General features: G+C 51.8%; 50 protein-coding genes (1 of these 50 running past the window's edge). 31 read left to right on the forward strand and 19 right to left on the reverse strand.

Going from position 1 to position 57,671, the window contains the following annotated elements; translation table 11 throughout:
- The first annotated feature begins 315 nt into the window (after nucleotides 1-315).
- Nucleotides 316-648, forward strand: coding sequence for an SMR family transporter (locus BGK46_RS02835; RefSeq protein WP_069586952.1), 333 nt, complete (start codon nucleotides 316-318; stop codon nucleotides 646-648).
- A gap of 78 nt (nucleotides 649-726) precedes the next feature.
- Here the strand turns inward: BGK46_RS02835 and groL are convergent, their stop codons facing one another.
- On the reverse strand, nucleotides 727-2,373 hold the full coding sequence (gene groL, locus BGK46_RS02840) for a chaperonin GroEL (protein WP_069586953.1): 1,647 nt from the start codon (nucleotides 2,371-2,373) through the stop codon (nucleotides 727-729).
- 43 nt (nucleotides 2,374-2,416) lie between these two features.
- Entirely contained in the window at nucleotides 2,417-2,707 is a 291-nt protein-coding gene (locus tag BGK46_RS02845) for a co-chaperone GroES (protein WP_069586954.1), read from the reverse strand.
- 219 nt (nucleotides 2,708-2,926) lie between these two features.
- Between BGK46_RS02845 and BGK46_RS02850 the strand changes: the two genes are divergently transcribed.
- Complete coding sequence (locus BGK46_RS02850) at nucleotides 2,927-4,276, forward strand: MATE family efflux transporter (RefSeq protein ID WP_069586955.1); 1,350 nt, start codon at nucleotides 2,927-2,929, stop codon at nucleotides 4,274-4,276.
- Here BGK46_RS02850 and BGK46_RS02855 read toward each other — a convergent pair.
- On the reverse strand, nucleotides 4,246-4,734 hold the full coding sequence (locus BGK46_RS02855) for a MarR family transcriptional regulator (protein WP_338013069.1): 489 nt from the start codon (nucleotides 4,732-4,734) through the stop codon (nucleotides 4,246-4,248). The two genes, BGK46_RS02850 and BGK46_RS02855, sit on opposite strands and share 31 nt — an antisense overlap.
- 232 nt (nucleotides 4,735-4,966) lie before the next feature.
- Here BGK46_RS02855 and BGK46_RS02860 point away from each other — a divergent pair, with 232 nt between their 5' ends.
- The 4 genes from BGK46_RS02860 to BGK46_RS02875 are packed head-to-tail and all read left to right on the forward strand — an operon-like array spanning nucleotide 4,967 to nucleotide 9,756.
- Nucleotides 4,967-6,106 (forward strand): homogentisate 1,2-dioxygenase, encoded by a 1,140-nt coding sequence (locus BGK46_RS02860; RefSeq protein WP_069586957.1) that lies wholly within the window; start codon nucleotides 4,967-4,969, stop codon nucleotides 6,104-6,106.
- Nucleotides 6,107-6,120: 14 nt separating this feature from the next.
- Nucleotides 6,121-7,107 (forward strand): fumarylacetoacetate hydrolase family protein, encoded by a 987-nt coding sequence (locus tag BGK46_RS02865; RefSeq protein ID WP_069586958.1) that lies wholly within the window; start codon nucleotides 6,121-6,123, stop codon nucleotides 7,105-7,107.
- A gap of 60 nt (nucleotides 7,108-7,167) precedes the next feature.
- The gene (gene maiA / locus BGK46_RS02870; protein ID WP_069586959.1) at nucleotides 7,168-7,788 is read left to right on the forward strand and encodes a maleylacetoacetate isomerase; all 621 of its coding nucleotides are present in this window, start codon (nucleotides 7,168-7,170) and stop codon (nucleotides 7,786-7,788) included.
- 9 nt (nucleotides 7,789-7,797) lie between these two features.
- Complete coding sequence (locus BGK46_RS02875) at nucleotides 7,798-9,756, forward strand: acetoacetate--CoA ligase (RefSeq protein ID WP_069586960.1); 1,959 nt, start codon at nucleotides 7,798-7,800, stop codon at nucleotides 9,754-9,756.
- A 69-nt stretch (nucleotides 9,757-9,825) separates the two neighbouring features.
- On the opposite strand, the gene BGK46_RS02880 is transcribed toward BGK46_RS02875, so the two are convergent.
- Nucleotides 9,826-10,341 (reverse strand): FxsA family protein, encoded by a 516-nt coding sequence (locus BGK46_RS02880; protein ID WP_069586961.1) that lies wholly within the window; start codon nucleotides 10,339-10,341, stop codon nucleotides 9,826-9,828.
- A gap of 306 nt (nucleotides 10,342-10,647) precedes the next feature.
- Here BGK46_RS02880 and aspA point away from each other — a divergent pair, with 306 nt between their 5' ends.
- Nucleotides 10,648-12,099, forward strand: coding sequence for an aspartate ammonia-lyase (gene aspA, locus BGK46_RS02885; RefSeq protein ID WP_371440448.1), 1,452 nt, complete (start codon nucleotides 10,648-10,650; stop codon nucleotides 12,097-12,099).
- A gap of 70 nt (nucleotides 12,100-12,169) precedes the next feature.
- On the opposite strand, the gene BGK46_RS02890 is transcribed toward aspA, so the two are convergent.
- Nucleotides 12,170-13,480, reverse strand: coding sequence for an anaerobic C4-dicarboxylate transporter family protein (locus BGK46_RS02890; RefSeq protein WP_069586963.1), 1,311 nt, complete (start codon nucleotides 13,478-13,480; stop codon nucleotides 12,170-12,172).
- Nucleotides 13,481-13,893: 413 nt separating this feature from the next.
- On the opposite strand from BGK46_RS02890, the gene BGK46_RS02895 reads away from it, so the two are divergent.
- Both BGK46_RS02895 and ykgO read left to right on the forward strand, forming a co-directional pair.
- Nucleotides 13,894-14,163, forward strand: a complete 270-nt coding sequence (locus tag BGK46_RS02895; protein ID WP_069586964.1) for a type B 50S ribosomal protein L31 — start codon at nucleotides 13,894-13,896, stop codon at nucleotides 14,161-14,163.
- Nucleotides 14,160-14,303 (forward strand): type B 50S ribosomal protein L36, encoded by a 144-nt coding sequence (gene ykgO / locus BGK46_RS02900; RefSeq protein ID WP_046074543.1) that lies wholly within the window; start codon nucleotides 14,160-14,162, stop codon nucleotides 14,301-14,303. Before BGK46_RS02895 ends, ykgO begins: the two co-directional genes overlap by 4 nt.
- On the opposite strand, the gene BGK46_RS02905 is transcribed toward ykgO, so the two are convergent.
- Nucleotides 14,300-14,593, reverse strand: coding sequence for a DUF2218 domain-containing protein (locus tag BGK46_RS02905; protein WP_069586965.1), 294 nt, complete (start codon nucleotides 14,591-14,593; stop codon nucleotides 14,300-14,302). The genes ykgO and BGK46_RS02905 overlap by 4 nt on opposite strands.
- Nucleotides 14,594-14,636: 43 nt before the next feature.
- Nucleotides 14,637-16,649 (reverse strand): TonB-dependent receptor domain-containing protein, encoded by a 2,013-nt coding sequence (locus BGK46_RS02910; protein ID WP_069586966.1) that lies wholly within the window; start codon nucleotides 16,647-16,649, stop codon nucleotides 14,637-14,639.
- A gap of 169 nt (nucleotides 16,650-16,818) precedes the next feature.
- On the opposite strand from BGK46_RS02910, the gene BGK46_RS02915 reads away from it, so the two are divergent.
- The 7 genes from BGK46_RS02915 to BGK46_RS02945 all read left to right on the forward strand — a co-directional run bounded on the left by BGK46_RS02915 (nucleotide 16,819) and on the right by BGK46_RS02945 (nucleotide 22,526).
- Nucleotides 16,819-17,793 (forward strand): helix-turn-helix domain-containing protein, encoded by a 975-nt coding sequence (locus tag BGK46_RS02915; RefSeq protein WP_175418632.1) that lies wholly within the window; start codon nucleotides 16,819-16,821, stop codon nucleotides 17,791-17,793.
- Between the two features lie 48 nt (nucleotides 17,794-17,841).
- On the forward strand, nucleotides 17,842-18,357 hold the full coding sequence (locus BGK46_RS02920) for a thioredoxin fold domain-containing protein (protein WP_069586968.1): 516 nt from the start codon (nucleotides 17,842-17,844) through the stop codon (nucleotides 18,355-18,357).
- A gap of 87 nt (nucleotides 18,358-18,444) precedes the next feature.
- Nucleotides 18,445-19,077, forward strand: coding sequence for a response regulator (locus tag BGK46_RS02925; RefSeq protein WP_069586969.1), 633 nt, complete (start codon nucleotides 18,445-18,447; stop codon nucleotides 19,075-19,077).
- A gap of 35 nt (nucleotides 19,078-19,112) precedes the next feature.
- A complete protein-coding gene (locus tag BGK46_RS02930) occupies nucleotides 19,113-19,745 on the forward strand; it encodes a MarC family protein (RefSeq protein ID WP_069586970.1) in 633 nt (210 codons plus the stop codon).
- A gap of 180 nt (nucleotides 19,746-19,925) precedes the next feature.
- On the forward strand, nucleotides 19,926-20,192 hold the full coding sequence (locus BGK46_RS02935; protein ID WP_069586971.1) for a DUF4212 domain-containing protein: 267 nt from the start codon (nucleotides 19,926-19,928) through the stop codon (nucleotides 20,190-20,192).
- Between the two features lie 12 nt (nucleotides 20,193-20,204).
- On the forward strand, nucleotides 20,205-21,932 hold the full coding sequence (locus tag BGK46_RS02940) for a sodium:solute symporter family protein (protein ID WP_069586972.1): 1,728 nt from the start codon (nucleotides 20,205-20,207) through the stop codon (nucleotides 21,930-21,932).
- Nucleotides 21,933-22,004: 72 nt separating this feature from the next.
- On the forward strand, nucleotides 22,005-22,526 hold the full coding sequence (locus tag BGK46_RS02945; RefSeq protein WP_069586973.1) for a hypothetical protein: 522 nt from the start codon (nucleotides 22,005-22,007) through the stop codon (nucleotides 22,524-22,526).
- 6 nt (nucleotides 22,527-22,532) lie between these two features.
- Here the strand turns inward: BGK46_RS02945 and BGK46_RS02950 are convergent, their stop codons facing one another.
- The 3 genes from BGK46_RS02950 to BGK46_RS02960 all read right to left on the reverse strand — a co-directional run bounded on the left by BGK46_RS02950 (nucleotide 22,533) and on the right by BGK46_RS02960 (nucleotide 27,488).
- Nucleotides 22,533-22,757, reverse strand: coding sequence for a hypothetical protein (locus tag BGK46_RS02950; RefSeq protein ID WP_069586974.1), 225 nt, complete (start codon nucleotides 22,755-22,757; stop codon nucleotides 22,533-22,535).
- On the reverse strand, nucleotides 22,757-26,203 hold the full coding sequence (locus tag BGK46_RS02955; RefSeq protein ID WP_069586975.1) for a hybrid sensor histidine kinase/response regulator: 3,447 nt from the start codon (nucleotides 26,201-26,203) through the stop codon (nucleotides 22,757-22,759). Before BGK46_RS02955 ends, BGK46_RS02950 begins: the two co-directional genes overlap by 1 nt.
- A gap of 103 nt (nucleotides 26,204-26,306) precedes the next feature.
- Complete coding sequence (locus BGK46_RS02960) at nucleotides 26,307-27,488, reverse strand: 3-phenylpropionate MFS transporter (protein ID WP_069586976.1); 1,182 nt, start codon at nucleotides 27,486-27,488, stop codon at nucleotides 26,307-26,309.
- A 197-nt stretch (nucleotides 27,489-27,685) separates the two neighbouring features.
- Between BGK46_RS02960 and BGK46_RS02965 the strand changes: the two genes are divergently transcribed.
- From BGK46_RS02965 to accC, 6 genes are all read left to right on the forward strand, one after another.
- Complete coding sequence (locus BGK46_RS02965) at nucleotides 27,686-29,482, forward strand: DUF294 nucleotidyltransferase-like domain-containing protein (RefSeq protein ID WP_069586977.1); 1,797 nt, start codon at nucleotides 27,686-27,688, stop codon at nucleotides 29,480-29,482.
- 1 nt (nucleotide 29,483) lies between these two features.
- Entirely contained in the window at nucleotides 29,484-30,107 is a 624-nt protein-coding gene (locus BGK46_RS02970) for a 3'-5' exonuclease (RefSeq protein WP_069586978.1), read from the forward strand.
- Nucleotides 30,108-30,351: 244 nt separating this feature from the next.
- Nucleotides 30,352-32,301 (forward strand): acetate--CoA ligase, encoded by a 1,950-nt coding sequence (acs, locus tag BGK46_RS02975; RefSeq protein WP_069586979.1) that lies wholly within the window; start codon nucleotides 30,352-30,354, stop codon nucleotides 32,299-32,301.
- A 347-nt stretch (nucleotides 32,302-32,648) separates the two neighbouring features.
- A complete protein-coding gene (aroQ, locus tag BGK46_RS02980) occupies nucleotides 32,649-33,104 on the forward strand; it encodes a type II 3-dehydroquinate dehydratase (protein WP_069586980.1) in 456 nt (151 codons plus the stop codon).
- A 25-nt stretch (nucleotides 33,105-33,129) separates the two neighbouring features.
- Entirely contained in the window at nucleotides 33,130-33,558 is a 429-nt protein-coding gene (gene accB, locus BGK46_RS02985; protein ID WP_069586981.1) for an acetyl-CoA carboxylase biotin carboxyl carrier protein, read from the forward strand.
- A gap of 11 nt (nucleotides 33,559-33,569) precedes the next feature.
- Entirely contained in the window at nucleotides 33,570-34,913 is a 1,344-nt protein-coding gene (gene accC / locus BGK46_RS02990) for an acetyl-CoA carboxylase biotin carboxylase subunit (protein ID WP_069586982.1), read from the forward strand.
- 72 nt (nucleotides 34,914-34,985) lie between these two features.
- On the opposite strand, the gene BGK46_RS02995 is transcribed toward accC, so the two are convergent.
- Complete coding sequence (locus BGK46_RS02995) at nucleotides 34,986-36,950, reverse strand: methyl-accepting chemotaxis protein (RefSeq protein ID WP_069586983.1); 1,965 nt, start codon at nucleotides 36,948-36,950, stop codon at nucleotides 34,986-34,988.
- A gap of 251 nt (nucleotides 36,951-37,201) precedes the next feature.
- Here BGK46_RS02995 and prmA point away from each other — a divergent pair, with 251 nt between their 5' ends.
- The 3 genes from prmA to fis all read left to right on the forward strand — a co-directional run bounded on the left by prmA (nucleotide 37,202) and on the right by fis (nucleotide 39,603).
- Nucleotides 37,202-38,089: a 50S ribosomal protein L11 methyltransferase gene (gene prmA / locus BGK46_RS03000; RefSeq protein WP_069586984.1), complete on the forward strand. Its 888-nt coding sequence runs from the start codon at nucleotides 37,202-37,204 to the stop codon at nucleotides 38,087-38,089.
- A 229-nt stretch (nucleotides 38,090-38,318) separates the two neighbouring features.
- Complete coding sequence (dusB, locus tag BGK46_RS03005; RefSeq protein ID WP_069587013.1) at nucleotides 38,319-39,284, forward strand: tRNA dihydrouridine synthase DusB; 966 nt, start codon at nucleotides 38,319-38,321, stop codon at nucleotides 39,282-39,284.
- Between the two features lie 22 nt (nucleotides 39,285-39,306).
- A complete protein-coding gene (fis, locus tag BGK46_RS03010; RefSeq protein WP_002542007.1) occupies nucleotides 39,307-39,603 on the forward strand; it encodes a DNA-binding transcriptional regulator Fis in 297 nt (98 codons plus the stop codon).
- 89 nt (nucleotides 39,604-39,692) lie between these two features.
- Here fis and zntR read toward each other — a convergent pair whose 3' ends face one another.
- Nucleotides 39,693-40,127 (reverse strand): Zn(2+)-responsive transcriptional regulator, encoded by a 435-nt coding sequence (gene zntR, locus BGK46_RS03015; RefSeq protein WP_069586985.1) that lies wholly within the window; start codon nucleotides 40,125-40,127, stop codon nucleotides 39,693-39,695.
- Nucleotides 40,128-40,388: 261 nt separating this feature from the next.
- On the opposite strand from zntR, the gene purH reads away from it, so the two are divergent.
- Together purH and purD are read left to right on the forward strand one after the other, a co-directional pair.
- Complete coding sequence (gene purH, locus BGK46_RS03020; protein WP_069586986.1) at nucleotides 40,389-41,978, forward strand: bifunctional phosphoribosylaminoimidazolecarboxamide formyltransferase/IMP cyclohydrolase; 1,590 nt, start codon at nucleotides 40,389-40,391, stop codon at nucleotides 41,976-41,978.
- Between the two features lie 21 nt (nucleotides 41,979-41,999).
- Nucleotides 42,000-43,289 carry a phosphoribosylamine--glycine ligase gene (purD, locus tag BGK46_RS03025; protein WP_069586987.1) on the forward strand — a complete coding sequence of 430 codons (1,290 nt, stop codon included), beginning with the start codon at nucleotides 42,000-42,002 and terminating at the stop codon, nucleotides 43,287-43,289.
- Between the two features lie 50 nt (nucleotides 43,290-43,339).
- Here purD and BGK46_RS03030 read toward each other — a convergent pair whose 3' ends face one another.
- Nucleotides 43,340-44,011 carry a DUF1481 domain-containing protein gene (locus BGK46_RS03030; protein ID WP_069586988.1) on the reverse strand — a complete coding sequence of 224 codons (672 nt, stop codon included), beginning with the start codon at nucleotides 44,009-44,011 and terminating at the stop codon, nucleotides 43,340-43,342.
- A 62-nt stretch (nucleotides 44,012-44,073) separates the two neighbouring features.
- Entirely contained in the window at nucleotides 44,074-44,346 is a 273-nt protein-coding gene (gene hupA / locus BGK46_RS03035; protein WP_069586989.1) for a nucleoid-associated protein HU-alpha, read from the reverse strand.
- Nucleotides 44,347-44,570: 224 nt separating this feature from the next.
- Here hupA and BGK46_RS03040 point away from each other — a divergent pair, with 224 nt between their 5' ends.
- On the forward strand, nucleotides 44,571-45,665 hold the full coding sequence (locus BGK46_RS03040) for a CNNM domain-containing protein (protein ID WP_069586990.1): 1,095 nt from the start codon (nucleotides 44,571-44,573) through the stop codon (nucleotides 45,663-45,665).
- A 52-nt stretch (nucleotides 45,666-45,717) separates the two neighbouring features.
- On the opposite strand, the gene BGK46_RS03045 is transcribed toward BGK46_RS03040, so the two are convergent.
- Complete coding sequence (locus BGK46_RS03045; protein WP_069586991.1) at nucleotides 45,718-46,305, reverse strand: YjaG family protein; 588 nt, start codon at nucleotides 46,303-46,305, stop codon at nucleotides 45,718-45,720.
- A 92-nt stretch (nucleotides 46,306-46,397) separates the two neighbouring features.
- On the opposite strand from BGK46_RS03045, the gene BGK46_RS03050 reads away from it, so the two are divergent.
- Together BGK46_RS03050 and BGK46_RS03055 are read left to right on the forward strand one after the other, a co-directional pair.
- Entirely contained in the window at nucleotides 46,398-47,303 is a 906-nt protein-coding gene (locus BGK46_RS03050) for a D-2-hydroxyacid dehydrogenase (RefSeq protein ID WP_069586992.1), read from the forward strand.
- A complete protein-coding gene (locus BGK46_RS03055) occupies nucleotides 47,304-47,900 on the forward strand; it encodes a uracil-DNA glycosylase family protein (RefSeq protein ID WP_069586993.1) in 597 nt (198 codons plus the stop codon).
- 31 nt (nucleotides 47,901-47,931) lie between these two features.
- Here the strand turns inward: BGK46_RS03055 and hemE are convergent, their stop codons facing one another.
- Together hemE and nudC are read right to left on the reverse strand one after the other, a co-directional pair.
- The gene (gene hemE, locus BGK46_RS03060) at nucleotides 47,932-48,996 is read right to left on the reverse strand and encodes a uroporphyrinogen decarboxylase (protein WP_069586994.1); all 1,065 of its coding nucleotides are present in this window, start codon (nucleotides 48,994-48,996) and stop codon (nucleotides 47,932-47,934) included.
- A 219-nt stretch (nucleotides 48,997-49,215) separates the two neighbouring features.
- Nucleotides 49,216-49,986, reverse strand: coding sequence for an NAD(+) diphosphatase (gene nudC / locus BGK46_RS03065; protein WP_069586995.1), 771 nt, complete (start codon nucleotides 49,984-49,986; stop codon nucleotides 49,216-49,218).
- Nucleotides 49,987-50,130: 144 nt separating this feature from the next.
- On the opposite strand from nudC, the gene BGK46_RS03070 reads away from it, so the two are divergent.
- Nucleotides 50,131-50,616, forward strand: a complete 486-nt coding sequence (locus BGK46_RS03070) for an Rsd/AlgQ family anti-sigma factor (RefSeq protein WP_069586996.1) — start codon at nucleotides 50,131-50,133, stop codon at nucleotides 50,614-50,616.
- 109 nt (nucleotides 50,617-50,725) lie between these two features.
- On the opposite strand, the gene rpoC is transcribed toward BGK46_RS03070, so the two are convergent.
- Both rpoC and rpoB read right to left on the reverse strand, forming a co-directional pair.
- Nucleotides 50,726-54,940, reverse strand: coding sequence for a DNA-directed RNA polymerase subunit beta' (rpoC, locus tag BGK46_RS03075; RefSeq protein ID WP_069586997.1), 4,215 nt, complete (start codon nucleotides 54,938-54,940; stop codon nucleotides 50,726-50,728).
- A gap of 84 nt (nucleotides 54,941-55,024) precedes the next feature.
- Nucleotides 55,025-57,671: the 3' portion of a DNA-directed RNA polymerase subunit beta gene (gene rpoB / locus BGK46_RS03080; RefSeq protein WP_069586998.1), read on the reverse strand. Its footprint extends 1,379 nt past the window's final position; the window shows 2,647 of its 4,026 coding nt (coding positions 1,380-4,026); its start codon lies beyond the right edge, outside the window; the stop codon is at nucleotides 55,025-55,027.

Below are 57,671 nucleotides of genomic sequence, written 5' to 3' on the forward strand. Positions count from 1 at the left end.
GTCAAATTGTTAAAGAGCGTGTCGATTTAGTGGTCGGCATTTCGTGACTTGCGTCTCATTGCCCCGTCGACAGGAAGCGCAGTATAGAGATTTCAGTTTTTCCCGCAACCCCTTTTTGCAAAAAACTTTTCGTTAGCGCAAAAAGTGAACAGAAACGGTCGTTTTGTTTAATAAACCAGCAAAAACCGTCCCACTTTCGCTTACCAAGCTTCCTATTATAGTACCCACCCTCTGCTCTTTCCATAAAATGTGGCATACATCATACATTCGGGCTGGTAGCATAGTCGCTCTGTTTCTCACTAGGGAGTCATCGATATGAAGCATTGGCTTTTTCTGGGGTTTGCCATCGTGGCAGAGGTGATTGCAACCGCATCACTCAAAAACAGTGACGGCTTTTCTAAGCTCGTCCCTTCCGTATTAGTGGTGGTGGGATACAGTTTTTCCTTCTATTTGCTTGCGCTAACACTCCGAGCGATCCCTGTGGGCATTGCTTATGCCATCTGGGCTGGCGCCGGTGTGACTTTGATAGCGCTCATTGGTTGGTTGGTCTTCGGTCAGAAGCTTGATACGCCTGCGGTGATTGGAATGGCACTGATTGTTGCCGGTGTGGCCGTGATGAATTTATTTTCATCTGCATCTCCGCACTAGTTATCACGCCCACTGACGGTCGAGCTAAAACAAAAAACCCAGCCGAAGCTGGGTTTTTCTTTTTCAGGGGAAGGGCAATTACATCATACCGCCCATACCGCCCATGCCACCCATACCAGCAGCGCCCATATCAGCACCGCCATCTTTTTGTGGCAAGTCAGTAACCATTGCTTCGGTGGTGATCATTAGACCAGCAACAGAGGCAGCAAATTGCAGTGCACTACGGGTCACTTTGGTTGGGTCAAGAATACCCATTTCGATCATGTCACCGTATTCACCGGTTGCGGCGTTGTAACCATAGTTACCGTCACCTGCTTTCACATTGTTCGCAACCACTGAATCTTCATCACCCGCGTTAGTCGCGATTTGACGAATAGGTGCTTCCATGGCACGCAGTGCCACACGGATACCGACGTTTTGCTCTTCGTTATCGCCTTTCAGCTCGCCAACTTTGCTAGCAGCACGGATAAGCGCAACGCCACCACCGGCAACCACGCCTTCTTCCACTGCCGCACGAGTCGCGTGCAGAGCATCTTCAACGCGGTCTTTCTTCTCTTTCATCTCAACTTCAGTCGCCGCACCGACTTTGATTACTGCAACACCGCCAGCCAGTTTGGCGACGCGCTCTTGCAGTTTTTCTTTGTCGTAGTCTGAGCTCGCTTCTTCGATTTGTTGACGAATTTGAGCAACACGCGATTCGATAGAGGCTTCTTCACCAACACCATCGATAATAGTGGTGTTGTCTTTAGTGACAGTGACACGCTTAGCTTGGCCTAGATCTTCCAGCGTCACTTTCTCCAGTTCCATGCCAATCTCTTCTGAGATCACGGTACCAGCAGTCAGTGTCGCGATGTCTTGTAGCATCGCTTTACGACGATCACCAAAGCCAGGCGCTTTCACCGCAGCAACTTTTACGATGCCGCGCATGTTGTTGACAACCAAGGTCGCCAGCGCTTCACCTTCAACATCTTCTGCGATGATTAACAGTGGACGAGAGGCTTTAGAAACCGCTTCTAGCGTTGGTAGCAGCTCACGGATGTTAGACACTTTTTTGTCGATCAGCAGGATAAATGGGTTATCCAGCTCAACGTTGCCAGCTTCTTGGTTGTTGATGAAGTAAGGAGACAGGTAACCACGATCAAACTGCATGCCTTCAACAACGCTCAGCTCGTCTTGCAGAGATTGGCCTTCTTCAACAGTGATAACACCGTCGCGACCCACTTTATCCATGGCTTCAGCAATGATCTTACCCACAGTCTCATCTGAGTTGGCAGAGATAGTACCCACCTGAGCGATCGCGTTGCTGGTTGAGCAAGGTGAAGACAGTTTTTTCAGCTCTTCAACCGCAGCAACCACCGCTTTGTCGATACCACGCTTCAGATCCATTGGGTTCATGCCCGCTGCAACCGCTTTCAAGCCTTCATTGACGATAGATTGCGCCAATACAGTTGCAGTGGTCGTACCGTCACCTGCCGCATCATTTGCTTGTGAAGCGACTTCTTTTACCATTTGTGCGCCCATGTTCTGGAACTTGTCTTCCAGCTCGATTTCACGGGCAACAGACACGCCGTCTTTGGTGATAGTTGGCGCACCGAATGATTTGTCTAGAACAACGTTACGACCTTTAGGGCCTAGTGTGACTTTCACGGCATCCGCCAGAACATTCACACCTTCGAGCATTTTCGCGCGCGCGTCGTCACTAAATTTAACGTCTTTAGCAGCCATGATTCTATTCCTTTCTTACGTTCTTGATTGGAGGTGAAATGAATTACTCAACGATTGCCATAATGTCGCTTTCTGACAGGATCAGGACTTCTTTACCGTCGATTTTTTCACTCTTAGTACCGAAGCCTTCAGAGAAGATAACAGTGTCACCCACTTTAACGTCCAATGGCTGCACGTTGCCGTTTTCAAGAATACGGCCATTGCCTACCGCCAGTACTTTACCGCGAGTAGACTTTTCTGCAGCAGAACCAGTTAACACGATGCCGCCTGCTGATTTAGACTCAGCTTCTTGGCGCTCAACGATAACGCGATCATGTAGTGGACGAATGTTCATCGGTCGTCTCCTGAATTAGTAATGATGTTCCGTTTGATGAAGTAAGTATGCACACAGGCCGTTCATGCGTCCGGTTCCTGATGTAACTCCCTATGTGGGGACGCCCTTTTTCTTTCCCAAGGGTTTTACAGCAATTTTTTTGATTTTTTTTACCCGGCAGCTTCCTCACCTAGGTGCGATCCGCTAGGGTAAGCCGTCCCAACCCAGTGATCAGAGATTATGAACGACAAACACGGGCTGCTGTCCGCCCCGATCAACCTCACATTGCGTAAGATGACCGTGCCCATGGTATTTGGGCTATTTGCGATCATCATGTTCAATGTGGTGGATACCTTCTTTATTTCACTGCTTGGCACGGAAGCATTAGCCGCGGTGAGCTTCACCTTTCCCATCACCTTTGCGGTTAACTCCATCACGCTCGGATTAGGGGTCGGCATTGCCGCCTTGGTCGCGCGATTACTCGGCCAAGGCGATCATCAAGATGCCGCGCGGGTCTCGAGTCATGGTTTGATCTTGGCGGTATTCATGGTGATGGCCGTCGGTTGGTTAGGGGCCGCCACCATTAATCCAGTGTTCTCCGCGTTGGGGGCAAGCGACAACTTATTACCGTTAATCCACGATTATATGCAGGTGTGGTACCTCACCATTCCATTACTCGTCGTGCCGATGGCAGGAAACGCGGCTATCCGTGCCACAGGCGACACGAAAACGCCGGCGAAAATCATGATGATCTCTGGTGTCATTAATGGCGTGCTCGACCCCTTACTGATTTTTGGCTTGGGCCCATTTCCCGAACTGGGAGTGCAAGGGGCGGCCATCGCCAGTGCCGTCAGCTGGGCCGGCGCATTAATAGCCGCACTGAGTATACTAATTCGCCGTGAGCGACTGTTGATGGCGCCGCAATGGACCAAGCTAGCGACTGACGTGCGTCAGATCCTCAAAATTGGCATGCCGGCTGGAATGACCAATGCCTTAAACCCAGCCGCAGGCGCCATTTTAATGATGATGCTCGCCTCACAGGGAACAGAAAGCGTTGCCGCCTATGGCGCCGCTCAGCGTATTGAAGCCATTTTATTAATTGTGATGATGGCAATGACGTCATCGCTCACGCCCTTAATGTCGCAAAACTTTGGTGCGCAATACCATCAACGGGCCTTTCAGGCACTGTTTAGCGCGATGCGCTTTGCCATCTTGTTCCAGTTTGCCTTGTACTTGTCGCTGTGGCCTTTTATCGATCTGATTGCGGATGTATTCAGTGACGATGTGCGGGTTCAACAAGAAATTGCCCACTATTTAATGGTGGTCCCGGCCAGTTACGGCTTACAAGGCACCTTGATGTTATTGGTCGGTGGCCTGAATGCCATGAAGCGTTCGCTGCATTCGTTCGCCTGCAACCTAGTGCGTTTGTTTGTCTTCTTAGTGCCCTGTGCATGGCTGGGCGGCATGGTCAACGGCACCCATGGCCTGTTTGCGGGAATCGCCATTGCTAATCTACTGGCCGGTATTATGGCGTACCTGTATGCCGTGGTGCTGCGCCGTCAGACACTCGCGGCGTCACTGTCCGTCTGAGCCAGCTCATGAACGCGGTGCTGCAACGCATCTAACGCCTGATAAAGCGCTTGATACTGCGCCGCACTGAGTCCCTCGAGCATGGCTTTTTCCCACTCCAGCACCTTGGGAACAATGGTCTGATAATGGGTGCGGCCTTTGTCGGTCAAATGGACTAACGCGGCGCGCTGATCACCTTGGCACGCGCGTCGCTCTACCAACTGATGCCGCTCTAAACGAGTAAGCAAGCGCGACACTTTTACTTTATCCAACCGCGTTTCTGCGGCTAAATCTTTCGCCATCACGCCATCACGTGCGCCCAAAGAGGCCAGCACGCGCCATTCTGGACGCGACAATCCAAACTCTGCTTCATAACGTGCCGCAAGACTGTCGGCAACTAACTCCGCCGTGTGGACCAACTTATAAGGCAAAAAGCTATCGAGTGCTAAATGAGGAAGGGTCATATCAGTTAGTTTCAAATGAAATCATATAACCTACTTTACGAGAGGCTTCGATAAGATGCAAAGGTAGTGCTTTGTTTACACTTATGATTTTTAGGCGGCAAAAATACTGAACACATGAAGTAAAATATTTGTTAACATTACGTTGCTTTTTCTCGTCTCTGATCGCTAGTATAAACGGATAGATTGTTTCTTTTGAAACTATTTGGCCGTCCTGGTGAGCACGGCCGCCCAGCACAAGGAGCGAGTTATGCGAAAGTGGTTTTCATTCCCCATTCGTGAAGGGGATGCCTCACGTCAAGCCCACTGCGACTTTCCCGAGGGAACCTACGAGCGCGAGTGTGGCAAGGAAGGCTTTTTTGGCCCGGCCAGTCATATGTATCACCGCCATCCCCCGACGGGCTGGAGCGAGTGGGAAGGCCCATTGCGACCGCATGCTTTTGACACCAACCGAGTTGAAACTCAAGGCACGTCGCCAATGGATGCGCCTGTGCTGTTATCCAATGCCAACGTTCAGGTTCGCTTATGGCGCACCGATACCGCCATGTCTTATCTAGTGCGCAACAGCGATGGCGACGATTGCTTATTTGTCCACCAAGGCGAAGGCTCGCTGTATTGCGATTATGGCCACTTGCGCTACACCAAAGGCGATTATTTGATCATCCCTCGCGCCACCAGCTGGCGACTGGTGCCGGATGAGGCCACCACCTTGTTGATGATTGAAGCGACACATGGCTCCTACATGAGCGCCGAACGAGGCATCGTCGGCGAACATGCGGTGTTTGACCCTGCGGTGTTAGAACATGCGCGCATTGACGATAGCTTTAAAGCCCAGCAATCCGATAACGAAAGCTGGCAGGTGATGATCAAATCGCGCCAACAGCTTAACCGTGTCACCTATCCTTATAACCCACTCGATGCGGTAGGCTGGAAAGGCAACCTCACTGTATTCCGACTCAACTGGCGAGATATCCGCCCGTTGATGAGCCATCGTTATCACTTACCGCCATCCGCACACACCACCTTTGTCGCGCAAGGTTTTGTGATTTGCACCTTTGTCCCCCGCCCGATCGAGTCGGATCCTGGCGCACTGAAGGTGCCTTTCTACCACAATAACGATGACTATGATGAGGTACTTTTCTATCACCAAGGTGACTTTTTCAGCCGCGATAACATTGATGCCGGCATGGTGACATTACACCCTTGTGGCTTCCCGCATGGCCCTCACCCAAAAGCGTTCGCCGCGGGCAAAAAGCATCAGAAAAAAGAGACCGATGAAGTGGCGGTGATGATCGATACCCGCATGCCTCTTGATATGGGCGACGCGGCGAAAGCCACCGAACTGACCGATTATGTTTACTCTTGGCGCACGCCAAGTGACGCAGAATAGCGAAGGAGAAAGCAATGAAACTGGCTTCACTCAAACACGGACGTGATGGCAAATTGATTTTGGTCTCTCGTGACCTTACTCGCGCCGTCCACGCCGACGATATTGCACCCACACTACAAGCGGCACTCGATAATTGGGCGACACTGGCGCCCAAACTGACTCAGCGCTACGACGCGCTCAATGACAACCAAGTCAGTGAGTCCTTTGCCTTTGACCCCAGTGTCTGCGACTCACCACTGCCCCGCGCCTATCAGTGGGCAGATGGTAGCGCCTACGTTAACCACGTTGAACTGGTGCGCAAAGCGCGCGGCGCACAAATGCCTGAGAGTTTTTGGACTGATCCATTGATGTACCAAGGCATGTCTGATGGCTTTCTCGGTCCACGTGACGAGATTGAATTGGTGGATGATGCGTGGGGCTGTGACTTTGAAGCCGAGCTTGCTGTCGTCACCGATGATGTGCCCATGCACCTTAGTGCTGATAAAGCGGGCCAACACATTAAACTGCTGATGCTGGTCAACGACGTTTCCCTGCGCAACCTGATCCCCGGCGAGCTTGCCAAAGGGTTCGGCTTTTTCCAATCTAAGCCCGCCTCTGCATTTTCACCGGTGGCGGTTACCCCAGATGAGCTGGGCGATCACTGGCGCGACCATAAAGTCCACTTACCGATGCATGTCACCCTCAACGGCGAATGGTTCGGGTCACCCGACGCGGGTGTCGATATGACCTTTGATTTTGCCCAGTTGGTCGCGCATGTGGCGAAAAGCCGCCATGTCAGCGCTGGGACCATTATTGGCTCCGGCACCGTCTCCAATACCGATCGCAGTAAAGGCTCTTGCTGCTTAGCCGAAAAGCGTATGCTGGAAATTATCGACCAAGGCGAGGCAAAAACCCCGTTTATGACCTTTGGCGATAGCGTCACCATCGATATGCGCGACAGCCAAGATGCGTCTATTTTCGGCGCCATTGAGCAAACCGTGACCCGTTACATCACAGAATAACCTTGATGCGCGCCTAGTACCTCTAGGCGCGCGTGACGTTGATGCCGTCTAGGAGCTTGTATGCTGCTTTATGATTACAGTAAGTCGACCGCGGCCTACCGCGTCCGCATCGCCCTTGGCCTTAAAGGCCTCTCCTACCAACGAGAAACCGTGTCTTTGCTGGATAAACACCAGCACAGCGACGCCTATCGCTCGCTCAATCCCGCCGGTTTAGTGCCTACCTTGGTCGATGGCGATGTCACCTTGAGCCAATCACTGGCCATTATTGAATACCTCGATGAGCGCTATCCGCAGGTAAAACTGCTCCCCAGTGATCCAGTGCAAAAAGCCCAGTGCCGATCTCTGGCGCTCGATATTGCCTGTGATGTGCATCCACTCAATAACTTACGGGTTCTGCAATACTTAACCGGCCCCTTTGGCCACAGTGATGATGACAAAATTACTTGGTATCACCATTGGCTAAAACAAGGGTTCGATGGCTTGGAAGCCAAACTACAGAAATTAGACAGCCCCTTTATCGGCGGAGAAGCGCCCAATTTGGCCGATATTTGTTTGGTACCGCAGCTTTTTAATGCACGCCGATTTGCGTTTGATTTAACGGCCTACCCAACTTTGACGCGCATTGAGGCACAGTGCCAAACGCTGGATGCATTTATACAGGCACACCCTGATAAGAGCTAAGGAGAGAACATGAAAGACGGATTGTTGTGGGCGCCGGATAAGGAACGTCAAACCCACACGTTACTCGCCGCGTTTATCCGTGCCGTGAATCAGACTCACGATACCCAGCTGAGTGGTTATGACGATCTCTATGCATGGTCAGTACGTCAAAGCGGCGATTTTTGGCAACAGTTATGGCAATTTGCTGGCGTGATCGGCGATCCGGGCGAGAGTGTGTGCAATATCGACCCCGAGCACCCCAATCGAGATAGCCACTGGTTTCCCACCGCACGTCTGAACTATGCCGAAAACCTGCTCAAGCACGCAGGGCAATATGCCGACCAACCAGCGATGATTTTTAGCGGTGAGCATGAGGTAGCACGAACTCTCACTTGGCGTGAGCTCGTCGATCAGGTCGCGGCCATCCGTCACTACCTAGATATGCAAGGTGTTCAGCCGGGCGATGTGGTTGCTGGCTATTTACCTAATCTGCCTGAAACCGTGATTGCAATGCTTGCCACCGCAGCTCTGGGCGCGATTTGGACCTCAACCTCACCGGACTTTGGCGTCGACAGTGTGTTGGACCGTTTTGGCCAAACCGAGCCCAAAGTGCTGTTTACCACCGATCATTACCACTACAACGGCAAAACCTATGACTGCCTGAATAAAGCACAGCAGGTGGTGGATAACGTACCGGCCATTGAGCGCCTAGTGGTGATCCCTTTTGATGGTGATCGACCTTCTTTACCTGCTGGCGTGGATAACTGGCAAGACTTATTAGCCAAGGACGCGCCGCCGCTTCGCTTTACCCGCGTGGCGTTCAATGCCCCACTCTTTGTGCTGTACTCTTCCGGCACCACGGGTAAGCCCAAGTGCATTATTCATTCGGTGGGGGGAATATTGCTCAATCATTTGAAAGAGCATCAGCTCCATTCGGATGTGCGCCCCGGCGATCGCTTTTTCTACTTCACCACCTGCGGCTGGATGATGTGGAATTGGCAGGTCAGTGCCTTGGCAAGCGGCGCGACCTTGGTGCTTTATGATGGCTCACCGTTTTATCCCGATGCGGGCGTACTATGGCGACTGGCCGAGCAGCAACAGCTCACCCTTTTTGGTACGGCGGCGAAATACTTAGAAGCATTGGAAAAACAAGGGGTGGCACCGAAAGATGATTACTCGCTGGCGTCGCTACGCGTCCTGTGTTCGACCGGCTCGGTACTTGCGCCCGAGCAGTTTGATTATGTCTATCAAAAGATAAAGTCTGACCTGCAGTTAAGCTCGATTGCGGGTGGCACCGACATTTGTGGCTGCTTTGTTCTTGGCAGCCCGCTGTCACCGGTTTATCGCGGCGAAAGCCAAAAGCGCGGCTTGGCGCTCGATGTACAAGTGTTTAACGCCCAAGGCCAAGCGGTCGAGGAGCAGAAAGGGGAGCTGGTGTGCTGTAATAGCTTCCCCAACCAGCCGGTTGGCTTTTGGCACGATACCGATGGCAGTCGCTATCACAATGCCTATTGGAACAAGATTGATGATATCTGGTTTCATGGTGACTATGTGCGCCTGACCGCACAAGGTGGCATGGTGTTTTATGGTCGGTCTGATGCGGTATTGAACCCAGGCGGAGTACGAATTGGCACGGCAGAAATCTATCGCCATGTGAATCAGCTTAGCGAAATCATGGATTCAGTGGTCATTGGCCAGCAATGGCAAAATGATGTCCGCGTGGTGCTATTCGTCAAACTCGCCGCCGGCGTGACACTGGATGAGCCACTCAAGCAAGCCATCAAAAAAACCATCCGTACCCAGTGCACACCGCGTCACGTTCCCGCCGTGATTGCCGAGGTGAGCGATATTCCACGCACCAAGTCAGGGAAACTGGCCGAGCTGGCGGTGCGCGATGTGGTCCATGGCCAAGACGTAGCACAGTTAAGCGCGTTGGATAACCCAGCATCACTCGACCAATACCGTCAGCGTCCTGAGCTCACCGAGTAAGCTGACGCCATGATCGAAAAAGGCCGCATCTTCATGCGGCCTTTTGGCTGGGCTTAATCCCGAAACGGCTTAGCGCAGGCGATGGTCATCATCGTCATCTTTACGCTCATATTCACCCTCAAAGGTATTGCCATCCTCACCACGGCCTCCGCGACGGAACGGGTCCTCCCCAAAAGGACCTTGCGCATTGTCCCCTTGATGGAAACCACCTTGGCTAAAACCCGCTTGAGACACAGTGACGCGCTTCATCACTTGTTTGGCAAGCGCGGCTCGCGGCCCAGGCAAAAGCACCAACATGCCCATCGCATCGGTCATAAAACCTGGCGTTAACAGCAGCACGCCAGCGACGGCCAGCATCACGCCTTCAAGGATTTGCTGAGCGGGTAATTCTCCTCGGTTGAGCCTGTCTTGCACCGAAGCCAAGGTCATAATGCCTTGGCTTCGCACCAAAGACGCACCGACAAACGCGGTAATCAAAACCAGTGCCAGTGTGGGCCACAGCCCCAGCCAGCCACCAACCTGAATAAACAGGCCAATTTCGATCACTGGCACCAAAATAAATAGCAGTAATAAAACTGGAAACACGGTTCACCTCGCACTGGAAATTGACTTTTCATCCTAACATCAAAATCACGCAAAAGCCGAATCGGGAAAGTGGATTTACTGCTTGAATCTCGCGGCAAGAAAGCGCATTTTGTTATCGCCTCCTCTTAGTGCTGTGACCGGTGTCAGCCCTTTTCACCACATCATATGCTCTAATAGCGGCGAAAGGATGTAAGAGACGATACATCCAGCCAAAATCTCTGAGGAATGGATTCTACAGCAAAATTTGTGGCGACGTTTTAATCATTATAATAACTTTGATGTTAAGGCCAACACATGTCTCAGACGATTATTACACCCAATGATACCCCTACGCTGACTACTGCAACCCGCCTTGAAGAAGACTTACTCGGTCAACGCGCTGTTCCAGCCGATGCGTATTACGGTATTCACACCTTGCGCGCCATTGAGAACTTTACTATCTCAAGTACCCGTATTTCAGACATTCCCGATTTCGTTCGCGGCATGGTTTACACCAAAAAAGCTGCCGCGATGGCAAACCAAGAACTCGGCGTGATCCCCTCTGATGTCGGTGACTACATTATCAAAGCCTGTGACCAGATTTTGGAAACGGGTAAATGCATGGATCAGTTCCCTTCGGATGTCTTCCAAGGCGGCGCAGGCACCTCAGTGAACATGAATGCTAACGAGGTGATTGCCAACCTTGCGCTTGAACTGATGGGGCATGAGAAAGGTGACTATGATGTGATTAACCCCAACGATCACGTCAATAAGAGCCAATCGACCAACTGTGCGTACCCCACCGGTTTCCGAATTGCGGTCTACAACAGCATTCTCAAATTAATGGATGCGATTGATTATCTGCAAAACGAATTCAACAAAAAAGCGGAGACTTACTCTCACGTACTGAAAATTGGCCGCACCCAGCTGCAAGACGCAGTACCGATGACGGTCGGACAAGAGTTCAAAGCCTTTTCGGTACTACTGCGTGAAGAGATTAAGAACATTAAATATACCGCCGCACTGCTGCTCGAAGTCAACCTCGGCGCGACCGCGATTGGCACCAAGTTGAATGCCGCAGAAGGCTATCAGCAACTGGCGGTAAAACATCTGGCTGAAATCACAGGTCTGCCATGTATCCCGGCCGAAGATTTGATTGAAGCCACGTCAGACTGTGGCGCGTATGTCATGGTCCACGGCGCGCTGAAACGCTTGGCGGTGAAACTATCGAAGATCTGTAACGACTTGCGTCTACTCTCCTCGGGCCCACGAGCGGGACTCAATGAGCTTAACCTACCCGAAATGCAGGCAGGTTCATCCATTATGCCCGCCAAGGTTAACCCAGTGATCCCCGAGGTAGTCAACCAAGTGTGCTTTAAGGTGATGGGCAACGATACCACCATTACGTTTGCCGCCGAAGCCGGCCAACTTCAGCTTAACGTGATGGAGCCCGTGATTGGACAGGCACTGTTTGAGTCTATTTCCATTCTGGCGAATGGCTGCCGGAACTTGGGTGAGAAGTGTGTAAGCGGGATTACCGTCAACCAAGAGGTGTGCGAGCACTATGTGCACAACTCGATTGGGATTATCACTTATCTCAACCCCTTTATCGGCCACCACGAGGGCGATATTGTCGGCAAGATTTGTGCTGAGACTGGAAAGAGCGTGAAAGAAGTGGTGCTAGAACGCGGGTTAATGACCGAAGAAGAACTTGAAGACATCTTCTCCGTCGACAACCTGATGCATCCCAAGTATCGCGGTAAACGCTTTAACGCCTAAGTGAATAACGGTTAGCTAATCAAAAAGGGCGCTCAATGCGCCCTTTTTATTCGCCTGTCTTTCTATTGGCTTACAGCACCTGAGTGAGTAACAAACCGCAGGCAATGCTGAAGACCATACTGAGCAACCCCGGCACCATAAAGCTGTGGTTAAACACATATTTGCCAATCTGAGTCGTCCCTGTTCGGTCAAAATCAATAGAGGCAATGATAGGGCCATAATTGGGGATGAAGAAGTAACCATTTACCGCCACAAAGGTCGCGATGATAATTGAGGGTGGCAGACCCAGTGTAATCGCTACTGGCACCAGCACAGCCGTTGTTGCCCCTTGGCTATTCACCATGACCGATAGCGCAAACAAGGCAAAGGCGAACGTCCAAGGCGCCACCTCAACCAAGCCAGACACGGCTTCTTTTACCATATCCGCATGCCCACCAATCAAGGTATCACCCAGCCACGCAATACCAAAGATAGCGACAATGGCACGCATACCCGCATGAAACACCGAACCTTGGCTAATTGCATTGCCATCCGGTTTACAGGTCAAGATGATCAGTGCACCGACTGACAGCATCACAATTTCAATGGTATGCGCCATGCCAAGAGGCTCACCGTCAAACGCTGGGCGCAACGAAGGAAACGCCCCCATCAGCACCACAGTAATGGCCCCGAGTAAAAATAAGGTCACCGATTTTTTCGCTTCCGGCGTCACCTCGACCTCTTCCACGGTCGATGACGTTTCCATTTCTGCGCGAAATACGGGGTCTTGGAGGCGGCGTTGGTATTCAGGATCGTCTTTAAGCTCTTTACCAAGCTTATTGACGATCACACACGCAAGCGCAAGACCGATAAAGGTACTGGGAATGGTCACTGACAGCACATCGGTGAGCGTAATTCCTTGTGGCTCTAAAAAGGCCACGCAGGCCACTACAGCGGCAGCGATGGGGCTGGCCACAATCGCAAATTGCGAGGCGATAACCGCCATACTTAATGGCCGTGCTGGGCGAATGCCACTGCGGCGACTCACTTCCGCAATCACAGGCAACACGGAATAAGCAACGTGTCCTGTCCCCGCCATCATGGTAAAGACATAGGTCACTAAGGGGGCAATAAAGGTAATGTGACGCGGGTTTTTACGCAAAATGCCCGTGGCAATTTTAATAAGAAAATCAAGACCACCGGCTGCCTGCATACTGGCCGCAGCGGCAACGACTGCCATGATCATCAGCATGACATCAATCGGTGGGTGCGTGGGTTGCATACCAAACCCAAAACTTAATATCGCGAGGCCAACCCCGCCCATCACACCTAAACCAATGCCGCCAATTCGGGCACCAATCAAGATGCAGCTGAGTACCACTAATAACTCAACCAAAAACATAACGCTCTCCTACTCTGGATAGTTGGGCCCAATATCCTTACTAGCCAACGCCATGATCGTCTGTCATTTCGCCCTAGTATCGCCAACGTTAACCAGTGTTATTGGGATATGAGTGTCGAGACGGTTCCTTGTCTGAGCATCATCATGATGTTTGCCTTCCATGGAGGGGATGTGTGCAAGCACGTGCAGCACCACGGAGACAGGCTACCCGTGTGCAGTAACACGCTTGTTGATATAAGTAATAAAAACTAACACTTTTGCGCCCTTCATAACAAAAAGTTCGTAAAATGAGATCTTTAACGCAGATTGTTTCATCAATGCCTGTTGGGTTATTGATCAATTCACCGCTTCCTCACACTTAATTGTTATGATATAACATAACAATTAAGTACAACGACAAGAGGCGCTTCACGGTGAAAAAAGATATCCACCCTCCGTATCAACAAGTCGTGTTCCATGACACCAGTGTCGATACCTATTTTATGGTTGGTTCAACGTTACAAACGTCACGCACCATTGAGTGGCACGACGGTAAAACCTATCCCTATTTTCCACTCGACGTCTCGAGTGCATCGCATCCGGTGTACACGGGTAAACAGCGGGTCACAAATAAAGAAGGACGCGCGGCACACTTCGCCCGCAAGTTTGGCCAAGTGGGTCGCAGTCACAAGGAGTCGTCATGAAGGTCGTGAACTCACTGAAAAGCGCCCGCCAGCGTCACCCTGATTGTCAGGTTGTCCGTCGTCGCGGGCGCATGTTTGTTATTTGCAAAACCAATCCACGTTTTAAAGCCGTGCAAGGGCGCGCAAAAAAACGCAGCTAAGCGTCGGCGACGCACTGCCACTGATGGGGCAGTGCTTCTCGGCGGGCAAACATCTTGATGTGGCTGCTTACCGTTTCAGTCACTAAGGTCAAGTTCGCCTCATCGTCGGCATGGCATGTCACACGCAACTGGGTCCCTTGCACCTGCATATCACACACACCCGCAGGGAAATGCACGCGTCCTGTTTGCTCATCCCAGCTCGCCTCGACTTTGCGACCAAAGTGACGACACAAGGTCTGCAAGTAACGTGGGGCATGCTCGGACTCAATCATCGTTGTCATACTCGGCATAAGTGCTCCTTAGTAGGCTGGCATGGATGCCAGCCTCATCGCGTTAAAATTGATAGGACGCCGTCAATTTAATGTTGCGGCCAGGCTCGTAATCGAGGATTTCTGCGCCTCGTTCACCTGACGTTGACGCATGCGAGCGATAGCGACTGTCAAACAAGTTGTCGATCCCTGCCGTCAAAGTGAACCCGTCTACCGTCATTGGTTGCCACTGAGCGAACACGTTGTGTACTGTGTAGCCCGGTTTGGTCAAGTTGCTATCAGGAACCGTGGTCGAGCGCTGAATTTGGGTGTTCCACCCCAGCAGCACATCCCAGCGGTTCAACGCGTAATCCGCATTCAAGGCAACGGTATCGCCGAGGTGGCGAGCGCGACCAAAAATTTGATCCAGTTGATACGCCTCTGAATAACTCACATCCGTGCGACTGTAACTGGCTGACGCCGTCCACTGCTGCCATGCCCAATAGGTACTGGCTTCAAAGCCACGATAGGTGGCATCGCCACGGTTGGTGGTTTCATAAGCCCAGTTACCACTGCCATCTTTGTAACTACGCACCACAATTTCATCATCGAGCTCAGTGCGAAACACCGTCAGATTGGCGGTTAACAAGTAGTCTTCTTGCGCCGCGGCATTCGAGAGGCGCACACCAATTTCATCGGTCCGGCCATGCTCGGCTCTCAAGTCTTTATCCGCGCTTTCACTCAGTGCTGTGGTGGTAAATGATTCATTCAATGGCGGCGCTTTGTGCAGCTCTCGACTGTTGGCAAACACGGTGAGATAGTCGGTAGCGACAAACTCTGCACCCAAGGCCAACGACACATCATCATAACGCTGACTCGAGCTGGTCGCTCGGCGATCGAAGCTGTCATAACGCACCGCTGGGGTCACCGAAAAGCGTGAGGTCAGCGCTATCTTGTCTTCTACATACAGCGCAATCTTGTCGGCCGATTCCAAAATCTGTACACCCGGTTTGGCAAATTGGGTGTCGTTGTCTTGGTTTTCATAGTGCGCACCGTACGCGAGCTGATGATCGCCAATACGCTGCGATACACTGAGTTTTACCCCAATATTGGTGTCTTCTGCCACGTTGACGCCTTTGCGGTCAGCCAGAAATGGGTGGGTAGCAAATTCGGTTTCATCACGGGTGAGTGACAGCTGGTTATAATAGGCCAACGCTTTCACTTCGATGGCTTGTGACGGCGTGTATTCGTAGTTGATCGTCGCGGTATCACGATCGTAGGTCACTGGCAGTGTCATTTCGCCCGTACGATTGCAGTTGAAGCTCACACCCATATCAGGACGCGGCAGGTAATCGCCCTTATCGCGATACTTGTCATAACTGAGTTCAAAGCGATGCCCACTCGCAGGCTCCCAACCTAGTTTCACTAAGCCATTAGTGACCTCACCTTCACCGCCGAAGGTTCGATGCCCATTACCGTCTTTAAAGTCGTCGCGATCAAAACGGCTGATATATGCCATCGCATCCCATTCATCACTCAACAATCCATAAACGGTCAACGAGCCTTGCTGGTAATCGTTACTGCCCCAGCCCGCACTCAGGCGTGCCCCAAATGTCTCATTAGCACGCAAGAGATCGTACGGATCTTTGGTTTCAAACGCGACTGCGCCCCCCAGCTCGCTGGTGAGAATCGACGATGCGCCCACCGCGACATCAACACGCTGCAAAATGTCAGGATTTAAAGTGAGGTTGCTGATGTGGTGGAACATTTTACCGCCTTGTGAGGCGCCATCGACGGTGATATCCAAATCCTGTTCGGTAAAGCCACGGATATTAATACGCTGGGTAAGCGAGTGCGTGCCGCCCACATCCACACCGGGAATATCACGTAATAAGTCAGAAAGGTGATCGGGCTGCTTCACGGTAAGATCAGCTTCCCCCAGATAACGGGAGGAGCTAGACACTTTTGTGCCCCACACGGACACCGTTTCTATGCGTTCACCTTCGGGGCTATCAGCCATCGCAGAGGGACACAAAGCACTGGCAATGCTCAGCGCAAGCAAAGCCGGACGCGCCTTGGCGGGAAGTAACAACGTCATAATTCATTTCCTTCTTGGGTAACCCAAACAACTAAATGATACTAATTCGCATTTATGTTACTGTTTAAGTGGTTTTCAGGAAGAAAAAAGAGTTATGCGCGTGCATCAAGCTTTTATGCGCAGAGCTTTTATGCATAGCGCGTTGATGCAGCAGTTAAGAGGGAACACTATGGCAGCACCCGTGTCTGTTGTTTGCACACAACGAGAATCCAGCGCAGAGGGTCATGCCGAGATCATGGCTAACCACTCGCAACGGACGCAATCTCTGGTGCGAGGGCAGTTCTCGCATACCTTATGCCCGGGAGGGTTGCAGATCGATGGCGGGATTACCGATGAGTTATGTGATGCCAATGTGCTCCACCGTGCCCATCTGGGGGTCACGCTAGTGATAGTCCTCGAGGGCGTGCTAGAGTTTGCCTACGATGGTTACACCTATCGGTGTGATGCACGCCACCAGCCCCAAGCGCTTGCCGTCTCCGTGGGTCGTGATAGCACCTTTCGCCGTCGCCTAATTGAAGGTAACCACCTTAGAAAAGTGAACATATTGCTACCTCCCGATTGGCTTAATGGCTATGCAGACGAGCAAGCCTTGCCACTGCTTAGTGGCTTGCATCGCCATCATTTAGGCTGTGTACGCTGGCAACCGAGTCCCTCCATACTTGACTCCATTCGCGCCTTATTACCCAGTATTAATAGGCAACATGAGGCTGATCCCCTGACCCAGCATCTACATGCACTCACCATCATCAAGCACCTGTGTGACCAAGCCGCTCATCTGATCATTGAGCCTGTTGTCGAACACATCCCTACAACCCATGAACCACAAGTCGCAAAAGCCGTCGCGTATATAGAGACCAAACTGCATACCGCATTGACCTTATCGACCATCGCTCAGGCGTGCGGCCTGAGTCGCAGCACACTGCAGCGTCATTTTCGTACCCATCTGGGCGTGCCCGTGTCTGATTACATTCGGCGCCGCCGGCTCGCGGTGGTCAAAGAAAAGTTACTGCATGAGGCAATGTCAATTGGCGAAGCGGCTTACTGGGCGGGCTACCATCATCCCTCTAATTTCGTCACCGCATTTAAGCGTCAGTTTGGTATGACGCCCGGTCAGTTGATCCAGTCGCACACCCATGCGGTGTGATCATGGTATTTGTGTATACTCATCCTATTAGCATGAAAAGGAAAAAGTATGGGACAGGGTCGCCGCTTCGCACTGACGGCTGGGGCGTTGATTGCCGCATTAGGCGCCAGTGCGCTTTATATTGTTCACTCGCAACAAGCCACCGTGCCTGCAAACGCATCGCATACGGTCGCGGCGCCAACGTTTGTGACCGTCAACAGCCAAACAGCGCTTGATGCAGAGCTCGCCAACGCAGCCGCGAGTCAGAAAATCGCCTTTGTCGATTACTACGCCGATTGGTGCATTCCGTGTAAGCAGTTCGCCACACAAACCTTTACCGATCCCGACGTGGCCCAGCAACTTAATCGCATGCACCGGATTAAAGTGAACCTTAGCCATAATCGTCCTGAAGATTTTGCCCTTATGCGTCACCAAAATGTGGCGGGCTTGCCCACCCTCGACTTTTGGTTACCCAGTGGTGAACGGGATGAAACCGCACGCGTTACCGGCTTTTTACCTCCCGAGACATTTCTTTCCCATCTTTCTGAACACGGACTCATGGTTCGGGATAAAAGCGAGGAATGATCAATCTCTTAGTTCCTTTGTTACAAAATTGATAAACCGCACACCCAGTGGTAGCGTTGAAAGAAACACGGGAGCGGCATAAACACCATGGAAGCGCAACATACCATTATGATCGCTGACGACCATCCGCTGTTTCGAAATGCCTTATTTCAATCAGTGCATATGGCGGTCAGCGGCGCGAATCTACTCGAAGCAGATAGTCTGGATAGTTTGAACGATCTATTAGCACGCGATGCCGAGGTCGATTTAGTGCTACTGGATCTAAAAATGCCGGGCGCCAATGGCATGTCGGGGCTGATTGCCCTGCGTCACCAATACCCGACGCTGCCGATTGTGGTGGTCTCCGCCAGTGAAGAGCCCAGCGTGATCCGCCAAGTCCGTTCCCATGGCGCGTTTGGTTTTATCCCAAAATCCAGCGATATGCGTACGCTGGTGCAATCGTTGACCCAAGTCCTCGAGGGCACTCCCTGCTTTCCTGATGACTTAGGTGACGATGACGACAGTGAATGCTTGTCGAGCAAATTAGCCGCCTTAACGCCGCAACAATACAAAGTATTACGTATGCTTTGCGATGGCTTGCTGAATAAGCAGATCGCTTACGACTTAGCAGTCTCCGAGGCCACCATCAAAGCACACATGACGGCGATTTTTCGCAAGCTCGGGGTAAAAAATCGCACTCAAGCGGTAATTTTATTGCAGCAATCAAATATCGAACTTTGATACGCTAGCGCTCACACACCGACGTTGGAGCGCCTATGTTAAGTATTCTTGCTACGCAATTCGTGATTTTATGGGCCGTGATCGATCCTATCGGTAGCGTGCCCATCTATCTGTCGCAAACCAGCCACATGACCCCCAAACAAAAGCGCCGCGTGGCAGTGAAAGCGGTAGCGATCGCTTTCGCGATTTTATTGTTCTTCTTAATTGTCGGCCAGATTTTACTCGAAGCCATGCAAATCCCTTTGCCCGCCTTTCAAGCGGCAGGCGGGCTGGTATTGCTGTTATTTTCTTTAACCATGATTTTCGGCGAAGGCAAGCCTAGTCAAGAAGCCAAAATGCTCAGCGAAAACGTGGATAAGGCCGAGATAGCAGCAACCGCGGTATATCCCTTGGCGGTGCCGTCTATCGCCTCACCCGGCGCGATGATGGCCATTGTCATGCTCACGGATAACAATCGCTATGCCATTGCTGAGCAAGCCATTACAGCCGGAGTGATGTTCTTAGTCTTAGTCGCGACCTTGGTCTTACTCCTCGGGGCCAATGTAATACACAAAGTGATCGGTAATGTCGGCGCCTCGATTGTCAGTCGTGTCATGGGGCTAATCCTCGCCTCCGTCGCCGTTGCTAATTTGCTCGAAGGGATCCAAAAGTTTTATCACCTGACTTAGACCTTTGGCGCAAGTCGTGGCTAGCTCAACCCGAGCTAGCCCAACCTAGCTCACAAAAATCCTGTCTTTTCGCCATATTGGCGCGCTTGTGGCTCGACTAAAGTTGCAATGTCGCTTTGCCCATCCACTGCTATCGTCTTCATGTAACATTCCATTAACGTGTTAAACAAGGAGATGGCGATGGCGTTTCAAAGCAAGGAACACGCGAAAGCCTACTGGGAGAGAAACGTAAAACTGATGATCAGCTTGCTGATTGTCTGGTTTGTTGTCTCATTCGGTTTTGGGATCTTATTCGTGGATGCCCTCAACACGATTCAAATCGCAGGCTATAAGTTGGGATTTTGGTTCGCTCAACAAGGGTCAATTTATACCTTCCTTGGCATCATTTTTGTGTATGCCAAACAGATGCGCAAACTCGATCGCGAGTTCGGTGTAGACGACGAGTAAGAGGACACACGCATGGATTTAAGAACCATTACTTACATTGTTGTCGGGTTCACGTTCGCCCTCTATATCGGGATTGCGATCTGGGCTCGAGCAGGGTCAACCAAAGAGTTTTATGTGGCTGGCGGTGGGGTTAACCCCGTTGCAAACGGGATGGCAACCGCTGCCGACTGGATGTCTGCGGCCTCCTTCATCTCCATGGCCGGTTTGATTGCCTTTATGGGGTATGGCGGCTCGGTCTTTTTGATGGGCTGGACCGGTGGCTTTGTGCTGCTCGCCCTACTCCTCGCACCTTACCTGCGTAAATTTGGCAAGTTTACCGTCCCCGAGTTTGTCGGTGAGCGCTTTTATTCGAAAACCGCGCGTATTGTGGCGGTGGTTTGCTTGATTATCGCTTCGGTCACTTATGTTATCGGTCAGATGAAAGGGGTTGGGGTCGCATTTGGACGCTTCTTGGAAGTCGATTACTCCACCGGGCTGTTAATCGGTATGGTGATTGTCTTTATGTATTCCGTGATGGGCGGGATGAAAGGCATTACTTATACCCAAATTGCTCAGTATTGCGTGCTTATTTTGGCGTATACGATCCCTGCTATTTTTATCTCGCTGAAACTCACCGGCAACCCGTTCTCGCAGTTAGGTCTGGGTAGCACCATGGCAGGTACGGATCAGTATTTGCTCGACCGGCTCGACCAAGTGGTCACTGAGCTCGGTTTTGTCGAATACACTACCGCGGTGCGTGGCAGTACGCTCAATATGTTTGCCTACACCATGTCACTGATGATCGGTACCGCAGGTCTACCTCACGTGATTATTCGCTTTTTCACCGTCCCTAAGGTGCGCGATGCGCGAACCTCTGCTGGCTGGGCACTCTTTTTTATCGCGATTTTGTATACCTCAGCACCTGCCGTCGCTGCGATGGCTCGCTTAAACTTGATGGATACCGTCAATCTACCTAATGGTGATAATTTGCTGTACGACGAGCGTCCGGACTGGTTTAAAAACTGGGAAACCACTGGCCTGCTCGGTTTTGAAGACAAAAACGGTGACCAGAAAATTCAGTACACCTCTGACCCAGAGACCAATGAGCTGCGTGTTGACCGCGATATCATGGTGCTCGCCAACCCCGAAATTGCCAAGCTGCCTAACTGGGTCATTGCACTAGTGGCTGCCGGTGGTCTTGCTGCGGCACTGTCGACTGCTGCGGGATTGTTGCTTGCGATATCGTCAGCAATATCCCACGACTTAATCAAAGGGGTCGTTAACCCGAATATCAGTGAAAAAGGCGAACTCATGGCGAGCCGGATATCCATGGCATTAGCCATCGCCGGTGCTGGCTATTTGGGACTGAATCCACCTGGCTTCGCCGCTGGGACAGTGGCACTGGCCTTCGGTCTCGCCGCCTCATCAATCTTCCCAGTCCTGATGATGGGGATCTTTACCAAGACCATCAACAAGGAAGGCGCGATCGCCGGGATGGTTGCGGGGATCAGTGTCACCCTATTCTATGTATTCCAACACAAAGGGATCCTATTTATCCCTGAATGGACATACCTAGAAGGCCTTGGCAGCAACTGGATCTTGGGGATTGAACCCAATGCCTTTGGTGCCGTCGGTGCAATCTGTAACTTTGTGGTAGCCATCCTCGTTTCTCGCGTGACCAAAGAAACCCCACAAGAGGTACAAGATTTGGTCGAACACGTTCGCATGCCATCGGGCGCAGGCGATGCGCAATCACACTAATACGGTATTAACCTATCAAGCCCCTACGGGGGCTTTTATACTGTTGGTTACTTCCAGCCAAGGAGAGGCCTGATGTCAACAGTCACACGATTATTAACGAACAAGCATGTCGTCATTGCGATGCTGGTTGCACCAGTTTTAGCCATCATCGCCTATTTTGCGGTCGATGCCAGTGTGTCTGAGCCCCCTCAGGCGGCCCAGTCAGGACAAAGTTACCCGCTTGCGGTGCGCTCAAATTGTCGCTACACCAGTGGCTTTTGTCAGCTTGAAAATGGCGATATAAAGCTAAAATTAGAGTCTGACGGCGTGCAGAATGATAGGCTAACACTGCGTTTAGCAAGCGCGTTACCCCTCGAAGGCGCGAGGATCAGCATGGCGCATACAGGCACTGAGCCTCAGCCACAGTCAATGCAAGCGACAGATGAAACCGGCACAGCCTGGCAGGTGTCGCTTCCCGCTCCCACCGATGCGCAAGCGCAAATTCGTCTCGCGGTGAGTGTGGATGGCAGCTACTACTTTGCTGAGGCACCAACCACTTTTATTGAGCATAAAACATTCTACAGCGAGCATCAGAAAGCACAGGACGCGTCCTAGCCTTTGCTACGCATCGCTTCCGATTAAGTAGCCACGAATGGCGTGCAAGATCGTGGCGACTTTATGCTCATAAGCCTGCTCTGTCAGCCAATGGTTCACGTCCGTCCAACCATGACTGTCCAAATGGGCAAGATCGTCGATGTCGATATGTCCATCCACGGGGTTAAACCGACCTTCCACTCGGACCGTACCAATGTCTGTGTCGAGACGAGAAATACTAAATGGATCCATTACTGTCCTCGTTGTTGTAATAAGGCGCGAAGTTTGAGTGGCTTGACTGGCTTGGAAATGTACGCAAACCCCAGTCCAGTGACCGACTGTTGAATGTCAGCACTGCGATCTGCGCTGATAATCGCGCCTCGGAAACAGCGCCCTAAACGCAACTGACATTGTTGTAAGACCTGCAATCCCGTTTGTTGATTAGCTAAATGGTAGTCACTAAGCACAAACTCTGGGTGCCAATCATCATCAATTTGTTGCATCGCACCACTGACATCAGGCGCACAACGCACATCACACCCCCAGCGTGATAACAACTGTGCCATACCGGTTAGAATATCGGTTTCATTATCCACACACAGCACGCGGCATCCTTTTAGCGCTCTCGCCGAAACAGCACTGGGTGAACGCGGCTCGGCAGACACCACGGCCTCGGGCGTGCCTTGATCTACCGAGATAGAAAAAACCGTGCCTTTGCCGGGCCAAGAGCGCAACCCAAGCGGCTGCTGCAAGATCTGGCTGATCCCCCTCGCTATCGCAAGTCCAAGCCCTAATCCTTGCTCTGCACCTTGACGGTCAAGGCGAGTAAATTCTTGGAAAATATCTTGCTGACGATCATACGGGATCCCGTCACCATCATCCCACACTTCGATACGGTATCGGTTTTCTTCGCGACGTACTCCCAATAACACCCGTCCTCTCGGGTTATAGCGAAAGGCATTGGTCAAAAAGTTTTGCAGTACGCGACGGAGCAGTTTTTTATCTGAACATACCCAGCCTTGACAGTGTTGAACATCAAAGCGCATGCCTTGTTGGTTGGCCAATACGCCAAACTCTGCTTCTAATGCCGTGAGTACATCATTCAATGCAAAGTGTTCAATCCGCGCTTTCATCTTGCCCGACTCTAGTCGCGAGATATCCAGCAAGTCACCAATCAAATCCTCCGCCCCTTCCAGTGCGCTTTCGATGTGGCCAGCAACCCGTTGCGTGTCGGCATTATGGGCAATCTCCGATAGCGAGGAGGCAAATAAGCGTGCCGCATTCAAAGGCTGCATCAAGTCGTGACTGACTGCCGCGAGAAAACGGCTTTTCGACTGTGAGGCGGATTCAGCCTTGCGTGTGGCATCAATCAGCCGGCTATTGAGGGATTCAAGCTCACGGGTGCGCTCCGTCACTCGTGCTTCCAAGGTTTCATTGGATTGCTTAAGCGCCACCTCCGCTTGGCGAAACGCAGTAATATCGGTGAAGGTCATCACGAACCCACCGCCGGGCATGGGGTTACCTTGGAGCTCAATGACCCGTCCATCAGGATGCACACGTGAGGAGGTATGCGGCTGACGACGCGTTAAATGATGCACTCTCTTCTCGACATGCTCTTCCGGATCGCCCGGTCCACAGAGTCCGCGTTGGGCATTAAAGCGAATCAAATCAGCGACCGGGCGTCCCACCTGAATCAATCCGGGTGGAAACTGAAACATATCAATATAACGCTGATTCCACGCCACCAGCCGTAGCTGTTTGTCGACCACCGAGATCCCTTGATTGATATGTTCAATGGCGCCTTGGAGCAAACCGCGCGAGAAATCAAACAGCTCAGACGCTTCATCGACAATGGTGGCAATTTCTTCCAATTGCATATTTCGCCCTTGTAAGGCAGACGATAGCACCAACCGCGCAGACGATGCCCCAAACACCCCCGCTAATACGCGTTCAGTATGGCGAATCAAGGGAGCACTCGCCTGCTGTTGCGGGATCAAGTCTTCACCACGTTGATCGGCAAATTGGCTAAATGCCTGACGCATCCGCCGCCGGCCGACAAAACGGGCCGCGAGCATTTCCAGCTCTGCCACCGAGACTCGGCTTTGGTATAGGCGTGCATCTTCACTTTCTGGTAGCGGCATGCCTACAAACGCGGCGGCTTGCAATCGCTCACTCAAAGACGGTCGGGTTAACAGTGACACGGCCACAAAACTGGCAGCGTTCATTAACACACTAAATGCCAAGCCCCAATCGATGGGATCTAGCGTTGCAATAGGCGCAATCGCCGGTGGTGTGATCACCCAAATCAACAGGTTGCTCTGCCCATCGCCGGCAAGCATCCCGGTTTGTGTCATCATGGTGATCAGCCACAAGCTAAATCCTACCGCCAAGCCCGCATACACGCCTTTCTTATTACCTTGGCGCCAATATAAGGCACCGATCATCGCGGGAGCAAACTGCGCAATGGCCGCAAAAGAGAGAAAGCCAATTTCTGATAAAGTTGGCACCGTTAAAATCAGGTGGTAAAAGCCCCAAGCGGCAATAAGAATCAGGAAAATTAAGGCGCGACGGACGTTGAGCAAAAGGCCAGAGAACTGCGTGAAGTTACGCGACGTCATCTTCATCCGCCGCAGCAAAAGGGGTAATACCAGATCATTCGAAACCATAATAGCCAGCGCAATGGTCGAGACAATAACCATACCACTCGCTGCTGATGCGCCCCCCATGAAAGCCAATAACGCCATGCCTTCGGCACCCACCGATAAGGGCAAGCGAATCACATACGTATCCGCAGGGGCATCCGGGATAAGCATCTGTCCGGCGTACGCGAGCGGCAAAACGAACACCAACATCAGCAACAAATAGGTCGGGAACACTTTGCGGGCAGTATTAAGGTCGCTGGCACGGGTATTCTCCACCACCATGGTATGAAACTGACGCGGTAGACAAATAATGGCTGCGGCCGTTAGAAAGGTGTGAATGATTAGATTACCTATATCCGGCCGTCCGATCACGCCGGACTCTTCGAGACTCATGGGCAGACTCGGGGCTTGAAACAAGAGCGCCACCACAAACACGCCAATGCCTAAGAAAGCCACCAGCTTGACGATCGACTCGAACGCGATTGCCATCATCATACCGCGGTGGTGTTCAGTGCTATCGATATGGCGTGTGCCAAACAACACGGTGAACATCGCTAACGAGACACACACTAACCATGCAATTTGGGGTTGCTCTAGGCCAATGCTGGCTCCGAGCTCAGGCGAAAGCACATCTAACCCCATGGCGATACCGCGCAGCTGCAGCGCGATATAGGGCAGAACACCGATGACTGCAATCAAAGTGACGGCTACCGCCAATCCTTGTGATTTGCCATAACGTGCCGCGATAAAGTCGGCAATCGAGGTGATGTGCTCTCGTTTGGCAATTAAGATCATGCGGGCGAGAAAGCGCCATCCCAGCGTGAACACTAAAATGGGCGCTAAATAGATAGGTAAAAACGACCACGGCGAGCTAGAGGCTTGACCGACCGTACCGAAGAAAGTCCACGAGGTACAATAGACCGCGATAGAAAGGCTATAGATCCAAGGGCGCCACGTTCGTAGCCAACGCGGGCGACTGTCGCCATACCATGCGATGGCAAACAGCGTCCCCATGTATAATAGTGAAACCGAGACAATTACCCAGCCTTGTGTCATGACTCCCTTCCTGACCCCTGCGTATTTTTCATCCGCCTAAAAGGGTGTAACACGCGACAGACACCGGCTCAATCTTCCTGTCTCGGCTTTGTGGGCCTCGTGGCTAACTTTGCTGCAAGCGGGCCTTTCTTGCTTGTTGGTACTGAGGTTCATGTAAAGGCAGTAACAGCGCCGGCAGTGCCAGCAACGCCATCGCATAGAAGGTCCACGCTGGAGAAAAGTCATACACCCAACCGCTAGCTGCCGTCAGCGCTGCGACCACCGCGCCCATGGGGAGGGCGTTATAGGCGGCTTGTACCGCGACAAGGCGCGTCCCACATTCGCGTTGAATGTATTGCATGGCACCCAAATGGGCGGCGGCAAAGGTGATCCCGTGGAGAAGTTGTACCATTATCACTGGCGCCAAGGCTGTCGTCGAGCCAGTGATCCCCCATCGCACTAACACGCCAAGCGCGGCAAGACGGAACAAGGCTTTGGCAGACCACCCACCAAAAAGACGTGCGCCCAGCGCAAAAACCGCCACTTCCGAGACCACACCCAGACTCCACAAATAGCCCACGATGCTCTCGCTGTAACCGGCATGCTTCCAATAGATAGCGCTAAAACTGTAATACGCGGCATGACTGCCTTGTAGCAAGGAGGCGATCAGCAGGAATACCACGATGTGAGAGTCACGAAAAAGTTGGCGCATCGACACCTTACTGTGGGCCGCGTCATGCTCACTTTCCGGCATCACTGTCGGGCGACGTAAGGTTAACAGCAAGCAAGCCGACAAGCCTCCAATCGCAACCCAAGGGATGATCGCGGCGGTTTCCTCGGTCACCAGCCATCCCGTCAAACTTGATCCGACAATAAAAGCAATCGACCCCCATAAGCGTGTTCGACCATAGTCGATAATCTGATGGCGCGCATAATAGTTCGCTAACGCGTCGGACAAAGGCACCGATGGCCCAATCGCCAGATTAAAGAGCACAGTCACCAACGCGAGCCACGCAATGTTCGCTCCCATCACAGGATGCAACGCACAGGTCAATAACGCCATTAAGGTTAAGCCACGCAGTGCAGGCAGTAACGACTCCACCCGCTGCACTTTGGGAGTAAACACTAAGTTGGCCACACAACGGGTCGCAAAGCCCAAGCCAATCAGCGTACCAATCACCCCGGCATGCAACCCCATGTAATCAAACCAAACCGCCCAAAACGGCAAGTAGACACCGTAAGAGAAAAAGAAACCGCCAAAGTACTCTGACAGCCAACGAAAAGGAGAACAGTGGGACAAGCTCATTTCATTACTTCACATCAAGATAGATTCGCGGCTAAGTGTCTCAACTCTTTGACATGAAAAAAAGCCCTACTCAGCGAATATCCTCATCACTTCGTTGATCTCCGCCTAGGTTTCGTCGCAACTGGCTAGACTAAAGTCGGCTAGCCGGAACAGATAACGTGCGACACACTAGAAATATTATTGTGGGGAGTGCGATTATGCCTGAACCGTTTGACACCTCTCATGCACCGTTTGATTGCCTGACGGCGTCCCAAGTCAAGCAATGCCGCCAAGCCATAGACGTTGCCTACTTCCGACGTGGTGATACGCTGCTCGCCGCCGGTGATAGTGGCGATCAGCTCTTTATCATTATCAAAGGCAGTGTGGAAGAGGTATCGGAAGACGGCAAAGAAACCTTTTCGCACTACACCACGGATGATCTATTTGATGTCCCAGCGATATTAAACGGTACCGCCAAGCACCAATATCGCGCCCTAGAAGATACCTTATGTCACTTACTGCCTGCCGACGTGTTCCTCGCCATTTATCATACCAATCAAGATTTTAGTGCTTACTTTGATACTAACTTGCAGCGTCGTCAGCAGTTAATCGCACAGGCTCGCCAGCAACAGAACTTAGCCGAGTTCATGCTCACTCGCATTGACGACACCAATATTCAACCGGCGCTGCGTGTGACCCCCGATGTTCCTCTTAAGGACGCCACCGCAAAAATGAAAGCACAACGCTGTGATTGTGCCTTGGTCGATTACGAGGACGGAAGTTGCGGCATTATTACCCGCACCAATCTGCTGCATGCCTTAGTGCTCGACGGCCATGATCAATCGGTCCCGGTGGGAAATATCGCTACACGCCCTGTGATCAGTGTCGAGCGAGGTGACTTTCTCTTTCATGCCATGATCACCATGACGCGTCAGCGAGTGAAGCGTGTCCGTGTCGTCGATGATCAGGAACAGACCGTCGGCACGCTCGACCTGCCGCAAGTGTTGAGCTTATTCTCCACCCATTCTCATGTGCTCAACTTACGCATTGCGCGCGCACAAACCGTCGATGAACTGGTGTTAGCGGCAAATAGCCAAAGCAAATTGGTTCATACCCTGTTTAACAACGGTATCCACACCCGCTTTGTGATGAAGCTCATCGCGACCGTGAATGAACAAATCATGGAAAAAGCGTTTCGCCTCATCGTGCCCGAGCCCTATCAGCAGCAATGCTGTTTGGTGGTGATGGGCTCGGAAGGACGCGGTGAGCAAGTACTTAAAACCGATCAAGATAACGCACTCATTTTGGCCGATGATCTCACTTGGCCCGAGTGCCAAACCGTGATGGAGGCCTTTTCACATACCTTAAATCTACTCGGCTATCCGCCCTGCCCTGGGCAGGTGATGGTCAGCAATCCCAAGTGGGTGAAAAACGCGTCTCAATGGCAACAAACCATTCGTAACTTAGCGCAAAGTGCTAATCATCAAAGCGTGATGGATTTAGCCATTCTCGCCGATGCGCATCCTGTTGCGGGCGACAGCCAGCTTATCGACGCGATTCAAACGCCACTTAAAGCCTCGCTCACCGATAATATGCTGACCTTAAATACCTTTGTGCGCCCGGCATTAGCGTTCAAAGTCCCTTTGACGGTGTTTGGCTCATTAAAGAGTGGTAAAGAAGGGCTCGACATCAAAAAAGGCGGCATCTTTCCGATTGTGCACGGCATTCGCACCATGAGCCTAGAAAAAGGGGTCAGCGAAACCAATACCTTTGAGCGGATTGAGAGGCTGGCTAACATAGGGACACTGGCCGAAGAAACGGCAGAGAACCTCGCCGAGGCGCTGAAGCTATTTATCCGACTGCGGTTACGCCAACAATTAAGTGGTGAGCAACAGAGTAACTATATCGATGTCTCTGCGCTTCCTTCCAGCGAGCGAGATCTTTTACGCCACGGCCTCCACGTGGTAAAAAAATTCAAAGAATCCCTCGCCTACCACTACCATGTGAGGGACTAGAGTGAACTGGTTGTCACGTCAATGGTACCGCTACCGATTGCGGACATCGTCCTACCGCGCGCTCTTCTTACCCTCGGATCGCAGCACAGTGATCTCGCTCGACTGCGAAACCACCAGCTTAGATCCAGAGCGTGCAGAACTCGTTACTATCGCCGCCACTCCAATTCAAGGGAATCGAATACTCACCAGCCAAGCGCTCACCTTGACCTTAGTGGCGCCAAAAAGCTTGAACGCTGGCTCGGTCCGTATTCATCAGTTGCGCCATCAAGATCTTGAACAGGGTGTCAGCGCTGAGCAAGCCATGACGACGTTAATCGCCTTCATCCATAACCATCCTTTGGTTGGCTATCATATTCGCTACGACAAAACGATCTTAGATCGCTACGCACGGCGTTTTTTAGGCTTTCCGTTGCCCAATCCCGTGATTGAAGTTAGCGATATTTATCAACGTCAATTAGAGCGTTTACTGCCCAATGCCTACCATGACATCAGTATGGAAGCGATCAGTCGCCATTTAGACCTCCCTTTGCCTGCCCGTCATGATGCACTGGACGATACCATCGCCGCCGCTTTGATTTACGTGCGTTTGCAATATGGCGACATGCCTATGCTACGTTCGCAATAGCCAACAGCGATCCTGCCTTACGACACGTATTGCACAAAAAGTGAGATCAATCCCCCAATCTATGGTCCAACAAGCGCACAAACCACTTATAAATCAATGGCCTCATCCTAAAGTCTAATTGCCGGACCCCACGAACTGTCACACCTTTAAGGGCATGGTTTTCATTTGCCAGGCAGCGGTACAGCCTGACATCTCACGACATGGAAGCGCCGCATGAGATTACGCGGACACGAGGAGAAACAGGATGAGCGATAGTCACGTATACCCCGTCATGCCTTCAATTGCACAAAAGGCACACGCGGATGAAGCCACCTACCAAGCGCTTTATCAGCAATCAGTGACCGACCCCGAAGGCTTTTGGCGCGAACACGGGCAAATTCTTGATTGGATCAAACCCTATACCAAGGTGAAACATACCTCTTTCGATACCGGCCACGTCGATATTCGTTGGTTTGAAGATGGTACCTTGAATGTGGCCGCCAACTGTATCGATCGTCATCTGCAAGACAAAGGCGATCAGGTTGCCTTAATTTGGGAAGGAGACGATCCGAAGGACGATGCCACACTGACCTACAAGCAGCTCCACCAACAGGTGTGCCAATTTGCTAATGCGCTCAAAGACAATGGCGTCAAAAAAGGCGATGTAGTCTGTCTTTACATGCCGATGGTCATGGAAGCCGCGGTCGCGATGCTCGCCTGTGCACGCATTGGCGCCGTGCACACAGTGGTATTTGGCGGTTTCTCACCTGAAGCACTGGCAGGACGTATTATCGACTCCAACGCTAAAGTCGTGGTTACCGCGGATGAAGGCGTTCGTGGCGGCCGTGCAGTGCCATTGAAAAAGAACGTCGATGAAGCCCTTGCCAACAGCAAAGTCACGTCAGTCAATAACGTGCTGGTTTTCAAACGCACAGGGGGACAAGTTGATTGGCACGAAGGTCGCGACGTGTGGTGGCATGAAGCCACCGCAAACGCATCAACCGATTGCCCTCCCGAAGAAATGAATGCCGAAGACCCTTTATTTATCCTCTATACATCTGGCTCAACCGGGACGCCAAAAGGGGTACTGCATACCACAGGCGGCTACCTCGTGTATGCCGCGATGACCTTCAAATACGTTTTTGATTATCAAGACGGCGAAGTGTTCTGGTGTACCGCCGATGTGGGTTGGATCACCGGCCACAGCTATCTCATTTATGGCCCGCTAGCTAATGGTGCAAAGACTATTTTATTTGAAGGCGTGCCTACCTACCCATCCACCGCCCGTATGAGCGAAGTGGTTGATAAACACCAAGTGAATATTTTATACACCGCACCGACCGCCATCCGCGCGTTGATGGCCAAAGGCAATGAAGCCGTTGAGGGAACGACACGTAGCTCGCTGCGCATTATGGGCTCGGTGGGTGAACCCATTAACCCAGAAGCTTGGGAGTGGTACTACACCACCATTGGCAATCGGCAAAGCCCGATTGTGGATACGTGGTGGCAAACAGAAACCGGCGGCATATTGATCACCCCCTTGCCCGGCGCGACCGCCCTCAAACCCGGTTCTGCCACCCGACCATTCTTTGGCGTACAACCTGCGTTGGTCGATAACGTCGGCAACATTGTCGACGGTGCGGCTGAAGGGAATTTGGTGATGTTGGACTCGTGGCCGGGACAAATGCGTACCGTGTTTGGCGACCACGACCGCTTTGAGCAAACGTATTTCTCAACCTTCAAGGGCATGTACTTTACCGGTGACGGCGCGCGTCGTGATGAAGACGGCTACTACTGGATTACAGGTCGTGTCGATGATGTCCTTAACGTATCCGGCCACCGAATGGGGACAGCAGAAATCGAATCCGCGTTAGTGGCCTTTGATAAAATTGCCGAAGCCGCCATCGTGGGTGTGCCACACGACATCAAAGGCCAAGCGATTTATGCCTACATCACTCTGAACGCCGGTGAGGTGCCCAGCGCCGAGCTACATAAAGAAGTGAAAGAGTGGGTACGCAAAGAGATTGGCCCTATTGCGACGCCCGATTTTATCCATTGGACCGACGCCTTACCCAAAACGCGTTCCGGAAAAATCATGCGCCGTATTCTGCGCAAAATCGCCACCGGTGATACCGGTAGCCTTGGCGACACCTCAACGCTGGCCGATCCGAGTGTGGTCGATAAGCTCATTGCCGAGAAAGAAAACGTGGTGTAGCGCAACGACACGATTGCTTAGCAACCTTTGCCGCCTACGGGCGGCTTTTTTTGTTTTTATGATCTGTGCCACTGAACTGTCTGGGCACACACCACTCCTATCCTTATTGTCGATAAAAAACACACAACCTTGACAGTGCAGCAATCGACAATCGCGACAGTTTTTGCTACACCATAAAGGGGAAGTGTGCTGATTAGACCAGTATTTTGCTGCGATTTGCGGTGAATTCTCTATAATTGGGCCCACTAAGGACAAATCGGCGTGCTTGAAGCCCATTCAGCATGCCATTAGGCTGGAATCCACAAAATGCTGCACATTAGCAGCTAATAGGAGAAGTAAGCGTCAAGATGTCTACAAATAACCGTGTTTTAGTCTTAAATGGCCCAAACCTCAATTTGCTAGGCCAACGTGAACCCGATCATTACGGTAGCCAAACGCTCGATCAAATCGTCGCCGCGCTGCATGCCCAAGCGGCAACCTTAGGGCTTCACCTTGAGCACTTACAATCCAACAGTGAAGCCAACCTGATTGATGCCATTCACCAAGCCATGGGTGAGGTGGATTTTATCATTATCAATCCTGCCGCTTTTACGCACACCTCCGTCGCCCTGCGCGACGCGTTGCTCGGTGTTGGGATCCCGTTTATCGAGGTGCACCTTTCCAATGTGCATGCTCGAGAACCCTTCCGTCATCATTCCTACCTCTCTGACAAGGCTGTCGGTGTAATTTGTGGGTTGGGAGCAGATGGCTACGAATTCGCATTAACGGCAGCTGCGCGCCATTTGGCGTTTGCAGCTCAGTAAAACAAACACAAGAAGAGACGACACCATGGATATCCGTAAAATCAAAAAATTGATCGAACTGGTTGAAGAGTCAGGCATTGCTGAGCTCGAAATTTCTGAGGGCGAAGAGTCGGTACGCATCAGCCGTTCATCACCTGCCGCACCTCAGTTTGCTGCACCACAGTATGCCATGCCAGCCGCTGCGCCTGCCGCAGCGCCGGCAAGCGCACCAGAGCCGACGGGTCACCAAGTTCTTTCGCCAATGGTGGGTACTTTCTATCGCGCGCCAAGCCCAGATGCAGCACCGTTTGTTGAAGTTGGCAGCCAAGTCAATGCAGGTGATGCCTTGTGTATCGTTGAAGCGATGAAGATGATGAACCAGATCCAAGCAGATAAGAGCGGTGTGGTAAAAGCGATTCTGTGTGAAGACGGCCAGCCAGTTGAGTTCGACGAACCACTCGTAATCATCGAATAAGCGAGGGCCGTATGTTAGATAAAATTGTTATCGCCAACCGCGGTGAAATCGCGCTACGGATCTTACGTGCTTGTAAAGAACTCGGCATTAAAACGGTGGCGGTACACTCCACTGCAGACCGCGATTTAAAGCACGTCCTGTTAGCGGATGAAACGGTTTGTATCGGCCCAGCACCGAGCAACCAAAGCTACCTAAATATTCCTCGTATCATCAGCGCCGCTGAAATCACCGGCGCGGTGGCGATTCACCCAGGTTATGGCTTCTTGTCGGAAAACGCTGATTTTGCTGAGCAAGTAGAGCGTTCTGGCTTTGTCTTTGTCGGCCCTAAAGCCGACACTATTCGCCTAATGGGTGACAAGGTCTCTGCAATCGAAGCGATGAAAAAAGCAGGCGTCCCTTGTGTCCCTGGCTCTGACGGCCCATTGGGTAGCGATCAGGAAAAGAACAAAACCATCGCCAAACGTATTGGCTACCCGGTGATCATCAAAGCATCAGGCGGCGGCGGTGGCCGTGGTATGCGTGTGGTTCGCTCTGAAGCCGAACTGGTGGATGCCATTGCGATGACCCGCGCCGAAGCCAAAGCCGCGTTTAGCAACGACATGGTGTACATGGAGAAATTCCTTGAGAACCCACGCCACGTCGAAGTGCAAGTCTTGGCGGACGGCCAAGGTGGTGCTATTCATCTCGGTGAGCGTGATTGCTCGATGCAACGCCGTCACCAAAAGGTGGTTGAAGAAGCGCCAGCACCCGGGATTACCGATGAAATGCGTAAGTTTATCGGCGAGCGTTGCTGCCGTGCCTGTATCGAAATCGGTTATCGCGGCGCAGGTACCTTTGAATTCTTGTACGAAAACGGCGAATTCTTCTTTATCGAGATGAACACCCGTATCCAAGTTGAACACCCTGTCACCGAAATGGTTACCGGTGTGGATCTGGTCAAAGAGCAACTGCGCATTGCAGCGGGTCAGCCTCTGTCGTTTACCCAAGATGACATTCGTATTCGCGGCCATGCCGTCGAGTGTCGTATTAATGCCGAAGACCCAGAGCGCTTTATTCCGAGCCCGGGTAAAATCGAGCGTTTCCACTCACCAGGCGGTATGGGTGTGCGTTGGGAGTCACATGTGTATGCGGGCTACCGTGTTCCCCCTCACTATGACTCCATGATTGGTAAGCTGATTTGTTACGGTGAGAATCGCGACGTTGCTATTGCTCGTATGCGCAATGCGCTGGCCGAAACCGTGATTGATGGCATTAAAACCAATATCCCACTGCAAATCGATATTATGAACGATGAGCACTTCCAACACGGTGGTGCCAACATTCACTATCTCGAGAAGAAACTCGGATTGTCTTAATCTGTATTTCGCATAGAAAAAACCTGCCGCGTCGAGACGGCAGGTTTTCATCTATGTTTCCCCATACAGAGACTAACGAGGCATAAGTTGCTGCTCCAACGCCTCTATCCCTGCGACGACTTGTTGCGACAAGGGTTCGATCTCTAAATACTTGTTGTTTGCCGCTTCGAAATTACCTTTGTCATGCAAGTCAATGATGTCCTTCAAGGTACGATGCAGCTGTGCATGTGGCTTTTCAAGCTGGCGATAGGCCGGCAAATGCCCCGCAATATCTTTGCCTTCGCCGTAGAACCATTTACCCAACCCGCAATGGTGATGAGAGCACGCCACTTTTCTATCCATGGCTTCCACATTGCCATTTAAAAAGGCGCGCATCTTACTTTTCCAAGCCAAGTGCGCATTCTTGATCGCAGAGAAATCGTGGGCTTTGTCACTCGCACCATTGAGTTTGAAATCCGCTAACGCCACTTTAAGAATTTGTGAGTGCTCGGTAAGCTGCCTTGCTACTTCGCCAGTTTCTGAGGCTTGTTGACTGGCCGCCGAGCTTTGCTCATGAATTTGCTCGACAGAACGACTCATTTCTTTGGTGACTGTCGCCTGCTCATCAGCCGCAGTGGCGACCTGCACGCCCATATCCCGAACGAGGCTAATTTGATCGACAATGTCACGAAGTATCTGCTTCGAGCCTTGAATGTGAGTGAGGGTTTCTTTCGCCACTTGATTATTGCTCACGATGTTTTCAGAGGCTTGTCCAATACCAACACGTAACCCTTCCAACATCTGGCGAATATCGCCTGTCGCTTTCTGCGTGCGCTGAGCCAGGCCGCGTACTTCATCGGCAACAACCGCAAAGCCACGCCCCTGATCCCCAGCACGTGCCGCTTCAATGGCTGCATTCAGTGCGAGCAAGTTGGTTTGCTCTGCAATGTCGCTGATCGTCTCCGTGACCGTACTAATTTTTTCACTCTCTGCTGCACTGGCTTGGATCTGAGCAATCGTCTGCTCTAAATCTGCCATATATTGTTCCATGCTTGCGCTTGCCGCCGATACCAGCTCATCCCCTCGGCACGTACTGTCTTGGGTTTGTTCAATGGTTTCAGCGGTACGAGTCATATTTTGTGCCACTTCTTCGACTGTCGAGCTCATTTGCGACATCGCACTAGCCACTTGCGTTGTGTGTTGCACTTGAGCATGCATCTGATTTTGCATGGTATAGCCACGCTCTGACAGTCCATCCGCGTACTGCACCAGTCGGGAGGTATTCTCCATGACTTGACCGATGATGACCCCAAATCGTGCTTTCACCATACGAAAGTTATCGGCCAGCTCTCCCATCTCGTCATAGCGAACTGGCTCTGTCGCATTATCGAGATCACCCGAGGCCAACAAGCGCATGGCTCGGGTGGTTTTTTCCACCGTAAACAGGACACGGTGGCGGACAACCCAAGCTAATAAAACCACGCTCACGATCGTGCCGATAGCGGCATAAAAGGCAAACATAAGCCCGTGAATAAACGCTTGATAAGCAACAGCAAGGCTAAGTACCGCACTGACTGCGGACATACTACGCACAAAGTGTCTTATCTGCAGACGCTGAAGCCATGACGGTCGAGGCATCGCTATCGACCCGTCTTTGCGCATCCGGGCATACAAGGCTTCAGCCTTTTCTATTTCCTCACGGGTAGGCTCACTGCGTACGGATTGAAAACCAACAACTTGATCATTTTTGACCACCGGGCATACAAAGGCATTCACCCAATAATGATCCCCATTTTTGCATCGGTTTTTCACCACACCGCGCCAATTTTTACCCGCCTTAATGGTCTTCCACATATCATTGAAAGCGGCTGGCGGCATGTCTCGGTGCCGTACCATAGAGTGATCACTGCCAATTAACTCATTAAGGGAGTAGCCACTAATGTCAACAAATGCATCGTTGACATACGTAATACGTCCTTTCATGTCAGTCACAGAAACAAGTTCTCCGCACCCTTCAAACCTCACTTCCTTCTGCGTTACTGGCCCATTATCTTTCATGGTGGCACTCCCTCTATGGCAAATAGCGTGCATAATGAGTCAAAAAACGTGCCTAAAAATTAATCAGCACTTAACCCCATGAATATAATGGTTAAAAAACAACCAGAAAAAGATAATCGGTATGTAAGGCAGCAAAGACAGACAAATCATCGCATTCTGCTAAGCAAAATGCGTCGCCCTCGGAGACTCGTACATCACAAGGAGAGAGATATTTGATATAATCAGCGTTTGATTTTTATACGGACCTCACCATGCCTTGGATCCAATTAAAACTAAATGCAACTGCTGAAAATGCAGAAGCCATTGGCGACCTGCTAATGGAAGAAGCGGGCGCCCTTTCCGTCACCTTTTTAGATGCCAAAGACACGCCTGTTTTTGAACCTTTGCCTGGTGAAACCCGTCTGTGGGGCGAAACCGACATCATGGCGTTATACGACGCCCAAGCGGACATGGCGACCGTGTTGGCCGTGTTAAACGCGAGTCCATTGTTGGCGGACAACTTTGCCCACAAGGTCGAACAGCTTGAGGATAAAGACTGGGAACGCGCTTGGATGGATAACTTCAAGCCAATGCAGTTTGGCGAGCGCTTATGGATCTGCCCAACGTGGTGTGAAGTCCCTGATGATAATGCCGTCAACGTGATGCTCGACCCAGGCCTCGCCTTTGGCACAGGATCACACCCGACCACCGCGCTTTGCCTCGAGTGGCTCGACGGACTCGACCTCAGCGGTAAAACGGTAATCGACTTCGGTTGTGGCTCTGGGATCCTTGCGATTGCCGCCATCAAACTCGGTGCCGAGCGTGTGATTGGCATTGATATCGATCCTCAAGCACTACTGGCGTCCAAAGATAACGCAGAGCGCAACGGTGTCGCCGACCAACTGCACTTGTATTTGCCTAAAGACCAACCGGCCGATCTCCAAGCCGATGTGGTGGTGGCCAATATTCTGGCCGGTCCACTCCGTGAGCTGTCTGGCGTGATCAAAGGACTCATCAAACCCGGCGGCCAATTAGCGATGTCTGGTGTCCTCGATTCCCAAGCAGAAGACGTCGCCAATCACTACCGCGACAGCCTCACTATCGACCCGATCGTAGAACGTGAAGAGTGGTGCCGAATTAGCGGTCAGTTACCCGCTTAATCGTTCGCATCGTCGTACAAACGGCTTACCGTACCCTTAACAAGGTCGGTAAGTCATCGTTGACGTGCTACTCGAAATGCTTGATTAATCAGCGAAACGCGACTGATACAAAAAGTGCTGTAAAAATCAAGCCATCAATGCTCAAATATTGTCCTTTTCAGACGCGTCAAAAATGCGTAAAATGCGCGCCCTTGCTGACTCAGAGCGGCTGACAGAGGATTTAGAGCTTTTGCGTATCGGACCTTATAACCTGGATGTCCCGTTGATCGTTGCCCCAATGGCAGGTGTCACGGACCGACCTTTTCGTGAGTTATGTCTTGCGCACGGCGCAGGCATGGCTGTCAGTGAAATGATGTCGTCTAATCCAGCCTTATGGCGAACGAACAAATCGCAAAAGCGCATGGTTCATATTGACGAGTCTGGCCTTCGTTCGGTTCAGATCGCCGGTGCCGAGCCAGAGCTAATGGCCGAGGCTGCCCGCTTTTGTGTCGAAAACGGGGCACAAGTCATCGACATCAACATGGGTTGCCCAGTGAAAAAGGTCAATAAGAAGTTAGCCGGCTCTGCCTTGCTAACGCGACCGGACCTCATTGAGCAAATCCTCAAAGCCACGGTAAACGCGGTGGATGTGCCGGTGACATTGAAAACCCGTACAGGTTGGGACCCGGACAATAAGAACTGTGTAGAGATCGCCCGGATGGCGGAAGATTGTGGTATCCAAGCCCTTGCCCTGCATGGCCGCACGCGCGCCTGCATGTACAAAGGGGAAGCGGAGTACGACAGCATTAAAGCAGCCAAAGCGGCTGTGTCGATCCCAGTGATTGCCAATGGCGACATTGATTCTCCGGAAAAAGCACGTTATGTGCTGGATTACACAGGTGCTGATGCATTGATGATTGGTCGTCCTGCTCAAGGACGCCCGTGGATTTTTCGCGAAATCCACCACTATCTCACCACTGGTGAGTACCTGCCTGCCCCTTCACTAGAAGAGGTTAGGACGATTTTGTTGGGTCATGTTCAAGAGCTTCATCACTTTTATGGGGAGCTCAAAGGATTACGTATCGCCCGTAAGCACGTGGGTTGGTACCTGAAAGAGCATGATCAAATTGGCGATTTTCGCCGAACCTTCAACGCAATCGAAGATGCACAACAGCAGATCGATGCGCTGCAAGGCTACTTCGACAACGTTGCATAAATACGAGAAGAGCTGACAGAATATGTTCGAACAAAACCTGACTTCCGAAGCATTGACAGTAACGACTGTAACTTCACAAGATCAAATTACGCAAAAGCCACTTCGTGACTCTGTAAAAGCATCCCTGAAGAACTACCTAGCGCAATTGAATGGCCAGGAAGTCAACGATCTGTATGAGCTTGTCCTCGCAGAAGTTGAGCAGCCACTGCTGGATACCATCATGCAATACACCCGCGGTAACCAAACCCGCGCAGCCACCATGATGGGCATCAACCGCGGTACATTGCGTAAGAAACTGAAAAAATACGGCATGAACTAATCAATCATTGGTTTGGCTGTTATAAAACGGGCTAGCCGTCAATCGGTTAGCCCGTTTTTGTTTTCTCTGATGGTACAACGCACCTTCCCTTAACAGCATGGGTTGGAATCTTCGCTGTCCGCTAGGGTTTCTAATATCGAGCAATGGGTCGCGTCATCGTCGTCCATACCGCAGCAGGCGGCATTTAAGCGTGTCAGTGCATGCTTGACCCGCTCAAGCGCGGCTATCTTCTCTGAGACCTCATTCAGGCGCCGCTGGGTGATCCCTTTGACTTCTGCACAGGTGTGTAACGTCGCTTCTTCGCGAATGTCAGACAGCTCGTGAATTTCATCAAGCGATAACCCCATTTCTTTGCCGCGCAAAATGAACATTACTTGGCTAATGGCATCATCGGCATAAAGCCGGTATCCACCCTCTGTGCGGGCACTCGGTGCCAACAAGCCAGACTTTTCATAAAAACGCAGCGTATCGGTGGAGACACCACAGTGCTTGGCTAGCTCACCGATTTGCAGCAACTTGGTCATCACCGCTCCTTTTCATGTTGGATGAACCTTCTTTTTGTAGCAAAGGCGGGCTCTTATGACCAGCGTTGCATGAAGGCGAGCAACGACAGCCGGACAAAAACAATAAAAATGTCGCCATCAGCAAATAGCAATCGATTGCGCAAACAAAATCAGATAGAATGTCGCCGCTTTGACAATTGGCGGTTTAATAAAGCTTATCCGTGTTGATAGACACGATGGGCTTTGATAAGCATTCAATCTGTCAGTGAAGAGAACTAAGCCATGGAAAATCTGCGTCCTATTCGTCGCGCGTTACTCAGCGTGTCTGATAAAACCGGTGTGGTCGAGTTTGCCCAAGCACTCGCCCAACGCGGTGTCGAACTGCTATCAACCGGAGGCACGGCCCGTTTACTCGCAGAAAACGGCCTTGCGGTCACCGAAGTCTCCGAGCATACCGGCTTCCCAGAAATGATGGATGGCCGTGTGAAAACCCTCCACCCGAAAATTCACGGCGGCATTTTGGGCCGACGCGGTCAAGACGATGCGGTAATGGAGCAGCATCAGATCGCACCGATTGATATGGTAGTAGTGAATCTCTACCCGTTCGCACAAACCGTTGCCAACCCAGACTGCACACGCGAGCAAGCCATCGAGAATATCGATATCGGCGGCCCGACCATGGTGCGCTCAGCGGCGAAAAACCATGCCGACGTCACCATTGTGGTGAACAGCCAAGACTATGATCGCGTGCTTACCGAGATGGATCAGCATCAGCACTCTTTGACACATGCCACGCGCTTTGATTTAGCCATTGCCGCGTTTGAGCACACCGCGGCCTACGACGCCATGATTGCGAATTACTTTGGCACCCAAGTGCCTGCCTATCATCAGGCAGAAGAGAGCCAAGACTCGCCATTCCCACGCACCCTGACCCAACATTGGGTTAAAAAGCAAGACATGCGCTACGGCGAAAACAGCCATCAGGCAGGTGCGTTTTATACCGAAGCCCAACCGCAAGAAGCCTCGGTGGCAACGGCGACCCAACTACAGGGCAAAGCGCTGTCTTATAACAATATCGCTGACACCGATGCGGCATTAGAGTGCGTAAAAGAGTTTGAACAACCTGCCTGTGTGATTGTAAAGCACGCCAACCCCTGTGGCGTTGCCATTGGCGAAGACTTACTCAGCGCCTATCAGCGTGCTTATCAGACCGATCCGACCTCAGCATTTGGTGGCATTATTGCCTTTAACCGTGAGCTGGACGGCGACACGGCACACGCCATTGTTGAACGTCAATTTGTTGAAGTGATCATCGCACCTCGTGTCAGTGAGGCCGCCAAAGCAGCGGTTGCGGCAAAGAAAAACGTACGTCTTCTCGAGTGTGGCCAATGGCAAGCGCGCACCACAGGGTGGGATAGCAAGCGCGTCAATGGCGGCTTGTTAGTCCAAGCACGCGACCACGGTATGGTCGGTTTAGACGATTTGCGTATTGTCACTGAGCGTCAGCCCACAGACAAAGAGCTTAGCGATGCGCTATTTTGCTGGAAAGTGGCAAAATACGTGAAATCAAACGCGATTGTGTATGCCAAAGACAGCATGACCATCGGCGTGGGCGCCGGCCAAATGAGCCGCGTCTACTCGGCGAAAATAGCTGGCATCAAAGCGGCCGATGAGCAGCTCGAAGTGGCCGGTAGCGTGATGGCCTCCGATGCCTTCTTCCCTTTCCGTGACGGCATTGATGCTGCAGCAAAAGCTGGGATCACCTGCGTGATCCAACCGGGCGGTTCGATGCGTGATGACGAAGTGATTGCTGCCGCCAATGAGCATGGCATGGCGATGGTCTTTACCGGTATGCGCCATTTCCGCCACTAAGTGGGCGATGAAGGAGAACACATGAAGGTATTAGTTATTGGTGGCGGTGGCCGCGAACATGCGCTGGCGTGGAAAGCCGCCCAGTCATCCAACGTTGAGCTCGTGTATTGCGCGCCGGGGAACGCCGGCACCGCGCATGAAAACAAGTTGAGCAATATTGCGATCGCGGCTGATGACGTTGAAGGGTTACTGGCCTTTGCCCGCGAGCAACAGATTGATTTGACCATCGTGGGTCCTGAAGCCCCCTTGGTGTTGGGCGTGGTCGATGCCTTCCGCGAGCACGGCTTGGCCATCTTTGGTCCTACTCAAGCGGCCGCGCAACTTGAGGGCTCGAAAGCCTTCAGTAAAGACTTTTTAGCGCGCCATGGCATTCCCACCGCTGACTACCAAACCTTTTCGACGGTAGAGCCCGCGCTAGCCTACATCGCGGAAAAAGGTGCGCCCATCGTGGTCAAAGCCGACGGTCTTGCCGCTGGGAAAGGGGTCATTGTGGCGATGACCGAGCAAGAAGCCACCGAGGCAGTGCGCGATATGCTCTCGGGCAATGCGTTTGGTGAGGCCGGTCACCGCGTGGTCATCGAGGAATTTCTGCAAGGTGAAGAAGCAAGCTTTATCGTCATGGTCGATGGTGAGCATGTGCTGCCAATGGCCACCAGCCAAGACCACAAACGTGTCGGAGAAGGCGATACCGGCCTTAATACCGGCGGTATGGGTGCATACTCGCCCGCTCCAGTGGTCACCGATGCAATCCATCAACGTGTGATGGACGAGGTGATCATGCCAACAGTAGAAGGCATGCGCGCCGATGGTGTGCCGTATACGGGCTTTCTGTATGCAGGCTTGATGATCAGTGCCGATGGGACGCCAAAAGTGATTGAGTTTAACTGTCGCTTTGGCGATCCGGAAACCCAACCGATTATGATGCGCTTGCAATCTGACTTGGTTGAGCTTTGCTTGGCAGGCACGCAAGGACGCCTTGATAAGGTTGAGTCCAAGTGGGATCCGCGTGCAGCCGTGGGCGTGGTATTGGCAGCAGGCGGCTATCCGGGTGACTATCGCAAAGGGGATCGTATCTCTGGGTTGCCCACCGATAGCGAGACCGCCAAAGTATTTCATGCCGGTACCGCGCTGAAAGACGGCGACATCGTCACTGCTGGCGGGCGGGTGCTTTGCGCTACGGCATTAGGCGAGAGTGTCACTATCGCAAAACAAAAAGCTGATGCGCTGGCTGCCATGATCCAGTGGCCGGGCTGCTTTTATCGCCGTGATATAGCCCATCGCGCCATCGCACGCGAAAACGCTACATCATAAGTAAATCAGTGCCCGAGACCCTGCCACAATGCGCCCTCGGGGCGCATTTTTTATTCTGCCAATAGCTGAGGACGGGTTAAGCACGCCTTTTCACGGCGCACCAAGACCAAAGCATCGATGGTATCTTTGCCAATACCGGGATTCCCTGCGCCAATCACAAAGGTACCCGGCTGGAGCAGCTTGCTCACCACCACAGGCGGGATCGCATCATCAAAGACCCAACGCTGCCGTTCGCCACGGCAATCTACCCAATATTCACCTATTCGTTGTCCCTGCAAGACAGACACATTACGCGCGATTTGGCCTTGGGCTTGGTCGAGGATCTGATTGGACTCTTGATACAGGCGCGTTAACGCAGCACTGTCGAGGGGAATAATCGCGCCATCTTGGCGATAGCGTTGAAATACAGGTTCGCCACTGGCATCAAAACGAACATGGAGAGAAAAAGGGACACGCGTATTGCCTGCGAGCTGTTCACCTTCACGCTTTAAGGCACGTAATTGGCCATCTCGCCACACATATTCGCCGCGGTACTCGCCGTAATCCCCTTGCCAAACATGCTCTGACAAGCTGATTGGGCGCCCCTGTTGGCTATCGAGCCAATAGACCGCACTGTGGTCACCCGCAACAGAGGCTGTTACCCGTGTGACAGGCTTAGGGGGTTCGCCACGGCTACAGGCCGTGAGCAGTATGATCAGCGATAACGCCCATACTCTTCGCATTTTGCGTCACCCAGAGACAAAAACGCCATAGCAGAGGCTATGGCGATAATGACGATTGACGCTTACTTAACCGCGTCTTTCAGTGCTTTACCTGCCACAAAGGCTGGCACGTTAGCCGCTGAAATTTGGATCTCTTGACCCGTCTGTGGGTTACGACCCGTGCGCGCTGCACGGTGGTTTACTTTAAACGTACCGAAGCCAATCAGTTGTACCTGCTCGCCTTCTTTTAGGGCACCTTCAATTCCGCCCAAAGTCGCTTCCAGTGCTGCTTTTGCTTGCGCTTTTGAAAGGTCGGCTTTTTCAGCGATCAGGTCGATCAGTTGGGTCTTGTTCATTATGTCTTCCCTTCTAGGTTTTTTTAGAGACGAGCTCACTCTAATTCAAAAGAAGCCCGACTGGCAAAGGTTTGTGGCGCTTGGTGAGACTATATGGAGGCTCTTTAACCACAAACTGAGCGCGATCTCACAATTTGTTGCGCTTTTTCTCATTTGAATGGTTGTAAAAGCCCGCCACTGGCCTGATCTTTAAGGGGACGACTGGCTTTCATACTCGGGAATATATGCTGACTCTTGTCCTATTTATCTCATTATCTATTGGTGTATCTTTCATTTGTTCTGTGCTTGAAGCAATCCTATTGAGTATTACGCCAAGCTATTTGGCGAACCTCCGTCAGCAAGAACATCCAGCCGCGGCGAAACTGACCGCCTTAAAAGATAATATCGACCGACCACTGGCTTCGATCCTCACCTTAAACACCATTGCGCACACCGTGGGGGCAGCAGGTGCAGGGGCACAAGCGGCCAATGTGTTTGGCGATGCATGGGTTGGGCTATTCTCCGGCGTCCTGACACTGGCTATTTTATTACTCTCCGAGATTATCCCAAAAACCATTGGTGCAAACTTCTGGCCGCAATTGGCGCCAGGGGCGGCGATTGTATTGAAGTGGATGGTATGGGGCCTGACCCCCTTTGTGTGGGTATCCGAGCAAATAACCAAGCGTCTTAGCTCTGACGCGACCCATGTCAAACTGCGTGATGAAATCTCGGCCATGGCGATGCTCGCCTCAGAAAGTGGTGAAATGGGTGAAGATGAAACCCAGATGCTCAACAACATGTTGAAACTGCGTGAGCTCCCTGCCACGCAGTTGATGACCCCACGTCCGGTGCTTTTTCGTGTCCCTGCGGAGATGAGCGTAGATACCTTTTTAACCGAACACAGTGACTGTCCCTTCTCGCGCCCGTTGATTTATGGTGAACAGCGTGATGATATTTTAGGTTTTGTCCACAAATCCGATATCTATGCCGCCAAGACACGCGGTGCTCGGCGTACCACCTTGGGTAACCTGATGCGCCCACTCGCGGTGATTTTACCCGGCAATAGTGTATTACAAGCGTTCGATATCTTAATGATCCGCCGCGCGCAATTGGCGATGATTGTGGACGAGTACGGGACGGTACAAGGGATTATCACGCTGGAAGATATTTTTGAGTACTTAACCGGTCGCGAGATCATTGATGAAGCGGACACCGTCACCGATATGCAGCAGTTGGCCTACCAGCGTTGGGAGTCATGGAAAAAGCAGCATAAGATGATTGAGAGCCAAGACGACGATGAACCGCCCGTACAGCGTCAATCGGATGAGTCATCGGGGTAACCTAAACACAAAAGGCGGCCGAAGCCGCCTTTTTTATCTCATTTTCCGCCGTTCAAAGGCTTAATCCTAAGTTGCTCACACCCGCTTCGCGTAACTCTTGGCGAATGCCTTTGAGCATCTCAACGTCGCGGGTATCCGCACTTTTCAGTACGCGGAAGATCGCCCACTGCGCGTCCCATTCGTCACACACAGCTTCATTCGCCTTCTGGTTTTCATCGGTGACCGCATCGCCGGTTTGTGCTTCTTCCAGTTGCGCGACACTCATCACCGACTGCTGACTCACTTTCAGCGTAATGGTCAGCATTTCATTACGGTCAAGCAAGGCGTGAAGAAGGTGTGATAACGCCGCACAGGCATCAATGGCTGGATAAGTGAGGTAAATCGCATCATCGGTGAGCGCAGGGATCAATGGCTCCAGCTTTTCTAGCTGTCGCTCAAAGTCAATTTTGGCCCCTTTCACTGTTTGTGATTCCCACACTGCATCAAGAATATTACGAAACGCTTGAGGGTCAGCAAATTCAGTTTGCGCACAGTAAAGGGCATAGTTAGGGTACATACGCTCCACCAGCGCAGCCATAAAACTGACGTGCTGCCAAGTCTCACATTTTTCCAAACGCAGTTGTAAGGGGTTTCTTAACATAGCCAATTGATCTTAAATAACGGGGGACAATTGTCCGTCGGTAAATTGGGTGCAAGTGTACTTGATTCACCGCCCCATAAAAAGGAGCCTTTGTGGATAAAGTTTATGTGATCAGTGAGCATGCCGCGACCTACCATCAATTACTGGCGACGGCCCAACTCCCCGATCTCGCCCTCACGCATAACGCAGAAGAGGCCACGATCTGGCTAGCTGACCCACCGCTTGCCGTGTCAAAGCTGCCTCATGCCAACGCGTTGCGCTGGTTGCAATCCACCTTCGCTGGGAACGATGCGCTGATTCAGGCGCCGTTCCGCCACTATCAGCTCACCAATGTGCGCGGTATTTTTGGCCCCTTAATGGCCGAATATGTTTTCGGACACCTACTGACGAATACTCGCCATATTGGTCAGTACGCCAAACAGCAAGCGCAGTGTCACTGGCAGCCTCAGCCCTATCAGTCATTGCATGGGAAAACGCTCGCCATTTTAGGCACAGGGGCGATTGGCCAGCATATCGCGACCGTCGCTCACGCGTTTGGCATGACGGTACTGGGCACTAACCAAACCGGCCGGCCTGTCGAGGCGTTTGATCACACCATGACACTGCCCGAATTACAGCAACGGTTGCGTGAGGTTGATGTGTTAGTCAGCACCTTGCCCGCCACAGACAAAACACACCAATGCCTGAATGCAGCTTTTTGGCAGCATGCGCAGGATCTTTTCTTTATTAATGTCGGGCGTGGTGCCACCGTAGATGAGCACGCCCTGATCCACGCACTGGAGGCGAAGCAGCTTCGCGGCGCGGTCTTGGATGTGATGCAACAGGAGCCACTGCCCGAGTCGCATCCGTTTTGGACACACCCCAAGGTGACAGTGACGCCGCATATTGCTGCCGTTAGCTTCCCCGATCAGGTCTTTAAGCTGTTTGCGGATAATTACCGACGCTGGCATGCTGGCAAGCCTTTGGTTCACCACGTCGATTTTGACAAAGGGTACTAGATGACGTTTTCGGATTTGGAGACGGCGTTATCCGCAGCACAAGCATGCCAATTGTGCCAACATTGGCTATCCGATGGACCTCGTCCCGTGATCCAAGCCAGTACGGATGCGCGGGTACTGATTATCGGCCAAGCACCCGGTAGGCGCGTCCATGACAGTGGCCTGCCTTTTAATGATCCCAGTGGCGACCGCTTACGAGAATGGCTGGGGGTCACGCGCGAGCAATTCTATCAGCCCGACTTATTTGCCATTATGCCGATGGGGCTCTGTTATCCGGGCAAAGGTAAATCGGGCGATCTGCCGCCTGCCCGCATTTGTGCGCCTGTGTGGCACAAGGCAATCAAAGCGCTCCTCCCTAACGTTGCGGTGACCTTGCTGATTGGCCAGTATGCTCAGCAGTACTATTTAGCCAATAAGCCCAAAACATTGACCGAAACCGTCAAACATTGGCGGCAGTGGGCTCCGCACACTTTTGTGCTGCCTCACCCCTCGCCCAGAAATACGTTATGGCTACGTCGTCACCCATGGTTTGAAGAACAGGTAGTGCCAGCCTTGCAAACGCAGATCCAACAGGCGTTGTTCACTGCACCGAGGTAAAAAAACGCTCGCCATTGGCGAGCGTGCTAGCTTAGTCGTGATACGGACGGGACAGCTCATGCACCGCATCGACAAACACACCGGCGTTTTCCGGCGGGACATCAAGGTGGATCCCGTGGCCGAGATTAAAGACATGGCCTGTCCCTTCGCCAAATCCTTCTAGGATAGTCGCAACCTCTTGACGGATACGATCAGGCTGAGCATAGAGGATGGACGGGTCCATATTGCCTTGCAAGGCCACTTTATCGCCAATCCGTGCTTTGGCATCGGCAATATCGATTGTCCAATCTAACCCCACACCATCACAACCGGTCGCCGCGATTTTCTCAAGCCACATACCGCCGTTTTTGGTAAACAAGGTCACCGGGACACGACGGCCTTCATGTTCACGGATCAGGCCATCCACAATTTTATGCATGTATTGGAGTGAGAAGTCGTGATAATCACGCGGGGTTAATACCCCACCCCAAGTATCAAAGATCATCACCGATTGGGCGCCCGCTTTGATTTGCGCATTCAAATAGCTGGTCACGCTATCGGCAAGCTTATCGAGTAATGCATGCAGGGTTTGTGGCTCGGCATACATCATCTTCTTGAGCTTGGTAAAGGCTTTCGAGCTGCCCCCTTCCACCATGTAGGTGGCGAGCGTCCAAGGGCTGCCGGAAAAACCAATCAAGGGAACGTCTCCGTTCAATTCGTGACGAATGGTGCGTACGGCATTCATCACATATTGCAGCTCACCTTCAGGATCGGGAATGCCGATTTTATCGACGTCCGCCTTACAGGTAATCGGGCGCGCAAACTTCGGCCCCTCTCCGGTCTCAAAATACAAACCCAGTCCCATCGCATCGGGGATGGTCAAAATGTCGGAGAACAGAATAGCGGCATCGAGATCAAAGCGGCGTAATGGTTGTAAAGTCACTTCACACGCCAGTTCTGCATTTTTACACAATGACAGAAAATCACCGGCTTGCGCACGTACTTCGCGGTATTCTGGCAGATAGCGACCAGCTTGACGCATCATCCACACGGGGGTGCAATCCACTGGCTGTTTGAGTAAAGCGCGTAAATAGCGATCGTTTTTCAGTTCAGTCATTGTGTTAAAGCCTGTGAGCGAAAAGAGGCGTCATTGTATCACTGTCGAGTCGCAACAAAAGCCAACCTTTGTTAACAGGATCATAAAACTGTCATCCTAAGGGTGGGCGATGATTGCTGCTTTTCTCACCACATGATACAACCAACGCATAACGACAATAGGTCTGCGAAAGACAATTATGTTCGCATCTTACCCCGGCTTCCCTACGGCCGGGTTTTTTTATTCCTGCGCAAGCGCGCAACTTGCGTCAATCAAGCGCCGCGCAATGGTCCCTTGAGGTGCAACTGGCGGGAGTGATTGGCAATCAAACCATTGTGCATCCGTCAATTCCTCATAATCTGGCCGTAGCTGACCGCCTGCATAGTCGGCCAAAAAACCTATCATGACATTGGAAGGAAAGGCCCACGGCTGGCTATCCATATAACGGATATTTTTCACCTCAATCCCCGTTTCCTCTTTGACCTCGCGCGCCACGCACTGTTCAAGGGTTTCACCGGGCTCAACGAATCCGGCAATCACGGTATACATACCGGTTTTATGCCGTGGATGCTGTGCCAGCAGCAGTCGCTTGTCATCACGTACCGCCACAATCACACAAGGCGAGACACGCGGATAATCGTGACGCTGACAGGCGGCGCACCACATCGCCACCGACTGTGTATCCAAAACCGCACGGTGGCCACAGCGGCCGCAAAATGCTTGCTGCTTTTGCATCACATCAAGCTGAACGACTCGTCCCACTAGCGCAAACAAGTCAGCCGGTAAATCCGATAATAGCGCTCTCAAGCCCGCCATCTCATCACTCGGTAGCATGGTGTTACAATTCCATGCCCCCACCACTGGGATGTGTTGATAATGACCAACGGTGATCGTCGTCTGCACCGCAAACGGCAATTCTGATAGGGATAACAAAGGCAATGTACCGTGAGGAAGCCAGAGTTTTCCGTCGACAACCGCACACAAATAGACGGCTTGTTGATTCTGAGACATGGTCACTTCCTTAGCCTTGCAGCTATACTTGAATACTGGCAATCTAACTTCATAACGTGATGCAAAGGATTGAGCAGCCCGTTAATTTTAAGTTGGCCGTATATAGTGCCACCCATTCGCTGATCGATCACGAGGACGCCGATCATGCTGAAAAAACTTGAACGTACTAAAGCACAATGGAGCGGTTACGATGACGTCATCGATTACTGGCTCGAGTTACGTCGTCAGCTGCTGGTTGAATACTACAACGTGGCAGGTGTCGCGGTAAAAAAGAAGCAGAATCTGCCCAGCAAAGAAGAAATTGACCGCTTCTGCGATCACTTGGTCGATTACATCTCCACGGGGCATTTTAAAATTTATAACATGGTCATGGAGCGATGGCAGTCTACCGGCTTCTCGGCAACACAAGAAACCGATAACTTGTATTTCCGCATTGTTGACACCACGGATCCCCTGCTCGATTTCAACGACAAGTTTAGTGAGCTTGATTGGGACGATGAGGACTATCACTTCCCCGACTTTGATGAAGACATCTCATCGGTCGGTGAACTGCTGGAACAACGTTTCGAGTTAGAAGACACGCTGATTCGTGTCATTGCAGACAGTTTGGCCCACCCGCCGGGCGCCTAAAAATAAGCACCGAATCCGTCGCCTCTTGGCGGCGTTTTTTTGTGCTCTAGGGCAGAAAAACAAAAGGCACCTCCGAGGAGGTGCCTTTTCAATGGTGCGAGACAATCCATTAATTGTCGTCGTTCAGTCCTGCATTCAACAGTGCTGCCAGATCTTGTGAGGCTTGCTCAGCATCAATCTGTGGTGCAACAGGCTGTTCAGGCTCAGCACGTTTGGCTTGACGATCTTTATGATACGCGAAACCAGTACCGGCTGGGATCAAACGACCCACAATCACGTTCTCTTTCAGACCACGTAAGTCATCACGTTTACCCGCTACAGCTGCTTCTGTCAGCACGCGCGTGGTTTCCTGGAACGATGCCGCTGAGATGAATGACTCAGTCGCCAACGAGGCTTTAGTGATACCCAGCAGGTCACGACCATAGGTCGCTGGACGCTTGCCTTCCGCTTCAAGTTCACGGTTAGCAATAGTCACACGAGAGTATTCCACTTGCTCGCCTTCCAAGAAGTCGGTATCACCTGCAGACTTAATGGTCACCTTACGCAGCATCTGACGCACGATGGTCTCGATGTGCTTATCGTTGATCTTAACGCCTTGCAAACGGTAAACGTCTTGAACTTCGTTGGTGATGTACTCAGCCACTGCGTGAACACCACGCAGACGCAAGATGTCGTGTGGTGATTCTGGACCATCAGCGATCACATCACCTTTCTCGACTTTTTCACCTTCGAATACGTTGAGCTGACGCCATTTTGGAATCATCTCTTCGTAGGCTTGGCCTTCTTCTGGGGTGATGATCAGACGACGTTTACCTTTGGTTTCTTTACCGAAGGAAACAGTACCTGTGATCTCCGCCAAGATAGCTGGCTCTTTTGGCTTACGCGCTTCGAACAGGTCAGCAACACGTGGCAGACCACCGGTGATATCCTTGGTACCGCCGCTTTCTTGCGGGATACGCGCCAAGGTGTCACCAATGCCAACGTTCGCGCCGTCATCAAGCTGAACAATTGCGTTACCCGGCAAGAAGTATTGAACCGGCATATCAGTGCCTGGGATCATCATGTCATTGCCTTGCGCATCAACCAGTTTCACTGCAGGACGCTTATCTTTACCGGATGATGGGCGCTCAGAAGCATCCATTACCACGATAGAAGACAGACCAGTCAGTTCATCAGTTTGACGCTGCATGGTGACGCCATCAATCATGTCTACGAAGCGAACGCTACCTTCTACTTCGGTGATGATTGGCATGGTGTGCGGATCCCAGTTAGCAACAACGTCGCCAGCTTCAACCGCTTCACCATCTTTCTTGCTCAGCAAGGCACCGTAAGGCACTTTGTAGCTTTCTTTCGTACGACCGAACTCATCAACAATGGTCATCTCTGACGCACGCGAGGTAATCACTAGCTTACCGTCGCTATTGGTCACGGATTTCACATTGTGCAGGTGCATAGAACCTTTGTTCTTCACCTGGATGTTGTTTTCTGCCGCCGCACGCGATGCCGCACCACCGATGTGGAACGTACGCATGGTCAGCTGTGTACCTGGCTCACCGATAGACTGTGCCGCGATAACGCCCACAGACTCACCGTGGTTCACCAAGTGACCACGTGCCAAATCACGACCGTAACAGTGTGCACAACAACCGAAATCAGTTTCACAAGTTACGACAGAGCGTACTTTTACCTTATCGACAGAGTGCTGCTCAAGAATGTCACACCACTTCTCATCCAACAGGGTGTTACGTGGTGCAAGCACCTCGTCAGTACCCGGCTTCAGTACGTCTTCAGCGACGACACGACCCAGCACACGCTCACGCAGTGCTTCTTTCACGTCACCGCCTTCGATAACCGCCATCATGTGGATACCGCCTTCGGTGCCACAATCGGTTTCGGTCACGACCACGTCTTGGGCTACGTCAACCAGACGACGAGTCAGGTAACCTGAGTTCGCTGTCTTCAATGCGGTATCTGCAAGACCCTTACGCGCACCGTGCGTAGAGATAAAGTACTGAAGAACGTTCAGGCCTTCACGGAAGTTCGCCGTGATTGGCGTTTCGATGATAGAGCCATCTGGCTTCGCCATCAGACCACGCATACCGGCTAGCTGACGAATCTGTGCAGCAGAACCACGTGCGCCTGAGTCGGCCATCATGTAAACACTGTTGAACGACTTCTGGGTTTCTTCTTCGCCGTCACGGTTAATCACTGTCTCGTTAGACAGGTTATCCATCATGGCTTTTGCAACTTGTTCGTTCGCTGCAGCCCAGATATCGATCACTTTGTTGTAACGTTCGCCCGCGGTAACCAGACCAGATTGGAACTGCTCTTGGATTTCCGCAACTTCTGCTTCTGCTGCTTCGATCAAGTCGTACTTGGCTTGTGGGATCACCATATCGTCGATACCGACAGAGGTGCCCGACAGTGCCGCGTAGGCAAAACCGGTGTACATGATTTGGTCAGCAAAAATAACGGTGTCTTTCAGACCCAGCTTACGGTAACAGGTGTTGAGCAAGTTAGAGATTTGCTTTTTACCCAACGGCTGGTTAACCAAGTCAAATGACAGGCCTTCCGGCACGATGGTCCACAGCATGGCACGACCGACGGTGGTATCAACCAGTGATACTTTCTCGGTACGAGCGCCCATCTCATCGATATCAACTTGCTTGATACGCACTTTTACACGCGTATGCAGTTCAGCATGGCCTGTGCGGTAAACCTTTTCGGCTTCGCCTGGGCCTGCCAAGTACATGCCTTCGCCTTTGCCGTTCACCTTCTCACGGGTCATGTAGTAAAGACCCAGTACCACGTCCTGAGACGGTACGATGATAGGATCACCGGATGCTGGCGATAGGATGTTGTTGGTCGACATCATCAACGCACGCGCTTCGAGCTGGGCTTCCAGCGTCAGCGGTACGTGAACAGCCATCTGGTCACCATCGAAGTCGGCGTTATAGGCCGCACACACCAATGGGTGTAGCTGAATCGCTTTACCTTCGATAAGCACAGGTTCAAACGCTTGGATACCCAAACGGTGAAGTGTTGGTGCACGGTTTAGCAGGACAGGGTGTTCACGGATGACTTCATCCAAGATATCCCATACTACAGCTTCTTCGCGCTCAACCATCTTCTTGGCGGCTTTGATGGTGGTCGCGAGACCACGAGTCTCAAGCTTGCCGTAGATAAACGGTTTAAATAGCTCTAGTGCCATTTTCTTTGGCAGACCACACTGATGCAGACGCAAGTATGGACCTACGGTGATTACCGAACGGCCAGAGTAGTCAACACGTTTACCCAGCAGGTTCTGACGGAAACGACCCTGCTTACCTTTGATCATGTCAGCCAGCGATTTAAGCGGACGCTTGTTCGAGCCAGTGATGGCACGACCACGACGACCGTTATCAAGCAGGGCATCCACAGACTCTTGCAGCATGCGTTTTTCGTTACGCACGATGATGTCTGGTGCAGCAAGATCAAGCAGGCGCTTCAAACGGTTGTTACGGTTGATCACACGACGGTAAAGGTCGTTCAGATCCGAGGTCGCAAAACGACCACCGTCCAACGGTACCAATGGACGCAAGTCTGGCGGCAACACAGGCAGCACAGTCAGGATCATCCACTCAGGGTTGTTACCTGATTGCAAGAAGGCTTCCACCAGCTTCAAACGCTTAGTGATCTTCTTACGTTTGGTTTCAGAGTTGGTTTCTTCCAACTCTTCACGCATTTGCTCTGTCTCAACTGACAGATCCATGTTCGCCAGCAGTGCTTTCACTGCTTCTGCGCCCATGCGCGCATCAAATTCGTCGCCCCACTCTTCCAACGCGTCCAAGTACTGCTCTTCAGACAGCATCTGACCACGCTCAAGGTTGGTCATACCTGGCTCAATCACCACGTAGGATTCAAAGTAAAGCACACGCTCGATGTCACGTAGCGGCATGTCCATCAGCAAACCAATGCGTGATGGTAGCGACTTCAGGAACCAAATGTGGGCAACTGGTGAAGCCAGCTCAATGTGACCCATACGCTCACGGCGCACTTTGGTCTGAGTAACTTCAACGCCACATTTTTCACAAATGACGCCACGGTGCTTCAGGCGCTTGTATTTACCACAAAGACATTCGTAGTCTTTGACCGGGCCGAAGATACGTGCACAGAACAAACCGTCACGCTCAGGCTTAAAGGTACGGTAGTTGATGGTTTCTGGCTTTTTCACTTCACCAAACGACCATGAACGGATCATGTCTGGTGAGGCTAGACCGATTTTGATCGAATCAAATTCTTCGGTCTTATGCTGTGCTTTCAGAAACTTAAGTAAGTCTTTCACAATCGGCTCCTGTGAGGAGTTGACCCATAAAGGCGCTGACAGGCAGCGCCTTCATATTCTTACCGGAGAGAGTCAGCCAGCGGCTTACTCGTCTTCCAGCTCGATGTTGATACCCAACGAGCGGATTTCTTTCAGCAATACGTTGAAAGATTCCGGCATGCCCGGCTCCATACGATGGTCGCCATCCACGATGTTCTTATACATCTTGGTACGGCCATTAACGTCATCCGACTTCACGGTGAGCATTTCTTGTAGGGTATAGGCAGCACCGTATGCTTCCAGTGCCCATACTTCCATCTCACCGAATCGCTGACCACCGAACTGTGCCTTACCACCCAGCGGCTGCTGAGTTACAAGGCTGTACGAGCCAGTTGAACGGGCGTGCATCTTGTCATCAACCAAGTGGTTCAGTTTCAGCATGTACATGTAACCCACGGTTACTGGACGCTCAAACTTCTCACCCGTGCGGCCATCATAAAGCGCTAGCTGACCTGACTCTGGCAGATCACCCAGTTTGAGTAGCTCTTTGATCAACGGCTCTGGTGCACCGTCAAAGACAGGCGATGCCGTTGGAAGACCATCACGCAGGTTGTTCACCAAGGTGCGTACTTCGTCGTCAGTCAGTTTACTAATGTCCACTTTCTGACGGGTATCGCCCAGACTATAGACCTTCTGCAGGAACTCGCGGAATTTCGCCAGTTCTTGCTGCTCTTTGAGCATGCGGTTGATCTTATCACCGATACCTTTCGCCGCCAGACCCATGTGTGTTTCTAGGATCTGACCGATGTTCATACGTGAAGGTACACCCAGCGGGTTAAGAACCAGATCCACAGGAACACCGTTTTCGTCGTAAGGCATGTCTTCAACTGGGTTAATCTTCGAGATTACACCTTTGTTACCGTGACGACCGGCCATCTTGTCACCTGGCTGGATGCGACGTTTAACGGCCAAGTAGACTTTAACGATTTTCAGTACGCCAGGAGCCAAATCATCACCTTGAGTGATCTTACGGCGCTTGGTTTCGAACTTCTTATCGAACTCGGCTTTAATTTCGTCGTATTGCTCAGCCAGCTGCTCTAGCTGGGTTTGCTGTGCTTCATCATCCAGTGTTTGTGTCAACATGGTCTTACGATCCATGCCGTCTAACTGGTTGTCGGTATAACCGGCTTGAGAAAGCAGTGAACGAACACGCGCTAGCAGACCACCTTCAAGGATAGAGAACTCCTCGGTCAGGTCTTTCTTCGCTTCTTTCAGCTGCATCTCTTCGATTTCGAGTGCACGCTTGTCTTTCTCTACGCCATCGCGAGTAAAGACTTGTACATCGATAACCGTACCTGATACACCGTTCGGCACACGCAGTGACGAGTCTTTCACGTCAGAGGCTTTTTCGCCGAAGATTGCACGCAGCAGTTTCTCTTCTGGTGTCAGTTGCGTTTCGCCTTTTGGCGTCACTTTACCAACCATGATATCGCCGCCTTTCACTTCGGCACCGATATACACAACCCCTGACTCATCCAGTTTCGATAGCGCTGCTTCACCCACGTTTGGAATGTCCGCGGTGATTTCTTCGCTGCCCAACTTGGTATCACGCGCCACACAAGAAAGCTCTTGAATGTGGATAGTGGTTAAACGGTCTTCCTGCGCGACGCGCTCAGAAATAAGGATGGAATCCTCAAAGTTATAACCGTTCCATGGCATGAACGCGATACGCATGTTCTGACCCAGTGCTAGCTCGCCCAAGTCAGTCGATGGGCCGTCAGCCAGTACGTCACCTTTTGCCACTTGGTGGCCCGGCATCACAGTTGGACGCTGGTTAATACAGGTGTTCTGGTTAGAACGGGTGTACTTAGTCAGGTTGTAGATGTCGATACCCGCTTCACCAGGTACCAGCTCATCTTCATTCACTTTCAGTACGATGCGCGAAGCATCAACTGACTGGATGATACCGCCACGTTTCGCAACCGCGGTAACACCTGAGTCAACCGCCACATTGCGCTCGATACCCGTACCAACCAGCGGCTTTTGCGCACGCAATGTTGGAACGGCCTGACGTTGCATGTTCGCACCCATCAAGGCACGGTTCGCATCGTCATGCTCAAGGAATGGGATCAGAGAGGCTGCCACCGATACAACCTGGTTGGTTGCAACGTCCATGTACTGAACATGGTCACGTGGGTGCAGACCTGATTCCCCTTTCTCACGCGCAGTGATCAGTTCATCAGTGAACGAGCCATCTTCGTTCAGCGCGGCGTTCGCCTGCGCAATCACGTAGTGACCTTCTTCAATCGCTGACAAGTAATCGATTTGATCGGTCACTTTACCGTCAACCACTTTACGGTATGGGGTTTCCAAGAAGCCGTAAGCGTTACAACGCGCAAACGCTGACAGTGAGTTAATCAGACCGATGTTCGGACCTTCAGGAGTTTCGATCGGACAGAGACGACCGTAGTGCGTCGCGTGTACGTCTCGAACTTCAAAGCCGGCGCGCTCACGCGTCAAACCACCTGGACCCAATGCAGAGATACGACGTTTGTGCGTCACCTCAGACAACGGGTTGTTTTGGTCCATAAATTGTGACAACTGAGATGAACCAAAGAACTCTTTCACCGCGGCCGAAATTGGCTTAGCGTTGATCAGGTCTTGTGGCATCACATTGTCAAGGTCACCCAGGCTCAGGCGCTCTTTAACCGCACGCTCAACACGTACCAAACCAACACGGAATTGGTTCTCG

This window comes from Salinivibrio sp. SS2 (assembly GCF_001722075.1).
Lineage (GTDB): Bacteria > Pseudomonadota > Gammaproteobacteria > Enterobacterales > Vibrionaceae > Salinivibrio > Salinivibrio proteolyticus.

Coding starts and splice junctions, on each gene's coding strand:
- aroQ (WP_069586980.1), top strand. CDS start 32,649: ATGTCTACAAATAACCGTGTTTTAGTCTTAAATGGCCCAAACCTCAAT.
- BGK46_RS02910 (WP_069586966.1), bottom strand. CDS start 16,649: ATGACGTTGTTACTTCCCGCCAAGGCGCGTCCGGCTTTGCTTGCGCTG.
- BGK46_RS03030 (WP_069586988.1), bottom strand. CDS start 44,011: ATGCGAAGAGTATGGGCGTTATCGCTGATCATACTGCTCACGGCCTGT.
- purD (WP_069586987.1), top strand. CDS start 42,000: ATGAAGGTATTAGTTATTGGTGGCGGTGGCCGCGAACATGCGCTGGCG.
- prmA (WP_069586984.1), top strand. CDS start 37,202: ATGCCTTGGATCCAATTAAAACTAAATGCAACTGCTGAAAATGCAGAA.
- BGK46_RS02995 (WP_069586983.1), bottom strand. CDS start 36,950: ATGAAAGATAATGGGCCAGTAACGCAGAAGGAAGTGAGGTTTGAAGGG.
- BGK46_RS02905 (WP_069586965.1), bottom strand. CDS start 14,593: ATGCCGAGTATGACAACGATGATTGAGTCCGAGCATGCCCCACGTTAC.
- BGK46_RS02930 (WP_069586970.1), top strand. CDS start 19,113: ATGTTAAGTATTCTTGCTACGCAATTCGTGATTTTATGGGCCGTGATC.
- BGK46_RS02875 (WP_069586960.1), top strand. CDS start 7,798: ATGAAAGACGGATTGTTGTGGGCGCCGGATAAGGAACGTCAAACCCAC.
- BGK46_RS02865 (WP_069586958.1), top strand. CDS start 6,121: ATGAAACTGGCTTCACTCAAACACGGACGTGATGGCAAATTGATTTTG.
- BGK46_RS02945 (WP_069586973.1), top strand. CDS start 22,005: ATGTCAACAGTCACACGATTATTAACGAACAAGCATGTCGTCATTGCG.
- maiA (WP_069586959.1), top strand. CDS start 7,168: ATGCTGCTTTATGATTACAGTAAGTCGACCGCGGCCTACCGCGTCCGC.
- BGK46_RS02955 (WP_069586975.1), bottom strand. CDS start 26,203: ATGACACAAGGCTGGGTAATTGTCTCGGTTTCACTATTATACATGGGG.
- ykgO (WP_046074543.1), top strand. CDS start 14,160: ATGAAGGTCGTGAACTCACTGAAAAGCGCCCGCCAGCGTCACCCTGAT.
- BGK46_RS02915 (WP_175418632.1), top strand. CDS start 16,819: ATGGCAGCACCCGTGTCTGTTGTTTGCACACAACGAGAATCCAGCGCA.
- BGK46_RS02920 (WP_069586968.1), top strand. CDS start 17,842: ATGGGACAGGGTCGCCGCTTCGCACTGACGGCTGGGGCGTTGATTGCC.
- acs (WP_069586979.1), top strand. CDS start 30,352: ATGAGCGATAGTCACGTATACCCCGTCATGCCTTCAATTGCACAAAAG.
- BGK46_RS02965 (WP_069586977.1), top strand. CDS start 27,686: ATGCCTGAACCGTTTGACACCTCTCATGCACCGTTTGATTGCCTGACG.
- hemE (WP_069586994.1), bottom strand. CDS start 48,996: ATGACTGAACTGAAAAACGATCGCTATTTACGCGCTTTACTCAAACAG.
- purH (WP_069586986.1), top strand. CDS start 40,389: ATGGAAAATCTGCGTCCTATTCGTCGCGCGTTACTCAGCGTGTCTGAT.
- accB (WP_069586981.1), top strand. CDS start 33,130: ATGGATATCCGTAAAATCAAAAAATTGATCGAACTGGTTGAAGAGTCA.
- BGK46_RS03045 (WP_069586991.1), bottom strand. CDS start 46,305: ATGTTAAGAAACCCCTTACAACTGCGTTTGGAAAAATGTGAGACTTGG.
- BGK46_RS02850 (WP_069586955.1), top strand. CDS start 2,927: ATGAACGACAAACACGGGCTGCTGTCCGCCCCGATCAACCTCACATTG.
- BGK46_RS03055 (WP_069586993.1), top strand. CDS start 47,304: ATGACGTTTTCGGATTTGGAGACGGCGTTATCCGCAGCACAAGCATGC.
- BGK46_RS02935 (WP_069586971.1), top strand. CDS start 19,926: ATGGCGTTTCAAAGCAAGGAACACGCGAAAGCCTACTGGGAGAGAAAC.
- zntR (WP_069586985.1), bottom strand. CDS start 40,127: ATGACCAAGTTGCTGCAAATCGGTGAGCTAGCCAAGCACTGTGGTGTC.
- BGK46_RS02890 (WP_069586963.1), bottom strand. CDS start 13,480: ATGTTTTTGGTTGAGTTATTAGTGGTACTCAGCTGCATCTTGATTGGT.
- BGK46_RS02960 (WP_069586976.1), bottom strand. CDS start 27,488: ATGAGCTTGTCCCACTGTTCTCCTTTTCGTTGGCTGTCAGAGTACTTT.
- BGK46_RS02950 (WP_069586974.1), bottom strand. CDS start 22,757: ATGGATCCATTTAGTATTTCTCGTCTCGACACAGACATTGGTACGGTC.
- hupA (WP_069586989.1), bottom strand. CDS start 44,346: ATGAACAAGACCCAACTGATCGACCTGATCGCTGAAAAAGCCGACCTT.
- nudC (WP_069586995.1), bottom strand. CDS start 49,986: ATGTCTCAGAATCAACAAGCCGTCTATTTGTGTGCGGTTGTCGACGGA.
- BGK46_RS03040 (WP_069586990.1), top strand. CDS start 44,571: ATGCTGACTCTTGTCCTATTTATCTCATTATCTATTGGTGTATCTTTC.
- fis (WP_002542007.1), top strand. CDS start 39,307: ATGTTCGAACAAAACCTGACTTCCGAAGCATTGACAGTAACGACTGTA.
- accC (WP_069586982.1), top strand. CDS start 33,570: ATGTTAGATAAAATTGTTATCGCCAACCGCGGTGAAATCGCGCTACGG.
- BGK46_RS02860 (WP_069586957.1), top strand. CDS start 4,967: ATGCGAAAGTGGTTTTCATTCCCCATTCGTGAAGGGGATGCCTCACGT.
- BGK46_RS02835 (WP_069586952.1), top strand. CDS start 316: ATGAAGCATTGGCTTTTTCTGGGGTTTGCCATCGTGGCAGAGGTGATT.
- BGK46_RS02845 (WP_069586954.1), bottom strand. CDS start 2,707: ATGAACATTCGTCCACTACATGATCGCGTTATCGTTGAGCGCCAAGAA.
- groL (WP_069586953.1), bottom strand. CDS start 2,373: ATGGCTGCTAAAGACGTTAAATTTAGTGACGACGCGCGCGCGAAAATG.
- BGK46_RS02925 (WP_069586969.1), top strand. CDS start 18,445: ATGGAAGCGCAACATACCATTATGATCGCTGACGACCATCCGCTGTTT.
- BGK46_RS03070 (WP_069586996.1), top strand. CDS start 50,131: ATGCTGAAAAAACTTGAACGTACTAAAGCACAATGGAGCGGTTACGAT.
- BGK46_RS02940 (WP_069586972.1), top strand. CDS start 20,205: ATGGATTTAAGAACCATTACTTACATTGTTGTCGGGTTCACGTTCGCC.